General features: G+C 67.8%; 48 protein-coding genes. 16 read left to right on the forward strand and 32 right to left on the reverse strand.

The annotated features are described in order from the left end of the window. Window positions 1–205: 205 nt before the first annotated feature. The 3 genes from ON37_RS19815 to ON37_RS19825 form a co-directional block, all read right to left on the reverse strand. Complete coding sequence (locus ON37_RS19815; RefSeq protein WP_040721337.1) at window positions 206–778, reverse strand: DUF3558 domain-containing protein; 573 nt, start codon at window positions 776–778, stop codon at window positions 206–208. A gap of 168 nt (window positions 779–946) precedes the next feature. Next, complete coding sequence (gene secA / locus ON37_RS19820) at window positions 947–3,778, reverse strand: preprotein translocase subunit SecA (RefSeq protein ID WP_040721340.1); 2,832 nt, start codon at window positions 3,776–3,778, stop codon at window positions 947–949. Window positions 3,779–4,004: 226 nt separating this feature from the next. Continuing rightward, complete coding sequence (locus ON37_RS19825) at window positions 4,005–4,559, reverse strand: Rv3235 family protein (protein WP_051031812.1); 555 nt, start codon at window positions 4,557–4,559, stop codon at window positions 4,005–4,007. Between the two features lie 173 nt (window positions 4,560–4,732). On the opposite strand from ON37_RS19825, the gene ON37_RS19830 reads away from it, so the two are divergent. The 6 genes from ON37_RS19830 (at window position 4,733) to bluB (ending at window position 11,689) form a co-directional block, all read left to right on the forward strand. Continuing rightward, window positions 4,733–6,160 carry a WS/DGAT/MGAT family O-acyltransferase gene (locus tag ON37_RS19830; protein WP_040721342.1) on the forward strand — a complete coding sequence of 476 codons (1,428 nt, stop codon included), beginning with the start codon at window positions 4,733–4,735 and terminating at the stop codon, window positions 6,158–6,160. A 40-nt stretch (window positions 6,161–6,200) separates the two neighbouring features. Then, window positions 6,201–6,761 carry a DUF6912 family protein gene (locus tag ON37_RS19835; protein WP_040721344.1) on the forward strand — a complete coding sequence of 187 codons (561 nt, stop codon included), beginning with the start codon at window positions 6,201–6,203 and terminating at the stop codon, window positions 6,759–6,761. Between the two features lie 84 nt (window positions 6,762–6,845). After that, window positions 6,846–8,015: a ferredoxin reductase gene (locus ON37_RS19840; protein WP_040721400.1), complete on the forward strand. Its 1,170-nt coding sequence runs from the start codon at window positions 6,846–6,848 to the stop codon at window positions 8,013–8,015. A gap of 182 nt (window positions 8,016–8,197) precedes the next feature. Next, complete coding sequence (locus ON37_RS19845; protein WP_040721346.1) at window positions 8,198–9,592, forward strand: fatty acid desaturase family protein; 1,395 nt, start codon at window positions 8,198–8,200, stop codon at window positions 9,590–9,592. A gap of 97 nt (window positions 9,593–9,689) precedes the next feature. Further along, entirely contained in the window at window positions 9,690–10,946 is a 1,257-nt protein-coding gene (locus ON37_RS19850) for a fatty acid desaturase family protein (protein ID WP_040721348.1), read from the forward strand. Window positions 10,947–11,032: 86 nt separating this feature from the next. Then, a complete protein-coding gene (gene bluB / locus ON37_RS19855; protein WP_083893130.1) occupies window positions 11,033–11,689 on the forward strand; it encodes a 5,6-dimethylbenzimidazole synthase in 657 nt (218 codons plus the stop codon). Window positions 11,690–11,698: 9 nt separating this feature from the next. Here the strand turns inward: bluB and ON37_RS19860 are convergent, their stop codons facing one another. The 10 genes from ON37_RS19860 to ON37_RS19905 all read right to left on the reverse strand — a co-directional run bounded on the left by ON37_RS19860 (window position 11,699) and on the right by ON37_RS19905 (window position 24,043). Then, complete coding sequence (locus tag ON37_RS19860) at window positions 11,699–12,991, reverse strand: acetyl-CoA C-acyltransferase (RefSeq protein WP_040721352.1); 1,293 nt, start codon at window positions 12,989–12,991, stop codon at window positions 11,699–11,701. A gap of 118 nt (window positions 12,992–13,109) precedes the next feature. Then, complete coding sequence (hpf, locus tag ON37_RS19865; RefSeq protein ID WP_040721402.1) at window positions 13,110–13,769, reverse strand: ribosome hibernation-promoting factor, HPF/YfiA family; 660 nt, start codon at window positions 13,767–13,769, stop codon at window positions 13,110–13,112. Window positions 13,770–14,102: 333 nt separating this feature from the next. Next, on the reverse strand, window positions 14,103–14,747 hold the full coding sequence (locus tag ON37_RS19870) for a ComF family protein (protein ID WP_040721355.1): 645 nt from the start codon (window positions 14,745–14,747) through the stop codon (window positions 14,103–14,105). A gap of 83 nt (window positions 14,748–14,830) precedes the next feature. Beyond that, window positions 14,831–16,639: an MtrAB system accessory lipoprotein LpqB gene (gene lpqB / locus ON37_RS19875; protein ID WP_040721356.1), complete on the reverse strand. Its 1,809-nt coding sequence runs from the start codon at window positions 16,637–16,639 to the stop codon at window positions 14,831–14,833. Beyond that, window positions 16,636–18,534: an MtrAB system histidine kinase MtrB gene (gene mtrB, locus ON37_RS19880; protein WP_281004692.1), complete on the reverse strand. Its 1,899-nt coding sequence runs from the start codon at window positions 18,532–18,534 to the stop codon at window positions 16,636–16,638. Before mtrB ends, lpqB begins: the two co-directional genes overlap by 4 nt. Then, the gene (gene mtrA, locus ON37_RS19885) at window positions 18,531–19,208 is read right to left on the reverse strand and encodes an MtrAB system response regulator MtrA (RefSeq protein WP_030515021.1); all 678 of its coding nucleotides are present in this window, start codon (window positions 19,206–19,208) and stop codon (window positions 18,531–18,533) included. The genes mtrB and mtrA overlap by 4 nt, the downstream gene beginning before the upstream one ends. Window positions 19,209–19,287: 79 nt before the next feature. Then, on the reverse strand, window positions 19,288–19,935 hold the full coding sequence (locus tag ON37_RS19890) for a dTMP kinase (protein WP_040721359.1): 648 nt from the start codon (window positions 19,933–19,935) through the stop codon (window positions 19,288–19,290). 243 nt (window positions 19,936–20,178) lie between these two features. Further along, on the reverse strand, window positions 20,179–21,663 hold the full coding sequence (ahcY, locus tag ON37_RS19895) for an adenosylhomocysteinase (protein ID WP_040721361.1): 1,485 nt from the start codon (window positions 21,661–21,663) through the stop codon (window positions 20,179–20,181). A 146-nt stretch (window positions 21,664–21,809) separates the two neighbouring features. Then, window positions 21,810–22,514, reverse strand: a complete 705-nt coding sequence (locus ON37_RS19900) for a response regulator (protein ID WP_040721363.1) — start codon at window positions 22,512–22,514, stop codon at window positions 21,810–21,812. After that, a complete protein-coding gene (locus tag ON37_RS19905; RefSeq protein ID WP_040721365.1) occupies window positions 22,511–24,043 on the reverse strand; it encodes a sensor histidine kinase in 1,533 nt (510 codons plus the stop codon). Before ON37_RS19905 ends, ON37_RS19900 begins: the two co-directional genes overlap by 4 nt. Window positions 24,044–24,191: 148 nt before the next feature. Here ON37_RS19905 and ON37_RS19910 point away from each other — a divergent pair, with 148 nt between their 5' ends. Next, window positions 24,192–25,559, forward strand: a complete 1,368-nt coding sequence (locus tag ON37_RS19910) for a cation:dicarboxylate symporter family transporter (RefSeq protein ID WP_040721367.1) — start codon at window positions 24,192–24,194, stop codon at window positions 25,557–25,559. Window positions 25,560–25,566: 7 nt separating this feature from the next. On the opposite strand, the gene ON37_RS19915 is transcribed toward ON37_RS19910, so the two are convergent. The 8 genes from ON37_RS19915 to cofD form a co-directional block, all read right to left on the reverse strand. Next, window positions 25,567–26,670, reverse strand: coding sequence for an alkane 1-monooxygenase (locus ON37_RS19915; protein WP_051031816.1), 1,104 nt, complete (start codon window positions 26,668–26,670; stop codon window positions 25,567–25,569). A 332-nt stretch (window positions 26,671–27,002) separates the two neighbouring features. Next, window positions 27,003–27,650: a TetR/AcrR family transcriptional regulator gene (locus tag ON37_RS19920; protein WP_051031817.1), complete on the reverse strand. Its 648-nt coding sequence runs from the start codon at window positions 27,648–27,650 to the stop codon at window positions 27,003–27,005. Window positions 27,651–27,692: 42 nt separating this feature from the next. After that, complete coding sequence (locus ON37_RS19925; RefSeq protein ID WP_040721372.1) at window positions 27,693–27,884, reverse strand: rubredoxin; 192 nt, start codon at window positions 27,882–27,884, stop codon at window positions 27,693–27,695. Between the two features lie 67 nt (window positions 27,885–27,951). Then, a complete protein-coding gene (locus ON37_RS31875) occupies window positions 27,952–28,119 on the reverse strand; it encodes a rubredoxin (protein ID WP_083893132.1) in 168 nt (55 codons plus the stop codon). Further along, the gene (locus ON37_RS19930) at window positions 28,116–29,339 is read right to left on the reverse strand and encodes an alkane 1-monooxygenase (protein WP_040721408.1); all 1,224 of its coding nucleotides are present in this window, start codon (window positions 29,337–29,339) and stop codon (window positions 28,116–28,118) included. Before ON37_RS19930 ends, ON37_RS31875 begins: the two co-directional genes overlap by 4 nt. Window positions 29,340–29,514: 175 nt before the next feature. Next, window positions 29,515–30,033 (reverse strand): NUDIX hydrolase, encoded by a 519-nt coding sequence (locus ON37_RS19935; RefSeq protein WP_040721374.1) that lies wholly within the window; start codon window positions 30,031–30,033, stop codon window positions 29,515–29,517. Window positions 30,034–30,055: 22 nt separating this feature from the next. Continuing rightward, window positions 30,056–31,402, reverse strand: coding sequence for a coenzyme F420-0:L-glutamate ligase (locus ON37_RS19940; RefSeq protein WP_040721376.1), 1,347 nt, complete (start codon window positions 31,400–31,402; stop codon window positions 30,056–30,058). Continuing rightward, window positions 31,399–32,550: a 2-phospho-L-lactate transferase gene (gene cofD, locus ON37_RS19945; RefSeq protein WP_245553274.1), complete on the reverse strand. Its 1,152-nt coding sequence runs from the start codon at window positions 32,548–32,550 to the stop codon at window positions 31,399–31,401. Before cofD ends, ON37_RS19940 begins: the two co-directional genes overlap by 4 nt. Window positions 32,551–32,994: 444 nt before the next feature. Between cofD and ON37_RS19950 the strand changes: the two genes are divergently transcribed. Next, window positions 32,995–33,228 (forward strand): WhiB family transcriptional regulator, encoded by a 234-nt coding sequence (locus tag ON37_RS19950; RefSeq protein WP_030515006.1) that lies wholly within the window; start codon window positions 32,995–32,997, stop codon window positions 33,226–33,228. 307 nt (window positions 33,229–33,535) lie between these two features. Here ON37_RS19950 and ON37_RS19955 read toward each other — a convergent pair whose 3' ends face one another. Continuing rightward, a complete protein-coding gene (locus ON37_RS19955; RefSeq protein ID WP_167331878.1) occupies window positions 33,536–34,012 on the reverse strand; it encodes a metallopeptidase family protein in 477 nt (158 codons plus the stop codon). Window positions 34,013–34,162: 150 nt separating this feature from the next. Between ON37_RS19955 and ON37_RS19960 the strand changes: the two genes are divergently transcribed. The 5 genes from ON37_RS19960 (at window position 34,163) to ON37_RS19980 (ending at window position 39,547) form a co-directional block, all read left to right on the forward strand. Next, on the forward strand, window positions 34,163–34,552 hold the full coding sequence (locus ON37_RS19960) for a DUF3499 domain-containing protein (protein WP_040721378.1): 390 nt from the start codon (window positions 34,163–34,165) through the stop codon (window positions 34,550–34,552). Window positions 34,553–34,627: 75 nt separating this feature from the next. Next, on the forward strand, window positions 34,628–36,007 hold the full coding sequence (locus ON37_RS19965; RefSeq protein WP_040721380.1) for a phosphomannomutase/phosphoglucomutase: 1,380 nt from the start codon (window positions 34,628–34,630) through the stop codon (window positions 36,005–36,007). Window positions 36,008–36,099: 92 nt separating this feature from the next. Then, window positions 36,100–37,299, forward strand: coding sequence for a hypothetical protein (locus ON37_RS19970; protein ID WP_040721382.1), 1,200 nt, complete (start codon window positions 36,100–36,102; stop codon window positions 37,297–37,299). Beyond that, window positions 37,299–38,534 carry a mannose-6-phosphate isomerase, class I gene (gene manA, locus ON37_RS19975; RefSeq protein ID WP_040721384.1) on the forward strand — a complete coding sequence of 412 codons (1,236 nt, stop codon included), beginning with the start codon at window positions 37,299–37,301 and terminating at the stop codon, window positions 38,532–38,534. The genes ON37_RS19970 and manA overlap by 1 nt, the downstream gene beginning before the upstream one ends. A 92-nt stretch (window positions 38,535–38,626) precedes the next feature. Continuing rightward, on the forward strand, window positions 38,627–39,547 hold the full coding sequence (locus ON37_RS19980) for a cation diffusion facilitator family transporter (RefSeq protein WP_040721414.1): 921 nt from the start codon (window positions 38,627–38,629) through the stop codon (window positions 39,545–39,547). Window positions 39,548–39,577: 30 nt separating this feature from the next. Here ON37_RS19980 and ON37_RS19985 read toward each other — a convergent pair whose 3' ends face one another. The 5 genes from ON37_RS19985 to rfbD form a co-directional block, all read right to left on the reverse strand. Further along, on the reverse strand, window positions 39,578–41,041 hold the full coding sequence (locus ON37_RS19985; protein ID WP_040721416.1) for a phytoene desaturase family protein: 1,464 nt from the start codon (window positions 41,039–41,041) through the stop codon (window positions 39,578–39,580). 95 nt (window positions 41,042–41,136) lie between these two features. Further along, window positions 41,137–41,709, reverse strand: a complete 573-nt coding sequence (locus tag ON37_RS19990) for a TetR/AcrR family transcriptional regulator (protein ID WP_040721386.1) — start codon at window positions 41,707–41,709, stop codon at window positions 41,137–41,139. Between the two features lie 307 nt (window positions 41,710–42,016). Beyond that, on the reverse strand, window positions 42,017–43,090 hold the full coding sequence (gene manB, locus ON37_RS19995; RefSeq protein ID WP_040721418.1) for a mannose-1-phosphate guanylyltransferase: 1,074 nt from the start codon (window positions 43,088–43,090) through the stop codon (window positions 42,017–42,019). 59 nt (window positions 43,091–43,149) lie between these two features. Then, on the reverse strand, window positions 43,150–44,061 hold the full coding sequence (locus ON37_RS20000) for a glycosyltransferase family 2 protein (protein ID WP_051031814.1): 912 nt from the start codon (window positions 44,059–44,061) through the stop codon (window positions 43,150–43,152). Window positions 44,062–44,168: 107 nt separating this feature from the next. Then, the gene (gene rfbD / locus ON37_RS20005) at window positions 44,169–45,032 is read right to left on the reverse strand and encodes a dTDP-4-dehydrorhamnose reductase (protein WP_040721388.1); all 864 of its coding nucleotides are present in this window, start codon (window positions 45,030–45,032) and stop codon (window positions 44,169–44,171) included. Window positions 45,033–45,344: 312 nt separating this feature from the next. On the opposite strand from rfbD, the gene ON37_RS20010 reads away from it, so the two are divergent. From ON37_RS20010 to ON37_RS20020, 3 genes are all read left to right on the forward strand, one after another. After that, window positions 45,345–46,790 (forward strand): LCP family protein, encoded by a 1,446-nt coding sequence (locus tag ON37_RS20010; RefSeq protein WP_245553275.1) that lies wholly within the window; start codon window positions 45,345–45,347, stop codon window positions 46,788–46,790. Next, window positions 46,778–47,494 carry a TIGR03089 family protein gene (locus ON37_RS20015; protein ID WP_040721423.1) on the forward strand — a complete coding sequence of 239 codons (717 nt, stop codon included), beginning with the start codon at window positions 46,778–46,780 and terminating at the stop codon, window positions 47,492–47,494. The genes ON37_RS20010 and ON37_RS20015 overlap by 13 nt, the downstream gene beginning before the upstream one ends. A 106-nt stretch (window positions 47,495–47,600) precedes the next feature. Next, entirely contained in the window at window positions 47,601–48,899 is a 1,299-nt protein-coding gene (locus ON37_RS20020; protein WP_040721390.1) for a cytochrome P450, read from the forward strand. A gap of 22 nt (window positions 48,900–48,921) precedes the next feature. On the opposite strand, the gene ON37_RS20025 is transcribed toward ON37_RS20020, so the two are convergent. The 5 genes from ON37_RS20025 to ON37_RS20045 form a co-directional block, all read right to left on the reverse strand. After that, window positions 48,922–50,496, reverse strand: a complete 1,575-nt coding sequence (locus ON37_RS20025) for a carboxylesterase/lipase family protein (protein ID WP_083893134.1) — start codon at window positions 50,494–50,496, stop codon at window positions 48,922–48,924. Window positions 50,497–50,548: 52 nt separating this feature from the next. Next, entirely contained in the window at window positions 50,549–50,827 is a 279-nt protein-coding gene (locus tag ON37_RS20030) for an Rdx family protein (protein ID WP_040721392.1), read from the reverse strand. 155 nt (window positions 50,828–50,982) lie between these two features. Next, entirely contained in the window at window positions 50,983–51,396 is a 414-nt protein-coding gene (locus tag ON37_RS20035; RefSeq protein ID WP_040721394.1) for a YchJ family protein, read from the reverse strand. Window positions 51,397–51,423: 27 nt separating this feature from the next. Beyond that, a complete protein-coding gene (locus tag ON37_RS20040; RefSeq protein WP_040721396.1) occupies window positions 51,424–51,837 on the reverse strand; it encodes a hypothetical protein in 414 nt (137 codons plus the stop codon). Next, the coding region (locus ON37_RS20045; RefSeq protein WP_373282059.1) for an AAA family ATPase at window positions 51,822–53,076 on the reverse strand (1,255 nt) is incomplete at its 5' end. The genes ON37_RS20040 and ON37_RS20045, both read right to left, overlap by 16 nt.

Raw genomic sequence — 53,076 nt, forward strand, 5'->3', positions numbered from 1 at the left:
AAGATCTTAGTTCCTGGATGCTTTGGATCCGCCTCTTGAAGAAGTCGCAATCGCGGTCAAGATAGACAAACCTCTCCAAATCCATCCGAACATTCAGCCGGCCAGCCTTGACTTCCTCGATCAAGCCCGAGATCGGCCGCTGAGGCGCAGCCGGCGACTCGTCTCCTGCCATGAGGTACTAGTCCCTCCCGATTACAAACCTGAATCAAACGGTCGGAGGCATCGTCGGGACAACCTTGTCGCCCAACGTCTTCGCGATCTGGCATGCATCGAGGTTGCCGGTCCGAGGCGCAGACGCGGAGTTACTAACGTTGAACTCTAGCGTGCCGCCCTTCATCTCAACGTTCAGCGTGCAGGCTTCCTTGATATGGGGCCCTTCGAACTGACGTGTCGTGATTGCGCGGCGACCGACAACGGTGAGCTCTTGAGTATCTGGAAATCCTTTGCCACGGAGAACATCTACGGTGAGATTGGTCGTCCGTATCGACACGGCATATCCATCACCGTCGGCTTGGACCCAGGCGCAACCGCGCCACTTCACATCGTGCGCGTCACCATTGGCATTCTCCTTGTCAACCAGCTGCTCCGAGTCCAGAACGCTCTGCGGAATGTCCGTACACGGGTCATATCCACTCGGCGCATTCACCGCCAACGACGGCTGACTCGAATTCGTGCTCTGCCCCGCAGGTTTCGCGTCCCCATCCGACGCCGAACACCCCCCGAGGACCAGCGCCCCGCCGAGCGCCACCGCGACCGCCATCGCTCCCCGACCGATCATCCTGCGCGTCCTCTCGACTACCGGTCCCACCGCTACCGAATCGGGGCAGGACCGGCCCCCACCCCAGGGCGACCTGCGCCCGACGCTACCGCGCGGTCAGCCCGCATGCAATCGAGACGTCCGCGCTCGAAGACGCACGGCCGGCGTCTTCGAGCATCGACGCCGAAACTACCGGCGGCGCTTGGACTTCGGTGGCTTGACCTGCTTGGACTGGGTGCGCTCGGCCTCGCGGCGCTCCCGCCGGGTCATGCCGGTGGTCGGGGTGTCGCCGTATTCCTGTGCGGCGCTGCGGACCTCGGCGTGACCGCCCTCGTCGGGCCCGGAGAAGCTGAGACCGCGGGGGCCCGATTCGTCGATTCCCTTGGCGCGCAGGGCCGCCGGGGCGGCGGAGCCGTTTGCCTCCGGGATCGCGGGGGCCGGGTGCTGGGCGCCGACCGGAGAGCGGAGACCGGGGTCGACCGCCGGTTGCTGCTGCGGGACCTGCTGCACCTCGACCTGCAGGTTGAACAGGAAGCCGACCGACTCCTCCTTGAGGCCCTCGAGCATCGCGGAGAACATGTCGAAGCCCTCACGCTGGTACTCCACCAGGGGATCGCGCTGCGCCATCGCGCGCAGGCCGATGCCCTCCTTGAGGTAGTCCATCTCGTAGAGGTGTTCGCGCCACTTGCGGTCGAGCACCGACAGCAAGACCTGGCGCTCCAGATTGCGCATGCTGCCGGGGCCGGCCAGATCGTCGATTTCCTTCTCGCGCCGGGCGTAGGCGTCGTGGGCGTCCTCTAGGATGGCGTCGAGCAGTTCCTCGCGGCTCAGCTCGCCGATCTCTCCGGTCTCCGCCTCGCCGGTCAGGTCCTGGTACTCGATGCCCACCGGGTACAGCGTCTTCAATGCCGTCCACAGCTTCGCGAGGTCCCAGTCCTCGACGTAGCCCTCGGCGGTGGCGCCGTCGACATAGGCCGTGATCACGTCGGTGATCATCGACTGAACCTGGCCCTCCATATCCTCACCGGCCAGGATGCGCTGGCGTTCGGCGTAGATGACGGTGCGCTGCTGGTTCATCACCTCGTCGTACTTCAGAACGTTCTTGCGGATTTCGAAGTTCTGCTGTTCGACCTGAGTCTGGGCGCTCTTGATGGCGCGCGAGACCATCTTGGCCTCGATCGGCACATCGTCGGGCAGATTGAGTCGGGTCATGATCGACTCCAGCGCGGCACCGTTGAAGCGCCGCATCAACTCGTCACCGAGCGAGAGGTAGAACCGGGACTCGCCCGGGTCACCCTGGCGGCCGGCACGACCGCGCAGCTGGTTGTCGATGCGCCGCGACTCGTGCCGTTCGGTGCCCAGCACGTACAGGCCACCGGCCTCGCGGACCAGGTCCGCATCCTCTTCGACCTGTCGCTTGACCTGTTCGAGGGCGGGCAACCAGTTCGCCTCGTACTCCTCCGGAGTCTCGACCGGATCCAGGCCCTGCCGGCGCAGCAGCGTATCGGTGATGATGTCCGGATTACCGCCCAGCACGATGTCGGTACCGCGACCCGCCATATTCGTCGCGACGGTGACCGCGCCCGGCCGACCGGCCTCGGCGATGATCTGCGCTTCCTGCTCGTGGAATTTCGCGTTCAGGACGTTGTGCGGAATGCCGCGCTTGGTGAGCAGTTTGGACAGATATTCCGAACGCTCGACCGAGGTGGTGCCGATCAGCACCGGCTGATTCTTCTCGTGCCGCTCGGCGATATCGTCGGCCACCGCGGCGAATTTGGCTTCCTCGGTCTTGTAGATCAGGTCCGGTTGATCCATGCGGATCATCGGCTTGTTGGTGGGGATCGGCACCACACCCAGGCCGTAGGTCTGGTGCAGCTCGGCCGCCTCGGTTTCGGCGGTACCGGTCATACCGGACAACTTGTCGTACAAGCGGAAGTAGTTCTGCAGGGTGATGGTGGCCAGCGTCTGATTTTCCGGCTGGATCTCCACGCCCTCTTTGGCCTCGATGGCCTGGTGCATGCCCTCGTTGTAGCGCCGTCCGACCAGAATGCGGCCGGTGAACTCGTCGACGATGATGACCTCGCCGTTGCGGACGATGTAGTCCTTGTCGCGGACGTAGAGTTCCTTGGCCTTGATCGCGTTGTTCAGGTAGCTGACCAGCGGCGAGTTGGCGGCCTCGTACAAATTGTCGATGCCGAGCTGGTCCTCGACGAATTCGACACCGGCCTCGTGCACACCGATGGTCCGCTTCTTGATGTCGACCTCGTAGTGCACATCCTTCTTCAGCAAGGGCGCGATCCGAGCGAATTCGGCGTACCACTTACTGGAGGCGTCGGCCGGGCCGGAGATGATCAGCGGGGTGCGGGCCTCGTCGATCAGAATCGAGTCGACCTCGTCGACCACGGCGAAGTTGTGCCCGCGCTGGACCAGATCATCCAGCGAATGGGTCATATTGTCGCGCAGATAATCGAAGCCGAATTCGTTGTTCGTGCCGTAGGTGATATCGGCGTTGTAGGCCTGGCGACGTTCGGCCGGGCTCATCCCGGACAGGATCGCGCCGACGGACAAACCGAGGAAACGGTGCACGCGGCCCATCCACTCGGAGTCGCGGCGGGCCAGGTAGTCGTTGGTGGTGACGATGTGCACACCGTCGCCGCTGATCGCGTTGAGATACGCCGGCAGCACCGAGGTCAGCGTCTTACCTTCACCGGTTTTCATCTCGGCGACGTTGCCGATGTGCAGCGCGGCACCACCCATGACCTGCACCTTGTAGTGCTTCTGGTTCAGCACGCGCCAGGACGCCTCACGGGCGGTCGCGAAGGCCTCCAGCAACAATTCGTCCAGGGATTCGCCGTCGGCGTAGCGCTGTTTGAATTCGTCGGTCTTCGCGCGGAGTTCGGCGTCGGTCAGATCGGCGAATTCCTCGTCCAGGCTGAGCACTTCGTCGGCCAGATGCGCGAGCCGCTTGACGGTGCGACCCTCACCAAAACGTAGCAACCTCGTCAGTGTCAGCGCAGGCACGGGTCTCGTCAGTCCTCTGGTCGATGTTGTCGTCTTGCAGTGCTACTTCCTCGGCACACCGCGCTGTTCACGGCATACCGAAGCCCCCGCCACATGGTATGGGCGAAATCCCCGGTGCGCGGATACGCGGCATCGTCCATGGTAATGCGGGTTCCATCGTAGGCGCCGTCGCGGCGGCACATCGATGGCCGCCAGGGATGGTTCCCCGCTCCGCGAGACGACGAGCTCAGCGCATCCGCAGCGCAGCGATCCGCCAGCGGCCACGCCGCAGCACCAGCCGCGCGGCGATCGCGAACCGGCGCCGGCCCCGCTCGTATCCGCCGAACACTTCCGCACCGTTCTCGGTGACCTCGGCCGCTTTCATCGTGACCAGCACGGCGGCGCCGAGCCGCCGTTCGGCGACACCGGTGCGGGCGAGAGTTTCGACGGCGGCCAGGACGGTTGGCTCGACCAACGAACGCAGCTGCCCCAGCGGCCGCCGCCCGTCGATCACCTCCAACACCAACCGCACCGATCGCTCGGCGAAACGCAGTGCGTCCGCATCGTTGTCGCCCCGGGAGGCCGCGACCGGCGGGCCGCTGCGACGATCCGGCGAACGCCCGTCGTGCGCGGATCGGTGCGGGCCGCGCAACCGCACGACGGCATGATCGGTCACCTCGCGACGCCGCGGCGCAGGCGCCGCCGGCGCACCGGTCGCACCGGAATCCAGCGGCGGTTCGAATACCGGCGCGCGCTCGGTGCGGCGACGGGTGTATACCGGGCTTGCAGAAGACTCGAGCATTCGACACTCCCCCTGGTCGGCCTGCCTCGGGCACGGATCGAACCAGCATGCCATGCCCGCCGACGCCGGCGGAGGATTTGCCCGGCCGACGCGACAAGTGCCACACCTTCGGCCCCGGACGGTTTGGGTCACCCCACAATGGAGAGCGGCAACGGAGAGGAGCATCGGACAGCGTGATCACGAGACTGACGCCGCAGGACGCGTCGTTCTTCCGGCTCGAGTCGAGCAGCAATCCCATGCACATCGGCTCTCTCGCGATCGTGCGCGTCACGCCTGCGGGCGAGGACCGGGAGGGCGTTACGCCGGCCCTGGACTATCAGGGCCTGCTGGACCTGGTCGACAGCCGATTGCCGATGGTGCCGCGGTATCGGCGGAAGGTACGCGAGGTCCCGTTCAAGGTCGGCCGCCCGGTGTGGGTGGAGGACAGCAAATTCGACCTCACCTATCACGTGCGGCGATCCGCCCTACCGGCCCCGGGCTCCGACGACCAGCTCTACGACCTGGTGGGACGGCTGGCCTCGCGGCCGCTGGACCCCAGCCGGCCGCTGTGGGAGATGTATCTGATCGAGGGCCTGTCGGAGGGCCGCTGCGCGATCTTCACCAAGACCCATTCGGCCCTGGTGGACGGCGATACCGCACTGGAGATCGGGCACGTCATCCTGGATTCGGGGCCGTCGCCGCGCGAGGTCGGGCCCGACACCTGGGTGGCGCATCGCGAGCCCGGCGACGTGGAGTTGCTGGGGATGGCCCTGGCCGAGTTGGCCACTCAGCCCACCGCCGCCTGGGAGATGGTGCGCGACGCCGGAGCCAACGCCTCGGCCGTGATGGCGGCGGCGGGTAAGGCCGTCGACGCCGCCGTGTCGCGGGTCCGAGCGGCGGGACGTACCGCACCCGACAGCATCTTCAACACCCCGATCTCCCGCTGCCGCCGCTTCCACATCGCGCAGACGGATCTCGAGGACTACCGGCGCATTCGCCGACGCTGCAACTGCTCGATCAACGACGCGATCCTGGCCGTGGTGACGGGCGCGCTGCGAATATTCCTCCAATCGCGCGGTGAGGTGCTGGTCGAATCGGCGGTACTGCGTGCGGTGGTGCCGATGTCGGTGTACGTCGACGGCGCGCCGGGCGATGCGTTGCGCCCGCCCAGCGAGGTCTCCTCGTTTCTCGTCGATCTACCGGTGGGTGAGCGGAATCCGGTGATGCGGCTGTCCCACATCTCGCACGCCACCGCCGAGAACTCCCGGCACCGTCGGGGCGTGCGGGCCCGCACGCTGGTGCACATGGCGGGTTTCGCTCCCGCCAGCCTGCACGCGATGAGTGTGCGGGCGGCGAGTACGTTCGCAGAACACACGTTCAACCTGGTGATCACCAACGCCCCGGGTCCGCAGCAGCCGATGTACATCGGTGGCGCACGGATGCTGGAGATGTATCCGGTGTCGCCGTTGCTGCGCAATCAGGCGTCGAGTATCGGGATCACGTCCTACGACGGGCGAGTGTTCTACGGTCTCAATGCCGACCGCGAAGCGATGGCCGATATCGCCGTACTGGCGGCGGCGGTACGCGAATCCATGGAGGAGATGCTCGGTGCCTGCGTCTGAACAGGGCAAGCTACGCGTCTATGTCCCGGCCACCATCGCGATGCTGCGGGAATTGGTGGCGCAGCGCGAAATTCGCGCGGTGAACGACACCGCCTTCGCGGTGACCCCGGCGCTGCGGGAGGCCTACGCCTCCGGTGACGAGGAGGAGCTGGCCGAGGTCGCGATGGGGGAAGCGGCGCGCGCTTCGCTGCGGCTGCTGGCCGAGGAGCGTGAATCCGCCCTGCTGCACGCGGACGACGAGGCCGATCCGGACGCGGGCGACGGAGCCGATCCGGACGCCGCAGCCGACGACACCGGTTCGTCGTATTCGGCACCCGTCTACCGCCGGGCCGTGATCGCGGCCGATGTGACGGGCGTGACCCTGCGCCCCGACCTCGACGATGCGGTCGTGCGGCTGTCCGGCCCGATCACCTACAAACGCATCGCGTCGGTGCACGTCGACCTCTCCGAGGCCGAGCCGCAGGTCGCCAAGGCCGTCGACGTCATCGATGCCGCCGATCTGGGCGATCCCGACGCGGAATTCGTGCTGGGCGACGCCGAGGACCATCAGCTGGCGTGGTACGCGGCACAGGAGTTGCCGTTCCTGCTCGACCTCCTGTGAGCCGCCCGCTAACCTACGATGCCGTAACCTTGGGTCGAAGGGTGCGCCGCAGGCGCGTGATCACAGGAAATGAGCATTCGCACGATGGTGTCGAAATCCGTACAAGGCCTGCGGGCATGGCTCGAGGCCCCGGTCGCCGACGCGAAGATGGCCGGCCGGACGCGCTTGGACGCACTGCGCGGAGCGGCCGCCCGCATCACCACCCCGCTGCTGCCGGACGACTATCTGCATCTGGTGAATCCGCTGTGGTCGGCGCGGGAGCTGCGCGGCCGGATCGTCGAGGTCCGTAAGGAGACCGCCGATTCGGTGACCCTGGTGATCAAGCCCGGCTGGGGTTTCGACTTCACCTTCACCCCGGGCCAGTACATCGGCATCGGGGTCCTGGTGGACGGCCGCTGGCACTGGCGGTCGTATTCGCTGACCTGCCCGCCGAACTGGACCGATCCGGACAACCGCGCGAAGCGGGTCATCTCGATCGCGGTGAAGGCGATGCCGGAGGGGTTCCTGTCCAGCCACCTGGTCAACGGCGTGCCACAGGGCACGATCGTGCGGCTGGCCGCGCCGCAGGGCGGCTTCGTGCTGCCGGAGCCGCCGCCGGCGAAAGTGTTGTTCATCACGGCGGGCAGTGGCATCACACCGGTGATGGCGATGCTGCGAACGATGGATCGCCGCGCGGCCGACCGCCCGGACGGCGACGCGATGGACGATATCGTGCACATCCATTCGGCACGCACCGCGGACGACGTGATGTTCGGCGCGGAGCTGCGGGCGCTGCACGACAAGCATCCGGGTTTCACCGCCCACATCCACCTCACCGGCGAGCACGGCAAATTCGATCTCGCCGAACTGGATTCGCGGTTCCCGGACTGGCGCGAGCGCGAAACCTGGGCGTGCGGTCCGGCAGGGCTGCTCAACGATGTCGAAAAGCACTGGGCCGCCACCGGTATCAGCGACAAACTGCATGTCGAGCGGTTCGAGGTCGAGCGGTCGGCGGTCGGTGAGGGCGGCACGGTCACCTTCGCCCGCACCGATCGCAGCGCCGAGGTGGACGGGGCGACCAGCCTGCTCGAGGCCGGTGAGGCCGCCGGTGTCCAGATGCCGTTCGGCTGCCGGATGGGCATCTGCCAGACCTGCGTGGTCACCCTCACCGAGGGGCACGTGCGCGACCTGCGCAACGGCAACGAACATCAGGCCGGCGAGAAGGTGCAGACCTGCATCTCCGCCGCGGCCGGTGACTGCACGCTCGACGTGTGAGCTCGGCGCTGCCGTGCCGCGCGGGGGGCGAGCGCGCGGCAGCGCCAACCGATACCCTGAAAAGGAACCCGACCGAGACCTCCCACCGAAGCGCAGCGGAGGCAATCCCAGACCGGCCGCCGACGCGAAGCTGAGGCATTTCTTTCGACACCGCCGGAGCGAAGCGGAGGCATACCGACACCGTGGCCATCACCGACATCAAGGCGTACTCGCATCTGACGGAAGCCGATATCGAGACCCTGGGGGCGGAGCTCGACGCCATCCGCCGCACCGTCGAACAGTCCCTCGGCGAACGCGACGCCCGGTACATCCGGCGCACGATCCGCGGGCAGCGGATACTCGAGGCCGCCGGGCGGGCGACCCTGTTCGCCGGACGCAACAAATGGGCGTGGGTGGCCGGTACGGCCATGCTCTCGGTGGCCAAGATCATCGAGAACATGGAGCTCGGTCACAACATCAGCCACGGCCAGTGGGACTGGATGAACGACCCGGAGATCCACTCCACCAGCTGGGAGTGGGATATGACCGGTACCTCCGGGCAATGGAAGCGGGCCCACAACTACTCCCACCACACCTACACCAACATCGTCGGCATGGACGACGACGTGGGTTTCGGCATCCTGCGGATGACCCGCGACGAACAGTGGAAGCCGATCAATCTCGCCCAGCCGCTGGCGAATCTGATCCTGGCGGCCCTGTTCGAGTGGGGTATCGCCCTGCACGATCTGAAGCTCGAGAAGTTGCAGACCGGGGTGCCGCGCACGGACCTGCTGTCGGAGCCGAATCGGCAGTTCTTCCGCAAGGCCGGCCGGCAGGTGGCCAAGGATTTCGTCGTCTACCCGCTGCTGTCGGGCCCCGGCTGGAAGCAGACGCTGAAGGCGAATGCGACCGCGAATCTGATCCGCAATCTGTGGGCCTACGCGGTGATCTTCTGCGGGCATTTCCCGGACGGCGCGGAGAAGTTCACCGAGGAGCAGTTCGCCGCCGAAACCCGCGCCGAATGGTATCTGCGGCAGATGCTGGGTAGCGCCAATTTCCAGGCCGGGCCGGCGATGGCATTCATGAGCGGCAACCTCTGCTATCAGATCGAGCATCACCTGTTTCCGGACATTCCGAGCAATCGGTATCCGGAGATCGCCCGGCAGGTGCGCCAGCTGTGCGACAAATACGACCTCCCGTACACGACCGGTTCGCTCGGCAAGCAGTACCTGCTCGCCTTCCGGACGATTCACAAACTCGCCCTGCCGGACCGGTTCCTGCGCCGTACCGCCGACGATGCCCCGGAAACCTCGTCGGAGCGGAAATTCTCGCTGCTGGCGCGGTCACTCGAAGTCGGCGGCGAACAGTCGGTCGTCGATCCGCTGACCGGGCGGCGGCAGGGATTGCGGTCGGCGCTGGTCGAGGCCAAGGCCGCGCTGCGGGAGAAGGCCCGGCAGGAGAAGGCCGCGCTGCGTGAGGCCAAACTCGCCCTGCAGGAGAAGGCGCGCGCCGAAAAACAGGTGTTGCAGCGGCGGGCGTTGCGGGAACGAGCCACCGTTCGCGTCCGGTTGCGGCAGCGGCGAAAGCGACTAACTTAAGCAGATGTCGGTCACGATCACAATGCGGCGTACGCCACAATTGTAATCCGATCCCGAGACAACCTACGCAACCGTAACCTACGGTAGTGTAACCAGCATGGCGATCTCGGATGTCAAGGAATACGCCCACCTCACCCCCGAGGATGTGGAGGCGATCGGAGCGGAGCTGGATGCGATCCGCCGCGAAATCGAGGCCTCCCGTGGCGAGAACGACGCCCGCTACATCCGCAACGTGATCCGTCTGCAGCGCGCGCTGGAGATCGGCGGCCGCGCCGTCCTGTTCGCCAGCTTCCTCCCGCCGGCCTGGGTGGCCGGCACCGCGATGTTGTCGGCCGCCAAGATCATCGAGAACATGGAGATCGGCCACAACGTCATGCACGGGCAGTGGGACTGGATGAACGATCCGGAGATCCACTCCTCGACCTGGGAATGGGACAACGTCGGCCCGTCCGAGCACTGGAAGATCACGCACAACTACCTGCACCACAAGTACACCAACGTGCTGGGCATGGACGACGACATCGGCTACGGCCTGCTGCGGGTGACCCGCGACCAGCGGTGGTCGCCGTTCTACCTCGGCCAGCCGATCTACAACCTGCTGCTGCAGATGTTCTTCGAATACGGTGTGGCCATTCAGCATCTGGAACTCGGCAAGGTGGCCAAGAAGAAGTGGCCCGCCGGCTCGCCGGAACGGCTGCAGTTCGAACACGACCGCGGGGTGGTGCTGAAGAAGGTCGGCAAGCAGGCCGCCAAGGATTACCTGATCTTCCCGCTTCTGACCGGACCCGCATTCCTGTCGACGCTGACGGCGAACATCACCGCCAACATCGTCCGCAACGTATGGACCAACGCGGTGATCTTCTGTGGCCATTTCCCGGACGGTGCGGAGAAGTTCACCAAGGGCGATGTCGAAAACGAAACGCAGGGCGAGTGGTACCTGCGGCAGATGCTGGGCAGCGCCAACATCACCGGCGGCCCGGTCATGCACTTCATGACCGGCAACCTGTCCCACCAGATCGAACATCACCTGTTCCCGGACCTGCCGAGCAACCGGCTGCGGTCGATCGCGGTGCGGGTGCGCGAGCTGTGCGATAAATACGACCTGCCCTACACCAGCGGTTCGCTGCCGGTGCAGTACGCGAAGTCGTGGCGCACGATCATCAAGCTGTCGCTGCCCAACAAGTATCTGCGGCGCAGCACCGACGACGCCCCGGAGACGAAATCCGAGCGGGCCTTCGGCGGGATCGGCACCATCGACCCGGCAACCGGCCGGCGGCGGGGCCTGCGGACCGCGCTGAAGGAAGGTAAGCGCCGGGTCAGCGAACGGCGCCAAGCGGTCGGTTCGGCCGCCTGATTCACCCACTGAGAAAGGGGCTCCCCGGCTTTGAGCCGGGGAGCCCCTTTCGTCGGTGTGACGGTACGGCCTGATTGACTGAACACGTGTCAACGCCAGAACCCGGCATCTACGACGTGATCCGCCGACGCCGCGATGTGCGCGCCGAATTCACCGGCGAACTCGTCGACGATGCCACCCTGCTCCGCATTCTCGACGCCGCCCATCGCGCACCGAGTGTGGGCAACTCGCAGCCGTGGGATTTCGTCGTCGTTCGCGACGGGCAGACATTGTCGCGGTTCGCCGCCCATGTCGCCGACAAACGCATCGAGTTCCGCAATTCACTGCCGCCGGAACGGGCGCGCACCTTCGAACCGATCAAGATCGAAGGAATTACCGAGAGCGGCACCGGCATCGTGGTCACGCACGACGACAGCCGCGGCGGCCCACGGGTGCTGGGGCGCGCGACGGTACCCGAAACCGGTTTGTACTCAACGGTTCTCGCCATCCAGAACCTCTGGCTGGCGGCGACCTCCGAGGATGTCGGTGTCGGCTGGGTCAGCTTCTACGACGAGTCGTATCTCCGCGAGCTCATCGAACTACCGGCCGGAATCCGGCCGGTCGCATGGCTCTGCATCGGGCCGGTGCACGAATTCCAGGAGACGCCCGACCTGGAGCGGTTCGGCTGGCGCGAGCGACGGCCGCTCGCCGAGGCGATCCACTGGGAGCGCTACCGGGCCGATACACCGGTCCGGCCGCGGTAGCGCCCACCGCTACACCCGTTCGAGAACCGCCGAAGCGCCGTGCCCGCCCGCGGCACAGATACCGAGGAGCGCGGTGGCCTTCCCGGTCAGCGCGAGTTCGTTCGCCATCGTGGTCACCATCCGAGCGCCGGTCGCACCGAAGGGGTGTCCGATCGACACCGATCCGCCGTGCACATTGAGGATGGCGGGGTCGATCTCGCCGACGGCACGGTCGCGATCCAATCGGGACTTGGCCCAGGTGTCGCTGGCCAGTGCGGACACCACTGACAGGGTCTGCGCGGCGAATGCCTCGTGGATGTCGACGAAATCGACGTCTGCCAGGGTCATTCCCGCCTTGTCCAGCGCGCGCGGCATCGAGATGGCCGGACCGATGAGGACCTGGTCGGCCGGGTCGACGCTGACGAAACTCCAGGATCGGAAGGCCGCCAACGGTTTCAGACCCAGCGCGTTCGCCTTCTCCTCGCTCATCAGCAGCACCGCGGCGGCGCCGTCGGTGAGCGGGCTGGCGTTGCCCGCGGTCACGGTCCCGTCGCGCTGGAAGGCCGGGGCCAGCGTCGCCAATTTCGCCACACTGGTGTTCGCGCGCACGAGGCCGTCGCGGGTGATCTCCGTCCCGGCATCGGTGCGCACCCGTAGCACCTCACGATCGAAACGGCCGGAGTCGATCGCGGCGGCCGCGCGGTGATGGGATCGGGCGGCGAATTCGTCCTGGTCGGCGCGGCTGATGCCGTTGATGCGGGCCATCTTCTCCGCCGACTCCCCCATCACCTCGCCGGTGGTGCGCTCGGCGATCCTGGGCCGGCGCGGCAGCAGATCGGTGAACGGGGCCAGTTGGGCGGCCGCCGACAGATAGTCCTTCGGCTTCGGTTTGCCCAAGGCCAGCGGGGCGGCCGCGTGAACCACCTTCTGCGGCAGCTTCACCTCGGCATTGCTGGTGGAATCGCTGCCGCCGGCAACCATGATGTCGTATTCACCGCGCTCGATCGCCGCCGCGGCGGCGGTCACCGCCTGCAGCCCGGACGCACAGGCCCGGGTAACGGTGTAGCCCTCGCAGCCGTGATCCAACCCGAGATCGAGCGCGATTTCGCGAGCCACATTGGGGGCCGCGCTCGGCAGGATCGCTCCGCCCCACACCATCGCCTGCACCTGATCCTTGGGCAGGCCGGTCCGTTCGAGCAGACCGCCGACCGCGAGCACGCCCAGGGCGATGGTGTCCATCCGGGTGTAGTCGGTGAAGGCACGCAGGAACGGGGTGCGGGCACCGGCAACGATGACGGCGCGACGAGAACGCTTGGTAGCCATGAACTTACTCTATGGTCAGGAATATTCTGAGACAAGATGTCACAGAAACATTCCCGGCCGCCGCACAGCGAAACGGCCGGGACGGGTCGGGTCCCGGCCGTTTCCGTACGACACGTGGTTACGCCAGCCGGATCAACCCGTAGTCGAAGGCATGGCGACGGTAGACCACCGACGGACGGTCGGTTTCGCGGTCGTGGAAGAGGAAGAAATCGTGACCGACGAGCTCCATCTGATAGAGCGCGTCGTCGACCGACATCGGGGTCGCGGAGTGCACCTTCGTGCGCACGATGTGCCCGGGACCGACATATTCCCCCGCCTCGGATTCGGCGCGTTCGGGCTGTTGCGAACCGTCCGGATTCGCGGTCAGGGAATCGTCGACCAGCGCGGCGGTCGCCTCGGCCACCGAGACCGGCGTCTTCTCGCCGTAATGCACCCGGCGGCGATCCTTACTGCGCCGCAATCGGGATTCCAGTTTGGCCACGGCCGACTCCAGCGCGCCGTAGAAGCTGTCGGCACACGCCTCGGCCCGGACCACGGGGCCTTTACCACGAACGGTGATTTCCACGCGCTGACAGTTCTTGCGCTGGCGGCGGTTTCTTTCGTGGAACAGCTCGACGTCGAACAGGTAGATCGACGGGTCGAAACGTTCCAGACGGGAGAGTCGGTCCGCGACGTGAATGCGGAAATGATCGGGTACCTCGACGTTACGTCCCTTGACCACGACGTCCGCATCGGGCGTCCGGGGCACATCCGAGATGGTTTGTTCGGCTCCGTTCAGTTCACTGGAACCCTGCTGGGTGCCCGTACCGGTCGAGGGATCTGCTTCTTTCACTGAAGGTCGTGAAGTCGTCACGCGTACCTCCCGGATCTGGCCGCACAACCGATTCATGTGCGGCGGGTATCAACCGTGCCGAGACGGTCCGGGGCTGCGCGGGACCGAGCGGAGGACTTGCGGCCTGCCACCCGTGGCCCACTGTTCACGCCGGAAAGCTCGGCACGAAGTCGTCCGAGTCGCCACCTCCAAACTCTGGGTTCGGGTGTCAGATCGCTCTGTCAGCAACGCTATTACGCCGACGATCCGTCCGCCACTGTTCACGCAAATTTCTCCGACTCACGCCGCACAGGTCACCATCACCGCGCGCACGCGCACGCCCGACGCGGCCAGCACCCGCACGGATTCGGCGGCCGTCGCGCCGGTGGTGAGGACATCGTCCACCAGGACGACATCGGCGTCCGGCACGGTGCGAAGGGCCGAGTCCGGGCCGATCCGGTGGACGATCCGGCCGGCCAGATTGTCTCGGCGCGCGGCCACCCCGAGCCCGACCGAATCCCGCACCGCACCGCGCGACCACAACACCGGCGCCAGATGGCAATCGGTCAGCCAACCACCGGCGACGCGGGCCGCGCGGGCCACCGGATCGCCGCCGCGGCGCCGCGCAGCGACCCGTCGGCTGGGCGCCGGAACCAGGACGAGCGGACGGCCGGGAGCGCGCAGCCGGCCGATTCCGCGCGCCAATGCCAGGCCCAGCGGTGCGGCCAGATCACGACGTCCCGATTCCTTCGCCGCGACCACCGCTCGGCGCGCCGGGCCCGAATATCCGCTCAACGCCCAGCACGGCACTCCCGGGTCGGTCCGTGGCCACACCCGCATCGGCGTGGCCGCGAGCACCTCGGCACACCCGGCGCACCAACCGGTTCCGGTCGCACCGCATCCCCCGCAGTACTGCGGCAGGATCAGATCCAGCAGCATCCGCATCGGCACAGTCTGGCTGAGACCACCGACAGATCGCGGCCCACGCCGGTCCGCCGAACGACGTCACCCCGCCGCCGAAGCTCCGATCACCCCGGCAGAACCGGCACGGTGTTCGCGCCCAGCCCCGGTGTCTCACGCCAGAACCGGTCTGCGGCCGGACCCGCGGCCTGCAGCTGCATCACGGCACGTGAATCCGCGGCGTAGAGCGTGCCGGGCGCGGCACTGACGGCGCGGACGGGCGGAGTCAGGTTCTGACTGGACAGTGGACTCAGTTCCGACCCGTCGATGAACACCGACTCCACCGGGTTCACATCGCCTTCCCGCGCCAGCACGAGGGTGTCGGGAGTGGACCAGTCGATGGATACCGCCGTGGTACTCAGATCGACGGCAACCGGCTGCGGTGAGATCAGCGAGTACTTACCGTCCGGCTGTTGGACCACCACGGCCGAGTACACCTTGCCACCGGCGATGATCGCCGCCCGCGTCCCGTCGCGAGACATGCTCAGATCGGTGATGGGCAACCGTGGTACGGGATCGGTGCTGTTCGCCTCACCCACCGTCAGCGCCGAACTGTCGACATCCTGCACCGATACGTTGCCGGTGGCGCGGTCGTGCACCACCCGGACCACTCGGGAGCCGTCGACGACCGTCCACACCGCGCCGCCGTCGGATGTCCACGACGGACGCGTGAAGCTGTCACCCTGCACCACCGAGAACATCGTGGTGCCGTCGAAATTGCCGAGGACGAGCGTATGTCTCGGCGCGGGAGGGGGCTGACCGCTGTCGGCGACCGCGGCCACCAATCTCCCGTCCTCGGACAGTCCGACCGACTGCAAATTGTGGACCGAGCCGAAATATCCCGGCGCCGGAACGATCTCTGCCTTGGCCGGATTCACCGTGACCAGTGCGCCGTCCCGCAACGCGTACAGCCGGCTCCGGTCGTTCGGGGAGACGGCCGGATTGAGCGAGCTGACGTCGTCCAGCGACCAGCCACCGGGATAGCGCTCGTCGAGCGGTTTCCCGTCGGCCAGCAGCACGTACGGTCCCGGAATATCGGCGCCGGCGAGGGTCAGGACGACCTGGGCGGCCAGCAGCTCCCGGCTGTGCGCATCCAGCCCCGCTGCGCCGGAGAAGTCGATCCGCACGCCGCCCAGACCGACACCGACATTGTCGGTGGCGCCGTTGGCCTTGGTGATTCCGTCGCGCACATGAATCGGCTGGGCCAGCACGTTTCGTACCGCCGGCGCCAGCGCCGGCTGGGCTCCTTCGGACAGCAGCGACAGCAGCCGCTGCGCGAGCTGATCCTTGGTGGTGGAAACCCATCGCAGATCCGGGACCATGGTGGTCCCGGCGAGGTTGGCGAAATACAACGGATAGCGCCGATACGACTTGTAGAAGGCGGAACTGTCCACCACCACACCCGGCTCCACCTGGCTGATCCGCCAGTCGTCGCCGACCTTCGTCATTTCGATTCTGGTCTCGTAGGTGTTGTCCTGCGCCCGAAACGACCCGCCGTCCCTCAGCTCGCCGAGTTTTCGCCCTCGGATGCGATAGGTCGTGGTGTCGCCCGACCGGGACTCCCGCAGTGTGTCGGGCTTGTCGACGATCACGGTGCGGGTGCTGTCGTCCCAGTCCTGCGCCGCGGCCGCCGTGAGGTACTGCCGCGCGGTTCGATGGTGATCGGTCGGATCGGCGGTGGCTTCCAGGAAGTCGTGCAGCAGCAGATCGGGATCGCGCCCGGTGGTCGGCGGGTGTGGGCCGGTCGAGGTCGGCTGCCGGTTCAGCGTGCCCAACGCCTGGGGCGCCGACGAGTCGGGCAGGTTGGCACAGCCGGCGAGGACCAGCACGCAGCTGAACAGCGCGCCGAGCAGCGTTGCCAGACGGGTGCGGGTCATGGGTTGATGTCCTCTTTGTCGGCGGCGGTGTCGTCCGTACCCGGGGACGCGGTGCCACCCGCGCCTGCGCGGTCGGGCGTGTTCCCGGGCCGTTCGGCGGGCTGCTCCGCATCGGGCCGCGGACCGTCGACCGCATCCGCGCTCCGCCGCGCCTCGGCCGATCCTTCCTCCGTGGTGTCGGCCTCGACGGTACCCGGCGAACTCGGGGCGACGGTCGGCCCGTCCGGTCCCGCGGGATCGCCCGGGTCGGCTGGTCCGGCCGGATCGGCCGGCTCCGGCGGCAGCTCGGCGAGGCGTCGCTTCGGAGGTTCCAGCGACAGCGGGCTCGGTCCGAGTTTGCGACCGCGAACCAACGGCAGCGTCAAGCGGAAGCTGGCACCGACGCCGGGCTCACCCCACGCCTCCAGCCGGCCGTCGTGCAGATTCGCATCCTCCACGCTGATCGACAGGCCGAGTCCGGTACCGCCCGAACGCCGCATCCGAGACGGGTCCGAACGCCAGAACCGGTTGAAGACCAGCTTCTCCTCACCGGGTCGCAGGCCCACGCCCTGGTCACGTACCACCATCGCGACGGCATTGGCATCCACATCGCCGCGCATGCGGATCAGCACCGGTTTGCCCTCGCTGTGGTCGATGGCGTTGGCGAGCAGATTGCGCAGCACCCGCTCGACGCGACGCGGATCGACCTCCGCGACCAGCGGCTCCTCGGGCAGATCCACCACCAGTTCACAACCGGATTCCTTGGCCAGATGCCGGACCGTCGATACCGCGGCCCGAGCGCACATCCGCACATCCAGCGATTCGATCTGCAGTTCGGCCACACCGGCGTCGTGACGACTGATCTCGAGCAGATCGTTGAGCAGGCCCTCGAATCGGTCGAGCTCGGTGACCAGCAGTTCCGCACTGCGGGCCAGCGCCGGATCGAGTTCGTCGCTGGACCCGTGGATCAGATCGGCGGCCATGCGCACCGTTGTCAGCGGGGTCCGCAATTCGTGGCTGACATCGGAGGTGAACCGGCGTTGCAGATTGCCGAACTCCTCGAGCTGGGTGATCTGGTTCGACAGGCTCTCCGCCATCTCGTTGAACGACATGGCGAGCCTGGCCATATCGTCCTCGCCACGCACGAGCATGCGTTCCTTCAACCGGCCGTCCGCGAAGCGGCTGGCGATCCGCGCGGCCGACCGGATCGGCAGCACCACCTGCCGCGTCACCAGCGCGGTGATCGCGGCCAGCAGCACCAGCAGGACGACACCGCCGATGAGCATGGTGCCGCGCATCAGGCTGAGGCTGCGCTGCTCGTTGTTGAGCGGGAAGATCAGGTAGACCTCGAGGGTGGGCACCTCCGAGCTCGGGCTGCCGATGATCAGCACCGGGCCGTGATAGCCGTCCGGATCCGTGATCGTCGCGAACTGGTAGCTGACCTGGTTCTGCTGAACGAACCGGCGCAGTTCGGCCGGAACCTCCAGCAGCGGACCGGCCGTCACCTCCTGCTGTCCGTCACCCACCATGGCCAGGGCGACGTTGTAGGTGCCGGCCCCACCAGAGGACGAGTTGCTGCCACCGGAGGACAGCCCGCGCACGGCCTCTTGCAGGCGAACCGCCTGGGTGCTCGAATCGGAGACACCGGTCAACTGCGCTTCGACGGTATTGCGGGCGCGACCCATCTCCTCAACGGCCGCATTGACTTTCGCGTCCAGGAGGCGGTCGGTGATCTGACTGGTCAGCACGACACCGAGAATCGTGATGACGATCAGCGACAGCGTGAGCGTGGAGACCACCACGCGCAATTGCAGCGACCGTCGCCACATGTGGCCCAGCGACTCTCCGAGGGATTTGAACCAGGCCACCACAGCTGCCAGCAACCGCTCGAGGCGGTTTCTGGAGCCTGCGATCACGGCGGTCCGGCCTTGTAACCGACACCGCGGACGGTCAGCACGATCTCAGGGTTCTCGGGGTCCTTCTCCACCTTGGCCCGCAGGCGCTGCACGTGCACGTTCACCAGCCGGGTGTCGGCGGCGTGCCGGTAGCCCCACACCTGCTCGAGCAGGACCTCACGGGTGAAGACCTGGCGCGGTTTGCGAGCCAGGGCCACCAGCAGATCGAATTCGAGCGGGGTCAGCGAGATCTGCTGACCGCTGCGGGTCACCTTGTGGGCCGGTACGTCGATGACGATGTCGGCGATCGACAGCAGTTCGGCCGGCTCGTCGTCGGTGCGACGCAACCGCGCCCGCACCCGAGCGACCAGCTCCTTGGGTTTGAAGGGCTTGACGATGTAATCGTCGGCGCCCGATTCCAAACCCAGGACGACGTCGACCGTGTCGGTCTTGGCCGTCAACATCACGATCGGCACACCGGAATCGGCGCGCAGCACCCGGCACACGTCGATGCCGTTCATGCCCGGCAGCATGAGGTCGAGCAGCACCAGGTCCGGGCGTAACTCCCGGACCGCGGTGAGCGCCTGCGTGCCGTCGCCGACCACATGGGGGTCGAAACCCTCGCCGCGCAAGACGATCGTGAGCATCTCGGCGAGCGCCATATCGTCGTCGACGACCAGAATCTTCGGCTTCATAATTACTATGTTGTCATCTCTCCGGCTCGGAACGGGCAACCACGCCAACACTGGTTACATTACCGACGCACATGCCACCCTATCGGCCAATCAATTCCGCCAGTCGTTCGGTGAGTCGGGCCGGATCGTCCTGCGGCGCATGCACCCACCACGGGCCGTGCCACTGGGATTCGGCCAACACACGATAGACCGCTGCCGTACGTTCCTGCAGCGATACATCCCGTTCGTAGGCGTCGAGCGCACGGGCGGTGTCGAGTTCACCTCGGCGCCGGGCACGTTCGATCGCCAGCTCGGTCGGTACGTCGAGCAGCACCTGAATATCGGGCACCGGGAGTTCGAACCGGCCGAACTCCAATTCCGCTATCCACGAACTGGTTTCGCCGTCCGCCTGCTCGCCGGACCGCGCGGCGCTGTAGGCGGCATTGGAGGCGACATACCGGTCGAGCAACACAATATCGTTGTCCGCCAACAGTTTCGACAATCCGTCGCGGGCCTCGGCGCGATCGAGGGCGAACAGCAACGCCATCGCGCGCACGGATGCGGCCACATCGCCGTGTCGGCCGCGCAGGGCCTCGGCCGCGAGGTCCGCGTGGATCGACCGGCCGTAGCGCGGGAAGGCCAGCGTCTCCACACGCAGACCGCGGTCGCGCAGGCCCGCGACGACGGCGTCGATCAGCGTCCGCTTACCCGCGCCGTCGAGGCCCTCTACCGCGATGAGTGCACCCATAACGTGCAGGTTACAACGCCTGCGTCGGCCCTGTTCGACGTACCCGCGATGCACGACCCGAACAGCCCCGTCGCCGACGCCGAGCCGTGGGTCGGGTTCGGCGAGCGGGGCGAACGAGCCGGGCTCGACGCTGTGCCGAGTGCCGCACCAGGGCCCGGGCCCGCCGGGCGCCGAGCTCGGCACCACGGGCCCGAACGATGTCCCGCCGGGCTCGAAAGCACCGGCGCGACAACCGATTCCGAGTCAGTACCGGTAATGCTCCGGCTTGAACGGACCCTCCACGTCCACACCGATGTACTCGGCCTGGTCCTTGGTCAGCTTCGTGAGGGTGCCGCCCAGCGCCTCGACGTGGATGCGGGCGACCTTCTCGTCGAGCACCTTCGGCAGGCGGTAGACCTCGTTGTCGTACTCCTCCGGCTTGGTCCACAGCTCGATCTGCGCGATGACCTGGTTGGAGAAGCTGTTGCTCATCACGAACGAGGGGTGGCCGGTGGCGTTACCCAGGTTCAGCAGCCGGCCCTCGGACAGCACGATGATCGACTTGCCGGTCTCCGGGAAGGTCCACAGATCGACCTGCGGCTTGATGTTCAGCTTGGTGGCCCCGGAGTTCTCCAGCGCCGCCATATCGATCTCGTTGTCGAAGTGACCGATATTGCCCAGGATCGCCTGATCCTTCATCGCCTTCATGTGGTCCAGGCCGATGATGTCCTTGTTGCCGGTCGAGGTGATCACGATGTCGGCATCGGCGATCGCCTGCTCGACGGTGACGACATCGAAACCGTCCATCAGCGCCTGCAGCGCGTTGATCGGGTCGATCTCGGTGACCTGCACGCGGGCGCCCTGGCCGGCCATCGACTCCGCGCAGCCCTTGCCCACATCGCCGTAACCGCAGATCAGCACCTTCTTACCGCCGATCAGCACATCGGTGCCGCGGTTGATGCCGTCGATCAGCGAATGCCGGGTGCCGTACTTGTTGTCGAACTTGGACTTGGTGACCGAGTCGTTGACGTTGATCGCCGGGAAGGCCAGCTCGCCCGCCGCCGCGAACTGGTACAGCCGCAGCACACCGGTGGTGGTCTCCTCGGTGACCCCGCGGACCGATTCGGCGATCGTGCTCCACTTGGTGGGGTTCGCCGCCAGGCTCGCGCGCAGCAGGTTCAGGAACACCTTGTACTCGGTGGAGTGCGACTCGTCCTCCGGCGGAACGACGCCCGCCTTCTCGAACTGGGCGCCGCGCAGCACCAGCATCGTGGCGTCACCACCGTCGTCGAGAATCATGTTGGCCGGCTCGTCCGGCCAGGTGAGCATCTGCTCGGCCGCCCACCAGTACTCCTCGAGCGTCTCGCCCTTCCAGGCGAAGACCGGGGTGCCCTTCGGCTCGTCGACCGTGCCGTGCGGGCCCACCACGACCGCGGCGGCGGCGTGATCCTGGGTGGAGAAGATGTTGCACGAGGCCCACCGCACCTGCGCGCCGAGTTCGACCAGCGTCTCGATCAGCACCGCGGTCTGGACCGTCATATGCAGCGAACCGGAGATGCGCGCGCCCTTCAGCGGCTGCACCTCGGCGTACTCGCGGCGCAGCGCCATCAGACCGGGCATCTCGTGTTCGGCGAGTCGAATCTCCTTGCGGCCGAACTCGGCCAGCGACAGATCCGCCACCTTGTAGTCGATGCCGTTGCGAACATCGGGAGTCAGGTTCGTCTGTGCGGAAAGTTCTGAGGTCGTCATGCGCCTGGATCAGCCTCTCGATGGATGTCGGTTCGACAACTCAGGCTAGTCGCTCGCACGCGTTCGGTGTACGCCGACGGGGTGCGGTTGTCGAGCCGCACCCGCTTCCGCTGCCGGCCGATCGGCTCCCGGCCGGCCGGCCGCCGTCATCGACGCCAGACGTATCGGACCTGGGGACGCCCCGCGCGACCGTAGTCCGAGCGGCGCTCCACCACGCCGTCGGCGGCCAGCTGCTCCAGATAGCGCCATGCGGTGACGCGTGAAACACCCACGGCACGACCGGTTTCGGTTGCCGACAGCCCGTTCGGCGCCGCACGCACCGCCCCGGAGATCTCCTGGAGTGTCTGCGGCGCAATACCTTTCGGTGCGGTCGCCTTCGGGTCGGTGGTGCGCAGCGCGCTCAGGGCCCGATCGATGTCGTGCTGGGTCAGCGCCGAATCACCGGCGGGCAACGCGGCCCGGAACTCCAGATACCGCTCGAGCTTGTCCCGGAACGCCGCGAAGGTGAAGGGTTTCAACAGATACAGCGCTATCCCGTGGGCGACCGCGGCCCGCACCACCTCGAGGTCGCGCGCCGAGGTGATGGCGATCACGTCGGGGCGGGGACGCAGCCGGGCCAGGGCGGCCGTCACCTCGAGCCCGCCGATGTCGGGCAGCCCCAGGTCCATCAGCACCAGGTCGATCGGGGTTGCGCCGGCGGCGGCGTGGGTTGCCGTCCGAATCGCGTCGCGGCCCGTGGCGGCCACGCCCACCGGTTCGAAACCCGGCACCCGTGCGACGTACGAGTGATGCGCCTCGGCGATGCGCGGTTCGTCCTCCACGATCAACACCCGGATCGGCTGCCCCGTCATCGCACCGGAATCCTCACCACGACGGCCGACTCCGGGGTTCGCTCGGCCCGCAGCGTGCCGCCGTATCGGGTCACCAGCCGCCAGACCAGAGCCAGTCCGAGCCCGTGATGTTCGGTCTTGGTCGTGTACCCGCGCTCCATCGCCCGGGCGAAGGTCTCCTCCGACATTCCCGGGCCGCTGTCGGCGACCCTGACCATCAGCGCCGACGCCTCCGAGCGGACCGTGACCTCGACCCACGCGTCGGGTTCCTGCGCCACCGCATCCACCGCGTTGTCGACGAGATTCCCGACCAGGGTGACCATCTCCGGTGCGGTCAGCGGGTCGACGGATTCCAGCGCGGTGTCGGCTCCGACGGTCAACTCCACGCCGCGCTCGATGGCCCGGTCCACCTTGCCCAGCAGTAGCGCCACCAGTACCGGCTCGTGGACCGCGTCGGTCAGCCGGTCGATCAGCTCCTGGGACAGCCGCAGTTCGGCAGTCGCGAAATCGACAGCTCGATCGACGTGTCCCAACTCGACCATGGTGATCACCGCGTGCAACCGGTTGGCGGCCTCGTGGGCCTGCGCCCGCAGCGATTCCGCCAGTCCGCGCGTGGAGTCCAATTCGCCCATGATGTCGCGCAATTCGGTGTGATCACGGATGGTGAGGACGGTGCCGAGGCGCCGACCGGCCCACGACACGACGTCCTGATTGACCACCAGTACGCGAGCGGGTGTCACATGCATCTCGTCCCGGATCACGGTCGCGTCGAGGCGCCGCAGCGACACCGGCAGATCGGCGCGGCGCACCGGGCCGTCCGGCAGTTCCAGCAAGCGCCTGGCCTCGTCGTTCACCACCGCCGCCGTCTCGTCGTCACGATCGAACACGATCAGCCCCTCGTGTACGGAGTGCAGTACGGCCTGCTGATGTTCGTAGAGCGTCCGCAGTTCGGCGGGCCCCAGGCCCTGGGTCTGGCGCAGCAATCGGCGGTGCAGCAGGAGTGCGCCCAGCACGGCCAGCAGCAGACCGACTCCCGCCGCACCCAGGATCAGCGGCAGCTGGGCTCGCACCTGGTCGCCGATCCGGGCACGGGTCACGCCTGCCGACACCAGCGCGACGACGCGCCCGGTGTCGTCGACGACGGGTGTGACCGCCCGGATCGACGGGCCCAACGTCCCGGTGTAGGTCTCGGTGAACGTCTCACCGGCCAGCGCCCGATCGATATTTCCGCTGAACGGCTGTCCGATCCGGCTGACATCGGTATGGGTGTAGCGGGTGCGATCGGGGGCCATCACCACGATGAAATCCACCCCGGTTCGCTGCCGGATCCGTTCGGTCACCGGCTGCAGTACGGCCGTGGGGTCCGGCGTCCGTACCGCGGCGGCGGTGGCGGGCGCCTGCGCGAGCGTCACCGCGATACCGGTCACCCGGCGGGCGGTCGCTTCGTCCTGTTCGCGCCGCACCTCCCACACCGCCAGCGCCGATCCGATCGCGATCACCACCACCAGGACCACCAGCTGGACCACGAAGACCTGGCCGGCCAGGGTCATACCCCGCGCGTACCCGGCGGTCCGGCCTCTCGCCCGCAACGGTCCTCCCGTGAACGAAACGTACGTAATGGTGACCGGGGTCACGGTCACCCCCATCATCACAGTACGAACCCGAGGGACAGATCGGGCAGCACCGGAGGCACATCTCATGAGCGACTCGACACGGCCGCACCGTCGCGACCGTACCCATTGGCTCTACCTCGCCGTCATCGTGGCGGTCGTGGCCGGCATCCTCGTCGGGTGGCTGGCGCCCGGCTTCGGGAAGTCCGTGGGCGAGCTGGGCACCATGTTCGTCAACCTGATCAAGATGATGATCTCGCCGGTCATCTTCTGCACGATCGTGCTCGGCATCGGCTCGGTACGGGCGGCCGCGCGGGTCGGCAAGATCGGCGGCCTGGCGATCGGCTACTTCCTGATCATGTCGACGGTGGCGTTGACGATCGGTCTCGTGGTCGGCAATCTTCTGCAGCCGGGCAGCGGCCTGAACGTCCACGATCACATCGGCGCTGCCGCCGGGTACGTGAAGCAGGCCGAAGGGGCCGGCGGCACATGGCATTTCCTGCAAAGCATCGTTCCGACATCGCTGCTGTCGTCGCTGACCGCGGGCAGTGTGCTGCAGACGCTGTTCGTGGCCCTGCTCGTCGGCTTCGCGGTGCAGGCCATGGGTGCGCAGGGCGAACCGATTCTGCGCGCGGTGACACTGGCGCAGCAGCTGGTCTTCAAGATCCTGACCATGATCCTGTGGCTGGCCCCGATCGGCGCCTTCGGCGCGATGGCGAACGTGGTAGCGGCCACCGGGCTGGACGCGGTGAAACAGCTGGCGGCCCTGATGCTCGCGTTCTACCTCACCTGCCTGGTCTTCGTCTTCGGGGTACTGGGTGCGCTGCTGCGGGTGACGTCGGGCGTCTCGATCTTCAAGCTGGTTCGCTATCTGGCCCGCGAATATCTGCTGATCTTCTCCACCTCGTCGTCGGAATCGGCGCTGCCGCGGCTGATCGCGAAGATGGAGCATCTCGGCGTGGAACGCTCCACCGTGGGCATCGTGGTGCCGACCGGATATTCGTTCAACCTCGACGGCACCGCGATCTATCTCACGATGTCCGCGCTGTTCATCGCCGACGCGATGGGCAAACCGCTGTCGCTCGCCCAGCAGATCGGTCTGCTCGTGTTCATGGTGGTCGCGTCCAAGGGGGCGGCCGGGGTCACCGGCGCCGGGCTCGCGACCCTGGCCGGCGGCTTGCAGAGCCATCGCCCGGATCTGCTCGACGGTGTCGGGCTGATCGTCGGGATCGACCGATTCATGTCCGAGGCACGCGCCGTCACCAACTTCTCCGGCAACGCCGTCGCCACCGTTCTCGTGGGCACCTGGACGAAGACGATCGATCCGAGCCGGCTGCGCGCGGTGCTCGACCGGAAGATCCCGTTCGACGAAACGACCATGGTGGACGCCGAGGCGCCCGCCGGCGCGCCTGCGCCGACGGCACCCGAACGAATCCAGCTGGTCTCCGCCGGATAGCGCGCGGTTATCCGGCGAATCCGAGGGCTGCCAGGGTCCGTTCCCGTTTCCTGGGCACGATATTGGCCCTGGTGAGGTCCCCGCCGTAGTGCGCGGCGACCTTCGGATCCATCACTCGGCGCCACAGCGGCGGCACGGCGGCCAGCAGGATCATCGTGGCGTAGCCGGCGGGTAGTTGCGGTGCTTCCCGGGAGCTGCGCAGCGTCTGGTAACGCCGCCCCGGATTGGCGTGATGGTCGCTGTGGCGCTGCAGATGGAACAGGAAGATGTTGGTGACCAGCCGATCCGAATTCCAGCTGTCGGCCGGCGAGCACCGCGCCCAGCGCCCGCTGGGAAGCCGACGCCGCAGCAGCCCGTAGTGCTCGACATAGTTCACCGTTTCCAGCAGCCCGAATCCGATCACCGCCTGCAACAGCAGATACGGCAGCATCCGCGGTCCGAAAGCGGCCAGCAGCGCCCCGTAGAGCACCAGCGTCATCGACCACGCCTGCAGGATGTTGTTGTGCACGGTCCACCAGCCCAGGCCCTTGCGATGCAGCCGATCACGTTCGAGCCGGATCGCCGACCGTAGCCCGCCGAAAATGCTGCGCGGCAGGAACATCCACAGCGACTCACCCAGCCGGGCGCTCGCCGGATCCTCCGGCGTGGCGACCCGAGCGTGATGGCCCTTGTTGTGTTCGACGAAGAAGTGCCCGTAACCCGACTGTGCCAGTGCGATCTTCGCCAGCCAGCGCTCGAGGTGTTCCACGCGGTGCCCGAGTTCGTGCGCGGCATTGATCCCGATGCCGCTGACGAGGCCGAGGGTCACGGCCAGGCCCAGCTTGTCCACCGCATCGAGTTCGTCGCCGGACCACATATAGGCGGCTACGCCCAGTCCGGCCAACTGGATCGGCAGGAACAGATACGTGCACCACCGGTAGTAACGATCGTGGGAGAGCCGCTCGTAGTCCTCGTCACGGGGATTGGTTCCGTCGTCGCCGACGATCCAGTCCAGCAGCGGGATGACACCCAGCACGATGATCGGCCCGATCCACCAGAACGCCTCGATTCCGGTCCGGGCGACCAGTTGGGACGGTAGCAGTGCGCATCCCGGAGCGATCAACCCCAACATCCACAGATGCCGTTTGGGATCGGGCGAACCCGCACGTTTGCCGACCGATTGCACTTATTGCCCCACTAGAACGAACCTGGACTCTTGCCAGGTAAATATGTAGCCGGTCCCAGCCCGTTACGCCCGGTTCAACCGGGCAAAGTGGTAACCGTTACACACCGGGACGCCGAGTCACAGACATTCCGGGTCGAAAAGACCGGTGCCGCACCCCACGAGCAACCCGCACCCGATCGCCTACCCCCGAGGTCAGCCCCTATCGGCCGGCCCGAATCCGATCTCCGCGCGGGCATCCGGTTGTCGTTCAGCACCCCAATCAGCCGTCGGCCGGATCGTTATCTGTCACAGCGCCCGCCTATCGGCCGCTCGCGCGCCCGGGACGCCAGGATGGCCTCGACATACGGCGAAAGCAGCAAGCTGAGCTCCTCGGGAGCGTCCCGGTGCAGCGCGGCCGGCGTCGGAATGTAGCTGATCGCGATGCGAACCAGGGCATGCGCGAGGACGTCGGCCTCGGCGGCCGAGGCCCCCACCCAGCTGCGTTCGAACGCCCCCGCCAGCCGGGCCGCGGCGTGTTCGACGAGCGGCCCGGCGTCGAGGGTGATCAGGCGCAGCAGATCCAGTTTCGCCTCGCCCGTCACCAGCGACTGCACCAGCGGATCGGCGGCGCTGTCCAGAATGAAATTTGCCAGGCCTTCGCGGAAGGCGGCACGCGCGTCCCCCACGTTGTCCTCGACGGCCGTGCCGACGTGGTCGACCAACTGGTCGGCCAACCGCAGTGCGTACGCTTGCGCCAGGCCCGTCCGGGAACCGAATTCGTTGTACAGGGTCTGTCGGCTCACGCCGGCGTGGACCGCGATATCGCCGAGGGTGATCTTGGCCCAGTCGCGCTCGGTGAGCAGCTCCCGCATCGCGTCGAGCACCGACGTGCGCAGCAAGGTGCGCGCCGCCTCCTGATAGGGGACCCGGGCTCCGTGACGCGGCATACCCGCGACGGTGTCACGGGTCGATTCCGCAGTCAAAACGGCTCACGAACGTTCGATCTCGACCATGAAGAAATCGGCTTTCGCCGCACCGCAATCCGGGCACGTCCAGTCGTCGGGAATGTCCTCCCACCGCGTGCCCGGTGCGATGCCCTCGTCGGGCCAGCCCTGCTCCTCGTCGTACTCGAAGCCGCACTGCACACACTGAAAGATCCGGTACCCGCGAGTGTCGCTCACGATGCCTCCTGTTGTCTGCGGGACACCCGCACCCGGTCGGCACCGCGAGCCGCTGCGCGAGTGTCGCTCACGATGCCTCCTGGTCGAAGTCGATCTTCTCTCGCACCCCGCAGTCCGGACAGCACCAGTCGTCCGGCACCGCGTCCCACGGGGTCCCGGGCGGAAAGCCTTCGCGGGGAGCGCCTTTCGCTTCGTCGTAGACGTATTCGCAGACGGGGCAACGGTATGCGCTCATGCCGGTGCGTACCTCGCCAGCACTTCGTCCCGCTTACTCGGTTGCACATTGGCCAACGTGATGTCGCCGTCGTAGTGGGCGAGGACGCGCTTGTCCATCACCCGCCGCCACAGCGGTGGGACGTAGGCGAGCATGATCATGCTGGCGTACCCGCTGGGCAGATTCGGAGCCCCGTCCCAGCTGCGCAGCGTTTGATAGCGCCGGGTGGGATAGGCGTGGTGATCACTGTGCCGCTGCAGGTGGTACAGGAAGATATTGGTGACGATGTGGTCGCTGTTCCAGCTGTGCCGCGGCGTGGGCCGCTCGTAGCGCCCGCGGGCGGTGCGCTGCCGCAGCAGACCGTAGTGCTCCAGATAGTTGACCGCCTCCAGCAGGCTGAAACCCACGATCGCCTGCAGCACCAGATACGGCAGCACCTCGATGCCGAAGCCGGCGACCAGCGCCGCATACAGCACCAGCGACATCAGCCACGCACTGAGCACGTCGTTGTGCAACGTCCACGGCTTGTGTCCCAGCCGTGCCAGCCGGGTGCGTTCGAGTCCCCAGGCCGAGCGGAGACTGCCCCACACCGTGCGCGGCCAGAACGCCCAGAACGTCTCTCCCACTCGTGAACTCGCCGGATCTTCGGGCGTCGCCACCCGCACGTGGTGGCCGCGGTTGTGTTCGATGTAGAAGTGGCCGTAGCAGGTCTGCGCGAGCGCGATGCGCGACAGCCACCGCTCCATGTGCACCTTCTTGTGCCCGAGCTCGTGGGCGGTGTTGATGCCGATGCCGCCGACCATGCCGATCGTCAGCGCCAGGCCGATCTTGTCGACGACATTCAGCCCGCCGTCGATGCCGAGCCAGCTCAGATCGTCGGCGGTGATCAGATAGCAGGCCATCACCAGCGAGGCGTATTGGAAGGGCAGGTACAGATAGGTGAGGTAGCGGTAGTACTTGTCGTTCTCCAGGTACTCCATCACCTCGTCCGGTGGATTCGATCCGTCCGGTCCGAAGAGCAGGTCGGCCGCCGGAATCACCAGGTAGATGAGGATCGGCCCGAGCCAGAACGGCACCTCGGCCAGGGTGTGCAGGCCCAGTTCGTTGAGGCCCCGGATCAGGGGAAGGCCGATGATGAACAGTCCGGTCGGGGCGAACAGGCCCCACAGCCACAGGTAGCGCTTGGGGTCGCGCCACCCCACCTCCTGGCGACCGGTCGCGGTTCCGGCTTCGGTCGACATCGTCGTCTCCATTCGATACAGCTTCCACATCGACTGTGATGTGGATAACCATTACCGTGGACAATATTCCGATCGATGTCGTATGTCTATACATATTCGCCGATTTGTAAAGTGACCGCGACCGGCCGAGACGCGGTGTGACGATCCGCCGACCGCCACACCGCGACACCACCGATCAACGCAACAGCACATCCGAATCCGTCGGCAGTGCGCCGACCGGCCACCAGCGCAGATCCGTCGACTCCGCGCTGCGCACCGGCACCGCACCTCGCGGCGCTCGAATCTTGAACAGCAGATCCAGATGGCGGGTCGGCACCCCGAGCGAACACGTGATCGGATGCGCCTGGGCGCCGTACAGGCCGGGCTCCACCACCAACCCGGCGATGCCCGACTCCTCGGTCGCCTCGCGCAGTGCGGCCGCCTCGACGGTCTCGTCGGTCGGTTCACAATGCCCGCCCAGCTGGATCCACCGGCCGACGCGCGGGTGCAGGGTCAGCAGCACCTCGCGCTCGTCCGCCGAGAACACCACCGCCGATGCGGTGATATGCCCGGGTGCGTGCTCGCGCAGGCAGCCGCGCGGCGCCGAACCCAGGAAGGCCAACATCGCCTCCCGTAGCGACTGCTCCGGAGAGGTTGCGGGAGACCATTTTTCGAGCAGCTCGGTGGCCGAGGCATGGAGCGACTCGGTACTCATGAATTCCTCTCGGACGGCCGGTTCACAGTTCGATCAGGCCGGGGCCCGGATCTCGCGGCGGGCGCGGGCTCAGCTCGTCGTCGGGATATCCGATCGCGATGGCGCCCAATGGGTTCCAGTCCTCGGCCAGGTCCAGCACCGAGCGCGTGACCTCCGGCGCGAAGATCGTCGACCCGATCCAGCAACTGCCCACACCCCGGGTGGCCAATCCGACCAGCAGCCCCTGCACGGCCGCACCCACCGCGACCGTGAACATGGTCGCCTCGGCCGCGCGGCGACGCTCGTCCGGATAGTCGTGAGCGCCGTCGGGTACACAGAAGGGAATGACGACCTCGGGAGCCTCGTACAGGATGCGGCCGCGGGCCACTCGCCGTTCGATTCGCTCCGGTGCGAGCCCGTCGCGACCGAGGTCAGCACGCCAGTGCTCAGCCATCGCGTCGAGCAGCCGAGCCCGCAGCTCCCGGTCCCGTACCCAGACGAACCGGACGGGCCGGGTGTGATGCGGGGCGGGCGCGGTGAGCGCGTCGCCCATCGCGGCGCGGATCAGATCGGGGTCGACCGGGGTGTCGGCGAAGGTCCGCACCGAGCGTCGCAGCAGCAGCGCCTCCCGGCGGCCGCGGTCGATCGCTTCGGCGGTACCGAGCCAGAACAGGTCCTCCTCGCCGCCGCGCAGCAGATCCTTCGCGCTCGAGCCGTCGTCCTCGGGACGCAACCCGCGCACGACCGCGACCGGCACGCCACCGAGTTTGCCCTTCACCAGATCCGCTGCGGCAGCGAGCTCGTCGGCCACCGCCACCTGGGTGACCTGCAACTCGTTTCCCTGCCCGTCCACCGCGCCCGCATAGTCGTGCACCACGCGCAGACCGGCGGCGCCGATCGCGGCATCGGTCTGGCCGATCCGCCAGGCGCGTCCCATGGTGTCGGTGATCACGACCGCCACCTCGACTCCCAGCCGCTGCGCCAACCCCGCTCGCAGGGCCTTGGCGCTGGCGTCGGGATCGGTTGGCAGCAGCACCAATTCACCCTGCTCGACATTGGAGCCGTCGACACCGGAAGCCGCCTGCACGATCCCGAGGCGGTTCTCGGTGATCAGGGTTCGCCCCTTGCGGGCGAGCACTCGCACCGCCTCCGCGTCGACCAGCTTGCGCCGCACGAGGTCACGCTCGTCGGGATCCGACGGCGCCTCGACGATCCGCCCCTCGGCCTTGGCCACGATCTTGCTGGTCACCACCAGCACATCGCCGTCGGCCAGCCAAGGCGCCTGCGCCGCAATATGTTCCGCGACGTCGTCGCCCGGCCGGAACTCGGGCAGGCCGGGCACCGGAATGATCCGGACCTCGCCACCGGGCGCGTGGTCGTATGCACTCACGGGACGGTCACCCCCGCGATGTCCAGGGCCTCGCGCACCATCGCCGCGGTCGCCGCCGGATCGGTCATCAGCAACGGCACGCTGCGCACCTCGACGCCGGGAATCTCGGCCGTATCGGTCGAATGCACCAACCAGCCGTCGAGGATGCCGGTCTCGGAGCGCGCACCGAAGTGCCGGCCGATGGCCTCCGCCGAGGTTTCGACCCCGATCACCTCGAGGCATTCATCCGCCATGCCGCGCAAGGGTTTTCCCCCGATCACCGGAGATAAACCCACCACCTTGGCGGTGGTGGTCCGCAGGGCGCCCCGGATACCCGGTACCGCGAGGATCGCACCGATGCTCACCACGGGGTTCGACGGCGCGAGCAACACCACATCAGCCGCTTCTATGATTTCGATCACACCAGGGGCAGGTTTTGCTTGATCCGCCCCGATTGTGACGAATCCATGGGTCTCGACGTTTGCTCGGTACCGTACCCACCACTCCTGGAAATGAATCGCGCGGCGTTCGCCAGGGTTGTCAGGGTCACTGATCACAACATGCGTTTCACATCTGTCGTCGGTTGCCGGCAGCAGTTTCACACCGGGCTGCCAGCGATTGCACAGCGCTTCGGTTACCGCCGAGAGCGGGTATCCCGCGCGCAGCATTTCACTGCGCACGAGATGAGTGGCGATATCGCGATCTCCGAGACCGAACCAATCCGGTTGCGCACGGTAATTCGCCAGTTCCTCCTTGGCGTGCCAGGTTTCCCCCTTTCGGCCCCAGCCACGCTCGGTATCGATACCCCCACCCAGGGTGTACATGCAGGTGTCCAGGTCGGGACAGATGCGTAAACCGTGCATCCAGACGTCGTCACCGACGTTCACCAGCGCTGTTACATCCGCGTCCGGCAGCAGTTGTCGCACACCTTGTAAGAAGCGCGCGCCGCCGACTCCACCGACCAACACCGCAATGCGCGGTTTACGATCAACCCGCCCGATCTCGGTCGCGATGTCCGCTTGTTCTCCAGTCACATCCGCACAGCCTATGCGGTGCTCGGAAGGGCGCGTTCGAGTGCATATTTGCTGGTCATTTGCTACTTGAAGGTTACCGAACCGCGCCGAAGGCGGCGACGGATAGTAACGGAATTGTGTCGGCAGCTTGACCATCGACGCGTCCGGCGTGTCTAATCACAGACATGTCATTCCGGGTCCGCGCGAGAGCGTATGGCGCAGACCGCATTTCGAACGCATGTTCGTACCGGAACGACAAGCTCGGGGATGTCCGCGGGACTACGTCGCGGTGTGGGACCGTCGGTGGGCACGTCCGGTCCGACGGAAAAATCATTCTGCGCTAACACACAGTGAGGAGGCGGAGCGATGGCCGAGGAGCTGGCCCCGTCGGGCATTCCGGGCGGTGTATCGCAAACCGATTCCACAGCATGCGCAGCACCAAGCGACTGCGCTGACAGCCGGAACGACGAACGAGAGGGGGGCAGCACGGTGAACGAGTCGGGATCGATCGGCCGCACACCGCAAGGCGGACAGTGGGCGCGCACACAGCGCAAACCCGAACCGCCGCAGCTGAGTCTCATCGTCACCGACTTCGATGCGATGTTCGACACCATCGAAGAACAGTGGCAGGAACGGGCGCTGTGCGCCCAAACCGATCCGGAGGCCTTCTTCCCCGAAAAGGGCGGCTCCACTCGGGAAGCCAAACGGATCTGCATGGGCTGCGAGGTCCGCGACGAGTGCCTGGAATACGCACTCGCGCACGACGAACGCTTCGGCATCTGGGGCGGTCTGTCCGAACGCGAACGCCGCCGTCTCAAGCGCGGCATCAGCTGAGCGGTCCGCTCCCCCGCCTCTCCGCGGATTCAGCGTGCCGTAAGAGCCGGGGTGCGCGTCGCTTCGGGCCGGCGGTCGTGTGCCTGGTCGGGTTGTGGGCGTACTCGGTGAGTTACCCATGTGCTCGCGAAATCTGTTGTCCGGTTTCCCCTTTCGCCTCGCTTCGCTTCGGCGGAGCGGGCGGGAGGGGGAAGAGCGCGAGAACCAGGGTTTGTCGAACCGCTTCAGGTTGGATCGTGGAGGTCGACCCTGAGTCCGAGCGTCGATGCCTGGGCGCCGATTCTGGGTCTCGCGCGCGGCGGGCCGGTCACTCCCCGGTCGGGTCGATGATCTCCGGATCTACGCCGAGATAGGTGGCTATCTGTTGGACCAGGACTTCACGGAGTAGGTCCAGCAGGTCTTCCGGGTCGTGGGCGCGGAGTTCGAGGGGTTTGCGGAACAGGACCACTCGGGCCCGGGTGGCCACATTGTGGCGGTCCACGCCGGCCGGAATCAGGCGGGAGAGTGGGACCGGGCCGTCGGCGACCACCTCGTCCGGCCAGGTAACCGAATCGGGATGCAGCGGGCGGATCTTCGGTACGTCGTCGACCGCGATGTCGAGTTTCGTCAGACGGTCGTGCCAGCGGGCGTCCAACGGGGCGAACGCCTCCAGGACGAGTCGGTCGAACTGCTGACCGCGGGTACGCCGCGCGGGCGCCGACGGCGGCAGCATCGGTCCGCGCACACCGCGGCCCCGGCGCACCACCGAGCGGGTCGTCACCGGCCGCCTCTTCGAACGGGTCATACCTTGCGACAGTAGTCACCGGCTCCCGGCGGCGGCCACGCGATCTCCCCGAAGGTGGACACGCCGGACGCGTGAAGAGACAACGCGCGCGACCCGCGTGTCTGTCTGCGACACACGGCCCGGGGGGTTAGTCTGCTCGGTGTGATTCCCATGCGTCGTTGCTGCCGCCCAGGCTGCAAGAATCCGGCCGTCGCGACGCTCACGTATGTGTACTCGGACTCCACCGCAGTCGTCGGCCCCCTCGCTACCGTCGCCGAACCGCACTCCTGGGATCTGTGCGAAACCCACGGCTCCCGGATCACCGCACCGAAGGGCTGGGAACTGGTCCGGCACGAAGGCGGTTTCTCCTCCAGCACTCCCGACGACGACGATCTGACCGCCTTGGCCGAAGCCGTCCGCGAGGCCGGAATGCGGCGGCGCGCACCGGAACCCGAACAGCGCGGCTATTCCGATTACGCCCCACCCCCGGCCCGTCCGCAGCGGCCCGGCCGCACCGGCCGGCGCGGCCATCTGCGGGTGCTGCCCGATCCCCCGAACTGAGCCGGCGACCCCGGCGCCACACCCGCGACCGGCCTGAAGCCCGTCCGAGCCCGGGGCCCTATTAGGGTGTTGGTCATGACAGTCGCCCGGTCTGCCGAGTCCGTTCACGCAGTTGTCAAGGCATACGACGTTCGCGGGGTTGTCGGGGAGCAGATCGACGCGGAATTCGTCCGCGACGTCGGCGCGGCCTTCGCCCGGCTGATGCGCACCGACTCCCCCGCCACGCGCATCGTCATCGGTCACGATATGCGCGATTCCTCTCCGGAACTGGCCGCCGCCTTCGCCGACGGCGTCCTCGACCAGGGGCTCGACGTGGTCCACATCGGGCTCGCCTCGACCGATGAGCTCTACTTCGCCTCCGGCCATCTGCAGTGCCCCGGCGCGATGTTCACCGCCAGCCACAACCCCGCCCGCTACAACGGCATCAAACTGTGCCGGGCCAACGCGCTGCCGGTGGGCCAGGAGACCGGTCTGGCGACCATCGCCGCGGAACTGATCGACGGGGTGCCGGCCGGGCCCGGGCCGCGGGGCACCGCGACCGAGCAGAACCTGCTCGACGCCTACGCCGAATTCCTGCGCGGGCTGGTCGATCTCGGCGCCATCCGGCCACTGAAGGTGGCCGTCGACGCCGGCAACGGCATGGGCGGCTACACCGTGCCGGCCGTCCTCGGCGCGGTTCCGCAGCTGACCATCGCCCCGCTCTACTTCGAACTCGACGGCTCGTTCCCCAACCACGAGGCCAACCCGCTGGACCCGAAGAATCTGGTCGATCTGCAGAAGTACGTCCGCGAAACCGGCGCCGACATCGGTCTGGCCTTCGACGGCGACGCCGACCGCTGCTTCGTCGTCGACGAACGCGGAGAACCGGTCTCGCCGTCCGCGATCACCGCATTGGTCGCCGAGCGCGAGTTGGCCAAGGAGCCGGGCGCCACCATCATCCACAATCTGATCACCTCGCAGGCGGTGCCGGAACTGGTAACCGAACTCGGCGGCACTGCGGTGCGCACCCGGGTCGGCCACTCCTTCATCAAGCAGCAGATGGCCGCGACCGGCGCCATCTTCGGCGGCGAGCACTCCGCGCACTACTACTTCCGCGATTTCTGGGGCGCCGATTCGGGTATGCTGGCCGCCCTGCACGTGCTGGCCGCGCTCGGCGAGAAGGACCGTCCGATGTCCGAGCTGGCGTCCTCGTATGCAACGTATGCGGCCTCCGGCGAGATCAACTCCACAGTGGCGGATGCGAAGGAACGGACCATGGCCGTGGTCACCGCCTTCGAGGGGCGCGCCCGATCGGTGGACCGCCTCGACGGCGTGACCGTGCGGCTGCCGAACCAGGCGTGGTTCAATCTGCGCGCATCCAACACCGAACCGCTGTTGCGACTCAACGTCGAAGCCCGTTCGCAGGAGGAAGTAGACGCACTCGTAACCGAGATTCTGAGCATCGTGCGCGGCTGACTGGAATAGTGGAATCACAGGGCTTGGATTCGCCCGGGGACAACGAATTTCCCGGGCGTGGTGACCCGATTGAGGGGAGGTGGCAACGCCCGATGATCGCAGGGACACCGGTACTCGACCTCGATGACGTCGCCTCGTTGGAGGCCGCGGATTCCGGGGGAATATTACGTTCGGCCGCCTCCGGCGGGGCCCAGGTGCGTGCCACCGCGGCCGCCGTCGTCGAAGACGCGCTCGGCCGACTCGACGGGCTCCGCCCGCGCAGTCTGGTCCTGGTTTCCGGGACCGGGCGGGCCGCGCGCGCGGCAACCCTGCTGCAGGCCGCTCTCGGCGACCGCGCCGGGCTGCCCATCATCAGTGCCACCACCATTCCGCAGTGGGTCGGTTCGCTCGACGTGGTGATCGTGGCCGGCGACGACTCCGCCGATCCGCGGTTGACCGGTGCGGTCGACCGGGCGCTGCGGCGCGGCGCCGAAGTGGTCGTCGCCGCGCCCGACGAAGGCCCGATGCGGGCCGCGGCCGCCGGCCGGGCGGCGGTGCTACCGCCCCGGATCCGGGTGCTGGACCACAACCGGATTCTGCGCTTCCTCGCCATCGGCATCGCGGTGTTGCAGGCGATCGATCCCGGTCATATCGCCCCGCTGGTACCGAATCTCGAGGACCTCGCCGACGTGCTCGACGCGGAGGCGCTGCGGGACGGACCGCACAACGAGGTCTTCCACAACCCGGCCAAGACGCTGGCCGCTCGGATGCGCGAACGTCGGCTCGTCCTGACCGGGGATTCCCCCGCCGCCGCCGTGGTCGCCCAGCACGGCGCCGAGGTGCTGTTGCAGACCGCGGGCCAGATCGCCGCCGCCGTCGACCTCACCGAGGCCGTGGCCGCCCATGCCCGGCTCGTCGAATCCGCCGAGACGACCGCACCCGGTTACGACCCGCTCTTCCACGACGAACAGCTCGACGGCCCGCCGCCGGTCGATCGGTCCCGGGTCTTCGTGATCAGCGCCGATGCCGACCAGGTCGCGGCCCGGCGGCGGATCGCGGTTTTCGGTTCCGATGCCGGGATCGTCGACGCCGACCTGGTCGACGTCGATGTCGAACTGATGCGATCCGAGGCGAGCGTGCCGCGGGACGGCGGGACGGGCGAACCCCAGTCGCCGACGGCCGGCCGCGGCAGCGAACTCGAACAACTGGCGGTGCTGGTGCTGCGCCTGGAGATGGCGGCGGCCTATCTGCGTCTACTCAGCGGCCCGACGGCCGCGAGCCGTCCCGCCCACTACGACGGGGGCCACTACTAGTGCACGAACTCGTTGGTGCGTTGCGTTCCTATGCCTGGGGGTCGCGCACCGCACTCGCTGAACTGTGCGGTCGGGAGGTTCCCTCCGCGCATCCCGAGGCCGAACTCTGGTTCGGCGCGCACCCCGCCGATCCGGCCAAGATCGTGGCCGACGGCCGGAGCCGGTCGCTGCTGGAACTGATCGAATCCGAGCCCAGCCGGGAATTGGGTTCGGTCGCATCGGCGTTCGATGGGCGGCTGCCTTTCCTGCTGAAAATCCTCGCCGCCGAGGAGCCGCTGTCGCTGCAGGCCCATCCCAGTGCGGATCAGGCCCGGCACGGATTCGAGCGGGAGAACCACGCCCGCGTGCCGTTGGATTCGCCGATGCGCAATTACCGCGACGACAGCCACAAGCCCGAACTGGTGGTGGCGTTGGACCGGTTCGAGGCGCTCGCCGGCTTCCGGGACCCGCTGCGCACCGTCGATCTGCTGAACTCGCTGGCCGTACCGGAACTGGTCCAGTACACCGAGCTCCTTGCCGCACAACCGGATTCGGGCGGGCTGCGCACCCTGTTCACCACGTGGATCACGCTGCCGCAGGCCATGTTGGCCGGTTTGCTGCCGAAGGTCCTCGACGGCTGCGTGCGCTACCTCAAACAGGTGGACCCGCTCGAAACACCCGGGCAGAGCAAGGAATTCGCCGCCGAGGCGCGGACCACGCTCGAACTCGCCGAGGCCTATCCGGGTGATGCCGGGGTGCTGGCGGCCCTGCTGCTCAATCGGATCACCCTCGAACCCGGTCAGGGCCTGTTCCTGGCCGCGGGCAGCCTGCACGCGTATCTACGCGGAATCGGCGTGGAGATCATGGCCAATTCCGACAACGTGCTGCGCGGCGGACTCACCCCGAAGCACGTCGATGTTCCCGAATTGCTGCGGGTGCTGGATTTCGAACCGCTGCGCCTGCCGATCATCGAACCCGAACCGGCCGGTCCCGGCTCGTTCCGATATCGCACGCCGGCACCGGAATTCGCGCTGCGGCGCTTCGAGTTGCCCGAAGCCGCGGAACCGATGGAGATCCCCCGCACCGGCCCGGGCATCATGCTGGTGACCGCGGGTACGGTCCGGTTGTCGCAGGGAGCCGACGAGCTGACGATCGGAGCGGGCAGCGCGGCGTGGATCTCCGCCGGCGATACCGACATCCGGGCCCGGGCGCTCGGTGGCCCGGCACAGCTGTTCTGCGCCTGTGTGGGTGAGTGAGTAGACGGGCCGGTCGCCGGTCCTAGTAGATTCATCGAACAAATCGGACATCTACCGGCATGCGCCGGGGACGAAAGGACCGGGGCTGCACCATGTCTGCAGGTGGCGGTAAGAAAGCGATCTTCGCGGCGTTGACCGCGAACGCCGGCATCGCGGTGGCCAAATTCGTCGGCGCGGCGATCACCGGTTCGGGATCGATGCTGGCCGAGGCGGTGCACTCGGTGGCCGATACCGGCAATCAGGGTCTGCTGCTCCTGGGCCAGAAGCGCGCCGAGCAGGAGGCCGACGAGCTGCATCCGTTCGGGTACGGGCGCAACCGCTACTTCTACTCGTTCGTCGTCGCGCTGGTGTTGTTCTCGCTCGGCTCGATGTACGCGATCTACGAGGGCATACACAAAATCCAGCATCCCGAGGAGTTGACCTCGCCGGTCGTGGCGATCGTCATTCTCGGTATCGCGGCGGCACTCGAGGGCTACAGCTTCATGACCGCGATGCGGGAATCCTCCCCACTGCGCGAGGGCGCGAGCTGGTGGCGGTTCATTCGCAATTCGCGCAGTCCGGAACTGCCGGTGGTACTGCTGGAGGACACCGGGGCGCTGGTCGGCCTGCTGATCGCGCTGATCGCGGTGATCCTGACCGTGGTGACCGACAACGCGATCTGGGACGGAATCGGCACCCTCGGCATCGGTATCCTGCTCGGCTTCATCGCGGTGGTGCTGATCGTGGAGATGAAGAGCCTGCTGATCGGCGAAGGTGCGACGCCGGTTCAGAACGAGGCCATCCGCACGAACCTGGTCGACGGTGCGCGCATCGACCGGGTGATCCACCTGCGCACCGAATACCTCGGACCCGACGAGATGCTGGTGGCGGCGAAGGTGTCGATCGTGCCGGGCCTGGAGATCGCGGATATCGCGGCCGCCATCGACGACGCCGAGGCGCGCGTGCGGGCGGCCGTGCCCGCTGCCCGGGTGATGTACATCGAGCCCGACCTGTACCGCACCCAGCCGGTCTGAGCCCCGGGACAGCGGCGTGCGGTCGCGGTATCAGGCCGCGGATCGCACTGTGGCGCCGAGCAGCACAGCCGGATCCGTGCTGATACCGAACCGTTCACGCAACACCCGCGTCGCGGCGTGCATACCGCACATGCCGTGCACGCCGGGCCCGGGTGGGGTGGCGGCCGAGCACAGGTAGACGCCCGGAAGCGGGGTGGCGTAGGGGTTCCAGCGCGGGGTGGGACGCAGGACCGTCTGCGCCAGCGTCATCGCTCCGGCCGCGATATCACCGCCGACGTAGTTGGCATTGTGCGCGGGCATGCGGGCGGCCGGACGTACGTGCTGCGCCTGGATCAGGTCGCGGAAGCCGGGGGCGAACCGTTCGAGCTGGGCGATGATCTGGGCGCTCACGTCGCGACCGGAACCGTTGGGTACGTGGGCGTATGTGTAGAGCGTCTGATTGCCACCGGGGGCTCGGGAAGGATCCACCACGCCCGGCTGGATCACCAGGACGTACGGTCGCTCGGCGTGCCGCCCCGCCGCGACGGTGCGTTCGACGGCCATCGCCTCCGCGCGGGTGCCGACCACGTGCACGGTTCCCGCTGCCGCCAGCTCCCGGGCCTGCCATGGCACCGGGCCGGACAGCGCGAAGTCCACCTTGCAAGCGGCGCCGCCGAATCGATAGCGTTCCAGGCGTTTTCGATACGCCGACGGAACGCGCCCGATGCGCAGCAGTTCGGTCGGCGCGGTGTCGAGCAGAACCGCGCGCACATCGGCGAACGCGTCCAGGGTGTCGACGCGGTGGCCGGTGTGGATGCGGCCACCGTGCCGACGCAGATCGGCCGTCAGCGCATCGACGATCGCCTGCGAACCGCCGCGGGGAATCGGCCATCCCCCCGCATGAGCGAGGGTGCCCAGCAGCACCGCCACACCGGCCGCCGAGAACCGCCGGGGTGGCATGATCGCGTGTGCGCTCACGCCGGTGAACAGTGCCGCGGCCGCCTCCCCGGAAAAGCGGGCATTCCACAGCGGAGACGCCTGTTCGAGCAGGCGGCGACCGAAACGCGCCGCCGCGATCGGATCGCGCGGAAGGTGGCGCAGATCCGACATTGCCAGGTCCACCACCGCCTCCCACTGTCGGACCAGCGGGGCGAACAGGCGCCGCCATGCCGATCCCTCGGCGCCCAGATCCTCGACCGTGCGATCCAGATCCCGCCAGGCCACCGCGGCCACGCCACCGTCGAGCGGATGGCCGTAGGAGATTTCGGGAGTCAGCAGTTCGACGCCGTGCGTCGCGAGATCGAACGCGCGGAAGAACGGGGAGGCCAGCGCCATCGGATGCCCGCCCGCGCAGATGTCATGGTGATAGCCGGGCAGGGTGAGCTCGGCGGTTCGGCAGCCTCCGCCCACATCGTCGGCGGCCTCGAACACCTCCACCTCGAGCCCGGCACGAGCCAGCAGCACCGCCGCGGCCAGACCGTTGGGCCCCGAACCGACCACCACCGCATCCACCATGATCACCACTGTAGGACTGCCCGACAGTGGGCCGGTGGGACCGGGCTTTCGCAGGCGGCAGCTGCCGCGGCTCCGGACAGGCGGGGCCGGGGGTGTCAGCTGCGGGTGGCCCACCGCATGAGGACATGCATGCGCTGCTCCCACAGATCGGGGCGGAGCCGCCCGCTTCGGTCCAACGCGGCCATCCCGTGCAGCGCGCTCCAAAACACCTCGGTGTACGCGCCGGTTTCGGCCGCGGGTACGAGCGGACGGAACAGCCGCTCGAGCTCTTCGAAGCAGTCACGCAGGGTCTGCGGCGCGTCGGGGCCGAACGGTAATTCGGTGTCCTGGACGAACATGGCGTCGTAGAGGGCGGGATTGTCGGCGGCGAACCGCAGATAGGCCCGCGCGACGGCCTCCATCGCGCCACCGGGGCCGTCGGCCTGCTCGTGCGCCGCGCGCAGGACGTCGCGCAGCATGGCGATCCCCTCCTCGGCTACGGCCGAGACGATCGCTCGTTTTCCGGCGAAGTGGCTGTAGAGCACGGGCTGGCTGTATTCGATGCGCTCGGCGAGCCGGCGCACGGTCACCGCCTCCCAGCCGTCGGATTCGGCCAGTTCGCGTGCGCTGTCGATGATCGCCTGCCGGCGCTGTGCGCGCTCGCGTTCCTTACGTTCCTGAACCGTCATACCGAAATTCTAGCAACGCTAGACAATGTAACTCTGGTCGCGCACAGCGAGGTGCTGCTCGCGCGCGAGACAGCATCCGTCGCAACGGTCCCGGCCCGGTGTCACGGTCCGTCGTCGGCCCGCGCGGCGATCGCGAAGCGACGACTCCCCCGGCGACAGGCCGCTGCCGCTCCCACCGCGCGGGCCGTTCGGCCATGGCGGCGAGGCGGTGACGGCCTCGTTCTATAGCAGCAGCCCGTGCGGGCCGGTCAGGTCGACCACGACACGGCCTCGGCGCGGTGATCGGACTGCGAGCGGACGGGTGAGGTCACACGTCGGTGGAGAACCGAATTCCGCCGTCGGGCAGGTCGACGCCCGGCCAGATGCGGGCGCCGCGCAGCAGTTCGCATCGCGCGCCGACGCTGGCGCCGTCACCGATCACGGCATCCCGGACCAGCGCCCGCGGCCCGATCCGTGCGCCGAATCCGATGATCGAACGCTCCACGGTCGCACCGGCCTCGACCCGCGCCCCGTCGAACAGCACCGCACCGTCGAGTCGCGCGCCCGCGCCGACCTCGGCGCCGCGACCCACGACCGTACCGCCGATCAGCAGCGCACCCGGCGCGATCCCGGCGCCCGGATGCACCAACGACTCCCCGCGCTGGCCCGGCAGGGCCGGCGACGGCGCGATGCCGCGCACCAGATCGGCCGACCCGCGGACGAAATCCTCCGGAGTTCCCATATCGCGCCAATAGGAGGCATCCACGTGGCCCTGGATATGGGCGCCCTCGGCCAGCAGCGAGGGAAACACCTCACGCTCGACCGACACCGGCCGGCCGCCGGGGATCTTCTCGATGTATTCACGGCGGAAGACGTAGCAGCCCGCGTTGATCTGATCGGTCGGCGGATCCTGGGTCTTCTCCAGGAACGCGGTGACCCGGCCGGTCTCGTCGGTGGGCACGCAGCCGAAGGCGCGCGGATCGCCGACCCGGACCAGATGCAGGGTCACATCGGCGTGGGTGGAGGCGTGGGTGTCGAGGATGGCCCCCAGATCGGCCCCGCCCAGCACATCACCGTTGAACACCATCACGTTGTCGGCGCGCAGCTTCGGCAGCACGTTGCGGATACCGCCGCCGGTGCCGAGCGGCTCGGTTTCGGTGACGTATTCGATGTCGAGGCCCAGCTCGGCGCCGTCGCCGAAATGCTCCTCGAAGACCTCGGCCTGGAACGATGTGCCCAGCACCACGTGGGTGATACCGGCATCGGCGATCCGGGCCAGCAGGTGGTGCAGGAACGGCAGACCGGCCACCGGCAGCATCGGCTTCGGCGCCGACAGCGTCAGCGGGCGCAGCCGAGTGCCCTGGCCGCCGACCAGGATCACGGCGTCAGTTGCGGTATCCACGCCCGCTCCCTCCGGAATGTCCGGCATCTGTCTTCCCCTGTTCAGGTTCGGTCCATGCGCTACTGCGGCGCGGTACGGTCGCGCTCACGCAGCGCAGATCGAACCGCAAGTTTGCAGCGAATCGCAAGTCCGGCCCGCAGCGCCCACCGCAACGGGGCCTGCCACCAGTGCGGATGCCGGTCGGCCTGGAAACGATAGGCGGAGGCGTGGTGAGCGGGCAACATCGTCTCGGGATGGCGACCGGCCGCATGTCCCTTGGCGTGGGTGACCTCCGCGCTGGGGACGAAGACGTTGTGCCAGCCCGCCTTGCCCATCCGGTCGCCGAAGTCGACGTCCTCCATGTACATGAAGTAGCGGGAGTCGAAACCGTCGATGCTGTCGAAGGCCGCCCGCCGTACCAGCAGACACGATCCCGACAGCCAGCCCACCGCCCGCTCGGCGATCTCCTCGTTCTCCTGCCGGTACCGCCGGGTCCACGGATTTCCGGGCCAGATCGTGCCCAGAACCGCATGTCCGGCGCCGTCGAGCAGGCCGGGGACTCGTCGCGCGGAGGGATAGATGCTGCCGTCCGGCTCGTGGATCAGCGGGCCGAGCGCGCCGGCGCGCGGCCAGCGGCGAGCCGCAGCCAGCAACTCGTCGATCGCGTCGGTACCCCACCGCACATCGGGATTGGCGATGACGATGAATTCGATCGCCGGATCGATCTCGGCGACGGCCCGGTTGATCGCACCGCCGTAGCCGATGTTGCCGCCGGTGCGCAGCAGGGTGACGTGCTCGTTGGATTCGGCCGCGAGTTCGGGGGTGCCGTCGGTGGAGCCGTTGTCGGCCAGGATCACCTGCGGCTTCTCATGGGTGGCCGTGGCCAGCGTACTGATGAAGTGGTCGAGATGTTCGCCCGGCGAATAGGTCACGGTGACCACTGCCAGCTGAGGGGTACGGTCCGCGGAGGGGGCTGAATCCGAAGCGCTCACGGAAGGCCAGCCTAGTGGTTGCGGGCCCGAAGTAGACAGCCGAGCGGCCGCACCCTCAGCGGCTTCTCAGACCCGGCTCCGGCGGGCTCGTCGTCGCGACGGCGACGTCAGGACCCTGTCGGCTCGGAGCGGCGCGCGAGCGCCTCGCCGAGCGCGGTTCGCCACTCACGCAGCGGAGTGAGGCCCGCGTCGATCCACGCCCGATTCGACAACACCGAATAGGCCGGGCGCCGTGCGGGACTCGGAAATTCGGCCGAACCGCACGGGCGCACCCGTTCCGGATCGGCACCGAGTCCGGCGAAGATCGCCCGCGCCCATTCGTAGCGGCTGACCGCACCGGCGTTGCTGACGTGCAGAATTCCCGAAATATCTTGCCGTGCGGCCAGTTCCAGCAGACCGGCCGCCAAATCGGGTGCGTAGGTGGGCGATCCGATCTGATCGTCGACCACCGAGACCGTCTCCCGTTCGCGCTCCAGCCGGCGCATGGCCGCCACGAAGTCGCCGCTGTCCCCCGTGTACACCCACGCCGTGCGCACGACGGTGGCCCGCGGGTGCGTGGTCAGCACCGCCTGCTCTCCCGCCAGTTTGGTACGACCGTACACACTTGCCGGGCCGGTCGGATCCGCCGGCTCGTACGGACGCGACGCGGTTCCCGCGAAGACGTAATCGGTGGAGATGTGAATCAGCCGCGCGTCGACCGCACGGCAGGCGGCGGCCAGGACCGCGGGACCGGTGGCATTGCCGGCATACGCCGCGTCCCGATCGGTTTCGGCGGCATCGACGGCGGTGTAGGCGGCACAGTTGAGCACCACGTCCCCGGGCCGCAGCGCGGCGCGCACGGCCTCGGCGTCGGTGATATCGAGCTCACCCCGGTGCAGAGGGACGGCAGTGGGCGCCAGCGCTCGCAGGGCACGGCCGAGTTGTCCGCCGGCGCCGGTGATCACGAGCCGGGACTGGGAAACGGGACTCACCCGGCAAGTCTGGCACGCCACGCCAACAGCGGTTCAGCGGTGTGGGCGGCGGGGTTGGATAGCCTCGGATGCGGGAACCCCCGGTACGCCGCAGGTGCGAGATGCGGTGTTCTGCGACGTGGCGGGCCACCGGTCCGGCTGATGTCGCTCCGGCCAGGGTTCCCGAACGGGGGTCGTGCGAGAGTGGAAAAGGAATACGGAGTGCCGCAGAACAGAAGTGTTTCGTCGCCGCCCCCACGCGGCGCCGGAGCACCACTGCCCGGCGGCCGCATCCCGCGGGCTCGGGGCGTTCGCCCGAGTTCCCCGCCGGGAGTGAACCGTCCCGGCCGGCTGCTCGCCGTGGCCGCGGCGGCCGTGGTGTTCATCGTCACCGGCTTCGGCTGGCACAGCGTGGACACGCTCATCTCGGGCATCGAACGGATCGGCAATCTCGGTCTGGGCGGCGGGCACGACGGCGCGGTCGACATCCTGATGGTGGGCATCGACAGCCGCACCGACGCGCACGGCAATCCACTCAGCGATCAAGAACGCGCGATGCTGCACGCCGGCGACGAGGTCGGCACCAACACCGACACCATCGTGCTGGTCCGGGTGCCCAACGACGGCCGCTCGGCCACCGCCATCTCCATACCGCGGGATTCGTATGTCGATATTCCGGGCATCGGCAAGGGCAAGATCAACTCCGCCTACGGCGCGACCAAGGAGAACGCCCGCCAGAAGCTGGCCGACCAGGGCCTGTCCGACGCCCAGATCGAGGAGAAGTCGACGCAGGCGGGCCGGCAGGCGCTGATCAAAAGCGTCGCCAATCTCACCGGAATCACCGTCGACCACTACGCCGAGGTCGGACTGCTCGGGTTCGTGCTGCTCACCGATGCCGTCGGCGGGGTCGACGTCTGCCTGAACAACGCGGTGGACGAACCGCTCTCGGGCGCCGACTTCCCCGCCGGCGAGCAACGGCTCGGTGGGGCCCAGGCGCTGAGTTTCGTCCGGCAACGCCACGATCTGCCGCGCGGTGACCTGGATCGGATCGTGCGCCAGCAGGTGTTCATGGCGTCCCTGGTCGGCAAGGCCCTCAATGCGCGAATTCTGGCCAACCCCGGCAAGTTACGCGAACTCAGCGACGCCGTCGGCCGCACGATCGTGCTGGACGAGGACTGGGACGTGGTGGCCTTCATGCATCAACTGCAGGATCTGTCCGGCGGCAGGGTGAACTTCGAGACCATCCCGGTGCAGGACCTCAACGGCACCACCGCGGACGGCGAGTCCGTGGTGAAGGTCGACCCGAAATCGGTGAAATCCTATGTGGCCGCGGCGGTCGGCGGGAAGGTCGACGATCGCGGCGGCGACGAGGCGGTGGCGCCGAGCGCGGTCACGGCCGATATCTACAACGCCGGCAGCACCGGCGGTCTGGCCGGTCAGGTCGCCCAGGCGTTGCAGGGTAAGGGTTTTCACACCGGAACCGTGGGGAACTGGCCCGGCTCGCCGGTACGCAGCAGCCGGGTCCTCGCCGCCGCCACCTCCGACGCCAAGGCGAAGGCGGTCGCCGAGGCGCTCGGCGGGTTGACCGTGATCACCGATCCCGCGGTCCCGGAGGGTGCGGTACGGGTGGTCCTCGCCGATGACTACTCTGGTCCGGGCTCGGCGTCCGGCAGCCTGTTCGATCTGTCGGGAACCTCGCCCGCCTCGGGCAGCGCGACACCGGTACCGCCCGCGCCTCCCATCGACGCCGGCCAGAACGGACCGAAATGCGTGAACTGAACGACACCCTCACCGACGCCCTGCTGGGTCCGATCCTGGCCCGCGACCCCGCGGCGCCGCGGATCACCCACTACGACGACAGCACCGGCGCCCGGATCGAACTGTCCGGGTTGACCCTGGCGAACTGGGCGGCCAAGACGGCCAACATGATTCGCGACGAATTCGGGCTCACGCCGGGATCCCGCGTCGCCGTGCTGCTGCCGGCGCACTGGCAGACCGCGGCCGTCCTGCTGGGCTGCTGGTGGGCCGGAACCGAGGTGGTGCTGGGCCCCGATCCCGATGCCGAACTGGCCCTGGTATCGGCCGCGCGGATCGACGAGACCGGAGACATTCCGGAGGTGGCGGCGCTGTCGCTGGACCCGATGGGCGGTCCGGTCCGCGATCTGCCGGTCGGGATCACCGACTTCGCCACCTCGGTCCGCGGCCACGGCGATCAGTTCCACCCGGGCGGGGCCGGTGCTGCCCTGGACGGCGCCGGCGTCGCGCAGATCGTCGAGGCGGCACGCGCGTCGGCGCAACGGCAGGGCTTCGGACCGGACGACCGGGTGCTGTCGACCACCGAGTGGGACAGCCCCGACCGGCTGATCGACGGACTGCTCGCGGTCTACGCCGCGGGGGCGTCACTGGTCCAGGTCACCGCGGCCGATCCGGCGAAACTCGAGCATCGCGTCGAGACCGAGCGGGTCACCGTGCGCCGGTCCTGATCTCCTACCACGGTAGGGGCCGATGATCCGTCCGCGGGCCGTTTTCCCACCGCCGTGATCTCCGTAGGGTGGAGGTCGGCGAACCGGACGACGAACGGGGATGGCAATGAAGCCGCAGTACTGGTTTCGGTGGTTGGTGGTGCAGGGCACGCCGCGGCTGGCCCTGAAGACCTACGGGCGGCGGGGCGAACCCCTCGCCCTGTTGATGTCCAGCCCGGAGGCGCTGCACGATCCGATTCCGCTGCTGGAATCCCTGCGGGCACAGGGCCGGTTGGTGCATTCACCGTTCGGCTGGGCGACCGCCGATTACGAACTGGTCCGTACCGTGCTGCGCGACAGCACCTTCGGTGTCGCCGCGGCCGAAGGGTTCGTTCCCGGACCACTTCGCCCGCTGATCGATCTGGCGCCACTGCCGCCCAATCCGGTGCAGCCGCCGTCCATGCTGGTGATCGATCCGCCCGACCACACCCGGATGCGGAAACCGGTCGCCTCGGCCTTCACCCCGCGCGCGATCGGACGGCTGCGCGATCGGGTGGAAACGGTGACCGCCGAACTGCTCGACGCCCTGCCGTCGGATGGCTCGGCGGATCTGATAGCCGATTTCGCCGCTCAGGTACCGATCGCGATCATCTCCGAAATGCTCGGTTTCCCCGATGCGGACCGCCGCCGGTTCCTGGCCTGGGGTGATGCCGTCTCCCCGATGCTCGATATCGGGATCAGCTGGCGCACCACCCGCGCGGCGACCGCGGCCATCATCGATATGGACCGCTATCTCGACGCGCATATCGCCCGGCTGCGCCGCGAACCGGGCGAAAACATCCTGTCCGGCCTGGTGACATCCGGCGACCTCGACGATCGTGAGCTGAAGGCCTCGGCGACGCTGCTGATGGGCGCCGGATTCGAGACCACGGTCAACCTGATCGGCAACGGTATCGTGCAGCTGCTGAACCATCGCGACCAACTCGATCGCCTGCGCGAGGATCCGCAGCTGTGGCCCAACGCGATCGAGGAGATCCTGCGATACGACGCTCCCGTGCAGAACACCGGGCGCATCGCCGGGCGTGAGGTCGAACTGGCCGGGATTCCGGTGCACAAGGGCAGTACGGTCGTGCTCTCGCTGTCCGGTGCGAATCGCGATCCGAAGGTCTTCACCGATCCGCATCGTTTCGATGTGGGTCGCGCCAACGCGAAGGATCATCTGACCTTCTCGAGCGGTATCCACACCTGTCTCGGCGCCAGCCTGGCCCGGATGGAAGGGACGCACGCGCTCCGCGCGCTGTTCGAACGCTTCCCGAATCTGGTGTCCGCGGGGCCACCGGAGCGTCGCCCGCTGTTCACGCTGCACGGTTACCAGCGGCTGCCGGTACTGCTCGGCCGGCGCGCCGAGCAGACCAGCAGCGTCTGATGGTCAGCTGAAGCCCACCGCGTCAGCTGAAGCCCACCGCCTGGTCACCCCAGGCGGTGTGCAGATCGTGATCGGGATCGTCGACGACGCGGTCGACGGCGTCGACCACCAGCGTCGTGCGGGTGGATTCGCGGTAGGGCGGCCAATGTTTCGAGCCGTCCAACGCCGCCGGCACGCCGTGTTCGGCGAAGGCGAGCCAGCGCCGCATCATCCGGCCGGAGACCTCGTTCGCGACCTTGCGACCACCGAGCCAGAATGTGGGGTCGTGCTCGAAGGAGCCGAAATTGCCGAATATATAAGGCAATTCGGTGGCATGTCCGGCCCCCACCCGGGCTGCCTTCAGCATCGGTGTGGCCTGATCGAAGCGGTACATCCAGGTCCGGCTGTGCCGGGAGTGGGCATCGGCCACCCAGTGGGCCGGCATCCGGAACGCGGCATCGGTGGACATCGCCAGCGCGCCCCGGGTTTTGGTCAGATCCGGGTAGGCCGAGGTGATTTCGGCGATCCGTTCCGGTGACAGGCCGGGGTGTTCGCCGGCGACGGCGTTGAGCATCGCATTCACCGCATCGGGGGTCACCGGCATGATCGGCGAGCGGAACAGCCGGAACAGCGAGGCCTCGTCCTTGTTGGTGCCGATGATCAGGGGCACACGATGCGAACGGCCCTGCTGGAACCGGTCCGTCGGATAGGTCGGCAGCAGATCGCCGTCGACCACCGGCGCGGCGGCCAGCCGGCCCGGCGATTGCAGCGGCACCTCGTCGAGCAGGATCCCCGCCGCGTCGACGATTCGTTCGATCGGGCACTCCAAGAGTTCACCGGCCCGCTGCCGGGGCAGGTCGAGCAACTCCAGGAAGCGGGCGGCCACCCCGGCGGCGCGTTCCGGACCGAAAACGGTAGTGGCGGGCGGACTCTGGGCGATGGCGCGGTGGAACAAGCCGGCCGCACGCGGCGAGGTGAGCAGGGCGGTCACGCATCCGGCGCCCGACGATTCGCCGAAGATGGTCACATTGCCCGGGTCGCCACCGAACGCCGCGGCATTGTCGCGCACCCATTCCAGGGCGGCGATCTGGTCGTGCAGGCCGAGATTGGGCACGAATTCCTCGCCCAACGAGGACAGATCCAGGAAGCCGAGGGCGCCCAGCCGATAGTTCACGGCCACCACGACCACATCACCGGCCTCGACCATGCGCCGGCCGTCGTAGATCGCCTGCGCCGCGGTGCCCAGACAGTAGGCGCCGCCGTGCAGCCAGACCATCACCGGCCGCGGCTGCACCGGTTCGGACGCCGGCGCCCACACGTTGACCCACAAGCAGTCCTCGCCCATCCGCAACCCGGAGTCGACGGGAACCATATCGCCCATCGTCTGCGGAGCGATCTCGCCGAATTCGGTGCAATCGCGCACTCCGGACCAGGGCTCGGGCGGTTGCGGACGCGCGAACCGCCGCGGTCCCGCGGGCGCCGCGGCGTAGGGGATGCTGCGCCAGACGTCGACGGAACCGGCGCGGAATCCGCGGACCGTGCCACTGGTCGTGTGGGCGATCGGTCCGGCGCCGATGGTGTCCTGCGCCGGGGTCGCCTCGAAGAATTGAGTGCTCATCTCGCACCTCCTCGTACTCCCTGTAACCGAGAGTACGTCCGAGATCATGCTGTCAGCCTCGGCCTCGATCGATGTGGCCGAGGTCGCGGGCGGGATCGATGCGATCGCGCACCCGCTGCTTGAGTCCGGAGATGTCGGGAAAGCCGCCGTCGGCCCTGCGTTCCCAGATCTGTTCGTCGTCGACGGTGATCCGGAACACGCCGCCCGTTCCCGGGATCAGTGCCACCTCGTCGAGGTCGGTGCCGAAGGTGTTCAGCAGTTCCTGTGCCATCCATCCGGCCCGCAACAACCAGCGGCATTGCGTGCAGTATTCGATCGCGATTCGCGCCATAGCTGCGACCCTAATCAGGCGATCGGCCGCCGCAGCGCTCGACGCGGGTCCCGAAACTGTGTGGCAACTCCTTCGCTATCGTCGATAACCGTTCTAATCGGAAATGTATTGATGTCATCGTAGTTGGGGACCACGATCAACTCTTTACGTGCCGATTACGATTCCATATCGCCGTCGACGTAGATCCAGTTACCATCGATTCGAGCAAATCTGCTGCACTCGGCGAGCACGCCGCGCCGGCCCGCGAATCGGTAGGTCGCGCGGAACTCGACCTCCCCGGTGTCGTCGAACAGACCACCCGCCGCGGTGCCGAGCACCTGCAGCGACAGCCAACGCTGACCGGGGTCCAGCTCCAGTTGCCGCGGGCGGGTGCGTGGATGCCACGTGCGCAGCAGGTAGTCCCGATCACCGATGGTGAAGGCGGTATATCGCGAACGCATCAACGCTTCTGCGGTGGGCGCCGGCCGGGTACCGGCCAGGCGCGGGGCACAGCACTGGCCGAACTGTTCACCACTGCCGCAGGGGCAGCGATCGCTGTCGTCCGGACGCGGGAAACGAGGGTCGGCCATCCGACGATTATCGCCGCCGCGTACGGATCAGCGCCCCCGGCCGAAGACCGCAGGCACATCCGAGCGCCCGATGCGATCGAGCTCGCCCACCAGCCGTGCCGTCTCGTCGTACCAATCACGCAACTCGTGCACGGTCGGGGCGGGTTCGGAATCGAGGTGATGCCCCGCGCGTGACAGGACCGCCCACAACCCCGCGACGGCACCGGCCAGCTCGGCCCCGGCACACCTGTCGAGCGCCAGTAATTGCGCCCGCATACTGCACCGCGCCATGGGCGGCGACACTCGGGCCCACAGCCGGTCGACCGACTGTTCCAGGGCGATCCGCAGAATCCACACCGTGGCCCGCGACCACAGACCGCCGGCGTCGGTCACCGTGCCGTCGAGCAGCCGGCCGGCCGCCGCCAGCCGGTCGGCCACGGTCGGCCTCACGAATCGAGCCATGTGACGAATTTCCTTGTGCCCGAGATCAGTTCCCCCGGGCTGCGACGAATCCGGATATGCGCCCCGGCCGTGGCGTCGCGCACGACCGAACGCGCCCACGGCGCCTCCCGATCGAGCAGCTCGTTCAGATCGTCGACCCGGTCCGGAACGCCGAAGATCGCCAGCGACACGGTTTCCCATGTGGTCCGGGCCCGATCGACGCGGCGCTGCACCTCACGGTGATCGACCCCGGCGGCGAGCAGTTCGCGCCGGGCGCGGGCCAGGGCGGCCGCCTCGATCGCGGACCGGCAGCAGGTGATCACGAGTTCGGTCGCGATCGGGCGCGGCAGTTGCCGGGTGCGCACCAGGGCCCGGGCATCGCTGAGATAGCGCTGTACCGGATCCTCGACACCGCGCACCTCGACCCGGGACCGCTCCCGCCGCTGCACCTCGAGAATCGTTGCGGCCACCCGCAATCGACGCACCGACTCGGCCAGCCGCTCGTCGTGGGTGAACACCACCACCTGCCGGCCGCCGCGCGCCACCGCCGACAGCACCCGGGCCAGCCCGTCCACCTTGGCCGGATCCATCGCCTGCACGGGGTCGTCGATCATCACGAAGCGGAACGGGCTGTCCGCCACCGTGGCGCGGGGCAGGAACAGCGCCAATCCCAGCGTGTGCAGTTCGCCCTGACTCATCACACCGAGCGCGGTGGCGCCGGAATCGTCGACGGTGACATCGAGCAGCACCTTCCGGCTGGCTCCGGCATTGCCCTGCAGGCGAATCGCACCCAGGTCGACATTGCTGCGCTGCCGCAAGCCGCCCCAGATGCGGCGGGCGTGGTCGGCGAGCGGGGCCATCCGCTCGTCCCGCAACCCGGCGGCCGCGGATTTCAGCCACTCCTCGGCCCGGCGCACCGTGCGCAACTCGGCATCGGCCGCGGCCACCAGCCGAGCCTCCTGCAGCCAGGCGGCGATGCGCGGAACCAACGGGGTCCATACCGCGTCGATCCGATCCAGTTCCTTGTGCACCGCGCCCTGCAACGCGTCGAACCGCACGGCGAGGTCGGCGTGTGCGCCGCGCAGCCGTGCCGTGAACGTGGTGTCGGCCTCGACCTCGAGCAGCGCGGCCCACGCGGCCCAGGCGCGCCGCGCGTCGGCGGGGTCGATATTCGGCGCCGCGGCGATCGAATCCAGTTCCGGTGGAACGGGTTCGATCAAGGCGCGAGCGCGGGCGACGGCGGCGCCCAGGCGTTCGCGG

Origin of the sequence: Nocardia veterana NBRC 100344 (assembly GCF_000308855.1) — a bacterium.
Taxonomy (GTDB): Bacteria; Actinomycetota; Actinomycetes; order Mycobacteriales; family Mycobacteriaceae; genus Nocardia; species Nocardia veterana.

Excerpts from the sequence above, each read along its gene's own strand:
- ON37_RS20020 (WP_040721390.1), top strand. The coding sequence starts at position 47,601 with ATGAAGCCGCAGTACTGGTTTCGGTGGTTGGTGGTGCAGGGCACGCCG.
- ON37_RS19870 (WP_040721355.1), bottom strand. The coding sequence starts at position 14,747 with ATGCGGATGCTGCTGGATCTGATCCTGCCGCAGTACTGCGGGGGATGC.
- ON37_RS19860 (WP_040721352.1), bottom strand. The coding sequence starts at position 12,991 with ATGGCTACCAAGCGTTCTCGTCGCGCCGTCATCGTTGCCGGTGCCCGC.
- ON37_RS19835 (WP_040721344.1), top strand. The coding sequence starts at position 6,201 with ATGCTGCGGGAATTGGTGGCGCAGCGCGAAATTCGCGCGGTGAACGAC.
- ON37_RS20040 (WP_040721396.1), bottom strand. The coding sequence starts at position 51,837 with ATGGCTCGATTCGTGAGGCCGACCGTGGCCGACCGGCTGGCGGCGGCC.
- ON37_RS19890 (WP_040721359.1), bottom strand. The coding sequence starts at position 19,935 with ATGGGTGCACTCATCGCGGTAGAGGGCCTCGACGGCGCGGGTAAGCGG.
- ON37_RS20035 (WP_040721394.1), bottom strand. The coding sequence starts at position 51,396 with ATGGCCGACCCTCGTTTCCCGCGTCCGGACGACAGCGATCGCTGCCCC.
- ON37_RS19900 (WP_040721363.1), bottom strand. The coding sequence starts at position 22,514 with ATGACGGGGCAGCCGATCCGGGTGTTGATCGTGGAGGACGAACCGCGC.
- ON37_RS19840 (WP_040721400.1), top strand. The coding sequence starts at position 6,846 with ATGGTGTCGAAATCCGTACAAGGCCTGCGGGCATGGCTCGAGGCCCCG.
- ON37_RS20025 (WP_083893134.1), bottom strand. The coding sequence starts at position 50,496 with ATGAGCACTCAATTCTTCGAGGCGACCCCGGCGCAGGACACCATCGGC.
- ON37_RS19930 (WP_040721408.1), bottom strand. The coding sequence starts at position 29,339 with ATGTCGACCGAAGCCGGAACCGCGACCGGTCGCCAGGAGGTGGGGTGG.
- ON37_RS19915 (WP_051031816.1), bottom strand. The coding sequence starts at position 26,670 with ATGTTGGGGTTGATCGCTCCGGGATGCGCACTGCTACCGTCCCAACTG.
- ON37_RS31875 (WP_083893132.1), bottom strand. The coding sequence starts at position 28,119 with ATGAGCGCATACCGTTGCCCCGTCTGCGAATACGTCTACGACGAAGCG.
- ON37_RS19950 (WP_030515006.1), top strand. The coding sequence starts at position 32,995 with ATGTTCGACACCATCGAAGAACAGTGGCAGGAACGGGCGCTGTGCGCC.
- ON37_RS19965 (WP_040721380.1), top strand. The coding sequence starts at position 34,628 with ATGACAGTCGCCCGGTCTGCCGAGTCCGTTCACGCAGTTGTCAAGGCA.
- ON37_RS19905 (WP_040721365.1), bottom strand. The coding sequence starts at position 24,043 with ATGACCCTGGCCGGCCAGGTCTTCGTGGTCCAGCTGGTGGTCCTGGTG.
- ON37_RS19980 (WP_040721414.1), top strand. The coding sequence starts at position 38,627 with ATGTCTGCAGGTGGCGGTAAGAAAGCGATCTTCGCGGCGTTGACCGCG.
- ON37_RS19825 (WP_051031812.1), bottom strand. The coding sequence starts at position 4,559 with ATGCTCGAGTCTTCTGCAAGCCCGGTATACACCCGTCGCCGCACCGAG.
- ON37_RS19850 (WP_040721348.1), top strand. The coding sequence starts at position 9,690 with ATGGCGATCTCGGATGTCAAGGAATACGCCCACCTCACCCCCGAGGAT.
- ahcY (WP_040721361.1), bottom strand. The coding sequence starts at position 21,663 with ATGACGACCTCAGAACTTTCCGCACAGACGAACCTGACTCCCGATGTT.
- cofD (WP_245553274.1), bottom strand. The coding sequence starts at position 32,550 with ATGGTCAAGCTGCCGACACAATTCCGTTACTATCCGTCGCCGCCTTCG.
- ON37_RS19970 (WP_040721382.1), top strand. The coding sequence starts at position 36,100 with ATGATCGCAGGGACACCGGTACTCGACCTCGATGACGTCGCCTCGTTG.
- ON37_RS19910 (WP_040721367.1), top strand. The coding sequence starts at position 24,192 with ATGAGCGACTCGACACGGCCGCACCGTCGCGACCGTACCCATTGGCTC.
- ON37_RS20030 (WP_040721392.1), bottom strand. The coding sequence starts at position 50,827 with ATGGCGCGAATCGCGATCGAATACTGCACGCAATGCCGCTGGTTGTTG.
- mtrA (WP_030515021.1), bottom strand. The coding sequence starts at position 19,208 with ATGAAGCCGAAGATTCTGGTCGTCGACGACGATATGGCGCTCGCCGAG.
- lpqB (WP_040721356.1), bottom strand. The coding sequence starts at position 16,639 with ATGACCCGCACCCGTCTGGCAACGCTGCTCGGCGCGCTGTTCAGCTGC.
- ON37_RS19960 (WP_040721378.1), top strand. The coding sequence starts at position 34,163 with ATGCGTCGTTGCTGCCGCCCAGGCTGCAAGAATCCGGCCGTCGCGACG.
- ON37_RS19985 (WP_040721416.1), bottom strand. The coding sequence starts at position 41,041 with ATGGTGGATGCGGTGGTGGTCGGTTCGGGGCCCAACGGTCTGGCCGCG.
- ON37_RS19815 (WP_040721337.1), bottom strand. The coding sequence starts at position 778 with ATGATCGGTCGGGGAGCGATGGCGGTCGCGGTGGCGCTCGGCGGGGCG.
- ON37_RS20015 (WP_040721423.1), top strand. The coding sequence starts at position 46,778 with ATGCGTGAACTGAACGACACCCTCACCGACGCCCTGCTGGGTCCGATC.
- ON37_RS19990 (WP_040721386.1), bottom strand. The coding sequence starts at position 41,709 with ATGACGGTTCAGGAACGTAAGGAACGCGAGCGCGCACAGCGCCGGCAG.
- ON37_RS19920 (WP_051031817.1), bottom strand. The coding sequence starts at position 27,650 with ATGCCGCGTCACGGAGCCCGGGTCCCCTATCAGGAGGCGGCGCGCACC.
- ON37_RS19935 (WP_040721374.1), bottom strand. The coding sequence starts at position 30,033 with ATGAGTACCGAGTCGCTCCATGCCTCGGCCACCGAGCTGCTCGAAAAA.
- ON37_RS19955 (WP_167331878.1), bottom strand. The coding sequence starts at position 34,012 with ATGACCCGTTCGAAGAGGCGGCCGGTGACGACCCGCTCGGTGGTGCGC.